This is a genomic window from Pseudomonas sp. 14A, assembly GCF_018132745.1.
Classification (GTDB): domain Bacteria; phylum Pseudomonadota; class Gammaproteobacteria; order Pseudomonadales; family Pseudomonadaceae; genus Aquipseudomonas; species Aquipseudomonas mercuritolerans.
Genome location: NZ_JAGRQJ010000012.1, coordinates 230,687 through 287,768 on the forward strand (window position 1 = coordinate 230,687; position 57,082 = coordinate 287,768).

The 57,082-nt window shown below is 57.8% G+C and carries 54 protein-coding genes and 1 pseudogene (2 of these 55 cut by a window edge); 35 read left to right on the top strand and 20 right to left on the bottom strand.

What is annotated here, in order from left to right; translation table 11 throughout:
- Positions 1-632, bottom strand: the 5' portion of a protein-coding gene (locus PS14A_RS13365) for a response regulator transcription factor (RefSeq protein ID WP_016774890.1). The gene continues 70 nt to the left of window position 1, outside the view; the window shows 632 of its 702 coding nt (coding positions 1-632); its start codon is at positions 630-632; its stop codon lies off the left edge, out of view.
- 253 nt (positions 633-885) lie between these two features.
- Between PS14A_RS13365 and PS14A_RS13370 the strand changes: the two genes are divergently transcribed.
- The 4 genes from PS14A_RS13370 to PS14A_RS13385 all read left to right on the top strand — a co-directional run bounded on the left by PS14A_RS13370 (position 886) and on the right by PS14A_RS13385 (position 6,748).
- Positions 886-2,043, top strand: a complete 1,158-nt coding sequence (locus PS14A_RS13370; protein ID WP_212616432.1) for an efflux RND transporter periplasmic adaptor subunit — start codon at positions 886-888, stop codon at positions 2,041-2,043.
- A 15-nt stretch (positions 2,044-2,058) separates the two neighbouring features.
- Positions 2,059-5,157 (top strand): efflux RND transporter permease subunit, encoded by a 3,099-nt coding sequence (locus tag PS14A_RS13375; RefSeq protein ID WP_130912205.1) that lies wholly within the window; start codon positions 2,059-2,061, stop codon positions 5,155-5,157.
- Positions 5,158-5,319: 162 nt separating this feature from the next.
- Positions 5,320-5,961, top strand: a complete 642-nt coding sequence (locus tag PS14A_RS13380) for a DUF1345 domain-containing protein (RefSeq protein ID WP_130912206.1) — start codon at positions 5,320-5,322, stop codon at positions 5,959-5,961.
- Positions 5,962-6,274: 313 nt separating this feature from the next.
- Positions 6,275-6,748, top strand: coding sequence for a hypothetical protein (locus PS14A_RS13385; protein ID WP_130912207.1), 474 nt, complete (start codon positions 6,275-6,277; stop codon positions 6,746-6,748).
- A gap of 55 nt (positions 6,749-6,803) precedes the next feature.
- On the opposite strand, the gene PS14A_RS13390 is transcribed toward PS14A_RS13385, so the two are convergent.
- The 3 genes from PS14A_RS13390 to PS14A_RS13400 form a co-directional block, all read right to left on the bottom strand.
- Positions 6,804-9,158, bottom strand: a complete 2,355-nt coding sequence (locus PS14A_RS13390) for an autotransporter outer membrane beta-barrel domain-containing protein (RefSeq protein WP_212616433.1) — start codon at positions 9,156-9,158, stop codon at positions 6,804-6,806.
- Positions 9,159-9,380: 222 nt separating this feature from the next.
- Positions 9,381-11,369, bottom strand: coding sequence for a hypothetical protein (locus PS14A_RS13395; protein ID WP_212616434.1), 1,989 nt, complete (start codon positions 11,367-11,369; stop codon positions 9,381-9,383).
- Positions 11,370-11,495: 126 nt separating this feature from the next.
- Positions 11,496-12,326 (bottom strand): hypothetical protein, encoded by an 831-nt coding sequence (locus PS14A_RS13400; RefSeq protein WP_130912210.1) that lies wholly within the window; start codon positions 12,324-12,326, stop codon positions 11,496-11,498.
- A 223-nt stretch (positions 12,327-12,549) separates the two neighbouring features.
- Here PS14A_RS13400 and PS14A_RS13405 point away from each other — a divergent pair, with 223 nt between their 5' ends.
- The 5 genes from PS14A_RS13405 to PS14A_RS13425 all read left to right on the top strand — a co-directional run bounded on the left by PS14A_RS13405 (position 12,550) and on the right by PS14A_RS13425 (position 17,870).
- Positions 12,550-13,578 carry a LacI family DNA-binding transcriptional regulator gene (locus PS14A_RS13405; protein WP_212616435.1) on the top strand — a complete coding sequence of 343 codons (1,029 nt, stop codon included), beginning with the start codon at positions 12,550-12,552 and terminating at the stop codon, positions 13,576-13,578.
- Positions 13,579-13,728: 150 nt separating this feature from the next.
- Complete coding sequence (locus tag PS14A_RS13410) at positions 13,729-14,511, top strand: TIM barrel protein (RefSeq protein WP_212616436.1); 783 nt, start codon at positions 13,729-13,731, stop codon at positions 14,509-14,511.
- On the top strand, positions 14,504-15,523 hold the full coding sequence (locus tag PS14A_RS13415; protein ID WP_212616437.1) for a sugar kinase: 1,020 nt from the start codon (positions 14,504-14,506) through the stop codon (positions 15,521-15,523). The genes PS14A_RS13410 and PS14A_RS13415 overlap by 8 nt, the downstream gene beginning before the upstream one ends.
- 57 nt (positions 15,524-15,580) lie before the next feature.
- The gene (locus PS14A_RS13420) at positions 15,581-16,879 is read left to right on the top strand and encodes an MFS transporter (RefSeq protein WP_137213718.1); all 1,299 of its coding nucleotides are present in this window, start codon (positions 15,581-15,583) and stop codon (positions 16,877-16,879) included.
- 13 nt (positions 16,880-16,892) lie between these two features.
- The gene (locus PS14A_RS13425; RefSeq protein ID WP_212616438.1) at positions 16,893-17,870 is read left to right on the top strand and encodes a D-glycerate dehydrogenase; all 978 of its coding nucleotides are present in this window, start codon (positions 16,893-16,895) and stop codon (positions 17,868-17,870) included.
- A gap of 155 nt (positions 17,871-18,025) precedes the next feature.
- On the opposite strand, the gene PS14A_RS13430 is transcribed toward PS14A_RS13425, so the two are convergent.
- From PS14A_RS13430 to PS14A_RS13445, 4 genes are all read right to left on the bottom strand, one after another.
- Positions 18,026-19,213, bottom strand: coding sequence for an aminotransferase class I/II-fold pyridoxal phosphate-dependent enzyme (locus PS14A_RS13430; protein ID WP_212616439.1), 1,188 nt, complete (start codon positions 19,211-19,213; stop codon positions 18,026-18,028).
- A 42-nt stretch (positions 19,214-19,255) separates the two neighbouring features.
- On the bottom strand, positions 19,256-20,881 hold the full coding sequence (locus PS14A_RS13435; RefSeq protein WP_130912217.1) for a methyl-accepting chemotaxis protein: 1,626 nt from the start codon (positions 20,879-20,881) through the stop codon (positions 19,256-19,258).
- A 304-nt stretch (positions 20,882-21,185) separates the two neighbouring features.
- Positions 21,186-22,325, bottom strand: a complete 1,140-nt coding sequence (locus tag PS14A_RS13440) for a glycerate kinase (protein WP_212616440.1) — start codon at positions 22,323-22,325, stop codon at positions 21,186-21,188.
- Between the two features lie 217 nt (positions 22,326-22,542).
- Positions 22,543-23,661, bottom strand: coding sequence for a sugar diacid recognition domain-containing protein (locus PS14A_RS13445; RefSeq protein WP_212616441.1), 1,119 nt, complete (start codon positions 23,659-23,661; stop codon positions 22,543-22,545).
- 171 nt (positions 23,662-23,832) lie between these two features.
- Here PS14A_RS13445 and PS14A_RS13450 point away from each other — a divergent pair, with 171 nt between their 5' ends.
- Positions 23,833-25,143, top strand: coding sequence for an MFS transporter (locus tag PS14A_RS13450; protein ID WP_130911922.1), 1,311 nt, complete (start codon positions 23,833-23,835; stop codon positions 25,141-25,143).
- A 135-nt stretch (positions 25,144-25,278) separates the two neighbouring features.
- Here the strand turns inward: PS14A_RS13450 and PS14A_RS13455 are convergent, their stop codons facing one another.
- Positions 25,279-27,216 (bottom strand): Ig-like domain-containing protein, encoded by a 1,938-nt coding sequence (locus tag PS14A_RS13455; protein WP_212616442.1) that lies wholly within the window; start codon positions 27,214-27,216, stop codon positions 25,279-25,281.
- A 153-nt stretch (positions 27,217-27,369) separates the two neighbouring features.
- Here PS14A_RS13455 and PS14A_RS13460 point away from each other — a divergent pair.
- Together PS14A_RS13460 and rarD are read left to right on the top strand one after the other, a co-directional pair.
- Positions 27,370-27,573 (top strand): annotated as a pseudogene (locus tag PS14A_RS13460) (MFS transporter); the annotation flags it as partial.
- A 286-nt stretch (positions 27,574-27,859) separates the two neighbouring features.
- Positions 27,860-28,741, top strand: coding sequence for an EamA family transporter RarD (rarD, locus tag PS14A_RS13465; protein ID WP_130911924.1), 882 nt, complete (start codon positions 27,860-27,862; stop codon positions 28,739-28,741).
- A gap of 173 nt (positions 28,742-28,914) precedes the next feature.
- Here rarD and hppD read toward each other — a convergent pair whose 3' ends face one another.
- Positions 28,915-29,991 (bottom strand): 4-hydroxyphenylpyruvate dioxygenase, encoded by a 1,077-nt coding sequence (gene hppD / locus PS14A_RS13470; RefSeq protein ID WP_016774910.1) that lies wholly within the window; start codon positions 29,989-29,991, stop codon positions 28,915-28,917.
- Positions 29,992-30,341: 350 nt separating this feature from the next.
- Here hppD and PS14A_RS13475 point away from each other — a divergent pair, with 350 nt between their 5' ends.
- Together PS14A_RS13475 and PS14A_RS13480 are read left to right on the top strand one after the other, a co-directional pair.
- Positions 30,342-31,877: an EAL domain-containing protein gene (locus tag PS14A_RS13475; RefSeq protein WP_212616481.1), complete on the top strand. Its 1,536-nt coding sequence runs from the start codon at positions 30,342-30,344 to the stop codon at positions 31,875-31,877.
- Between the two features lie 226 nt (positions 31,878-32,103).
- A complete protein-coding gene (locus PS14A_RS13480) occupies positions 32,104-32,469 on the top strand; it encodes a histone-like nucleoid-structuring protein, MvaT/MvaU family (RefSeq protein WP_016774912.1) in 366 nt (121 codons plus the stop codon).
- Between the two features lie 216 nt (positions 32,470-32,685).
- Here PS14A_RS13480 and PS14A_RS13485 read toward each other — a convergent pair whose 3' ends face one another.
- Complete coding sequence (locus PS14A_RS13485; RefSeq protein WP_212616443.1) at positions 32,686-33,204, bottom strand: DUF4946 domain-containing protein; 519 nt, start codon at positions 33,202-33,204, stop codon at positions 32,686-32,688.
- Positions 33,205-33,341: 137 nt separating this feature from the next.
- Here PS14A_RS13485 and gloA point away from each other — a divergent pair, with 137 nt between their 5' ends.
- Positions 33,342-33,863, top strand: coding sequence for a lactoylglutathione lyase (gene gloA / locus PS14A_RS13490; RefSeq protein WP_212616444.1), 522 nt, complete (start codon positions 33,342-33,344; stop codon positions 33,861-33,863).
- 252 nt (positions 33,864-34,115) lie between these two features.
- On the opposite strand, the gene ahpF is transcribed toward gloA, so the two are convergent.
- The 3 genes from ahpF to PS14A_RS13505 form a co-directional block, all read right to left on the bottom strand.
- On the bottom strand, positions 34,116-35,678 hold the full coding sequence (gene ahpF / locus PS14A_RS13495) for an alkyl hydroperoxide reductase subunit F (RefSeq protein WP_212616445.1): 1,563 nt from the start codon (positions 35,676-35,678) through the stop codon (positions 34,116-34,118).
- A 124-nt stretch (positions 35,679-35,802) separates the two neighbouring features.
- Positions 35,803-36,366, bottom strand: coding sequence for an alkyl hydroperoxide reductase subunit C (gene ahpC / locus PS14A_RS13500; protein WP_016774916.1), 564 nt, complete (start codon positions 36,364-36,366; stop codon positions 35,803-35,805).
- A 137-nt stretch (positions 36,367-36,503) separates the two neighbouring features.
- Positions 36,504-37,442 (bottom strand): site-specific integrase, encoded by a 939-nt coding sequence (locus tag PS14A_RS13505; RefSeq protein ID WP_212616446.1) that lies wholly within the window; start codon positions 37,440-37,442, stop codon positions 36,504-36,506.
- A gap of 177 nt (positions 37,443-37,619) precedes the next feature.
- Between PS14A_RS13505 and PS14A_RS13510 the strand changes: the two genes are divergently transcribed.
- Positions 37,620-38,636: a DNA-binding protein gene (locus tag PS14A_RS13510; RefSeq protein WP_212616447.1), complete on the top strand. Its 1,017-nt coding sequence runs from the start codon at positions 37,620-37,622 to the stop codon at positions 38,634-38,636.
- On the opposite strand, the gene gorA is transcribed toward PS14A_RS13510, so the two are convergent.
- Positions 38,633-39,991 (bottom strand): glutathione-disulfide reductase, encoded by a 1,359-nt coding sequence (gene gorA / locus PS14A_RS13515; protein ID WP_212616448.1) that lies wholly within the window; start codon positions 39,989-39,991, stop codon positions 38,633-38,635. The genes PS14A_RS13510 and gorA overlap by 4 nt on opposite strands.
- A gap of 129 nt (positions 39,992-40,120) precedes the next feature.
- Positions 40,121-40,960, bottom strand: a complete 840-nt coding sequence (gene galU / locus PS14A_RS13520) for a UTP--glucose-1-phosphate uridylyltransferase GalU (protein ID WP_024013124.1) — start codon at positions 40,958-40,960, stop codon at positions 40,121-40,123.
- A gap of 258 nt (positions 40,961-41,218) precedes the next feature.
- Between galU and PS14A_RS13525 the strand changes: the two genes are divergently transcribed.
- Together PS14A_RS13525 and PS14A_RS13530 are read left to right on the top strand one after the other, a co-directional pair.
- Positions 41,219-41,404, top strand: a complete 186-nt coding sequence (locus tag PS14A_RS13525) for a hypothetical protein (protein ID WP_016774922.1) — start codon at positions 41,219-41,221, stop codon at positions 41,402-41,404.
- Positions 41,405-41,544: 140 nt separating this feature from the next.
- Positions 41,545-41,832, top strand: a complete 288-nt coding sequence (locus PS14A_RS13530) for a hypothetical protein (RefSeq protein ID WP_130909748.1) — start codon at positions 41,545-41,547, stop codon at positions 41,830-41,832.
- A gap of 2 nt (positions 41,833-41,834) precedes the next feature.
- Here PS14A_RS13530 and PS14A_RS13535 read toward each other — a convergent pair whose 3' ends face one another.
- Positions 41,835-42,065 (bottom strand): hypothetical protein, encoded by a 231-nt coding sequence (locus tag PS14A_RS13535; RefSeq protein ID WP_039762740.1) that lies wholly within the window; start codon positions 42,063-42,065, stop codon positions 41,835-41,837.
- Positions 42,066-42,137: 72 nt separating this feature from the next.
- Positions 42,138-42,494 carry a hypothetical protein gene (locus tag PS14A_RS13540; protein WP_130909750.1) on the bottom strand — a complete coding sequence of 119 codons (357 nt, stop codon included), beginning with the start codon at positions 42,492-42,494 and terminating at the stop codon, positions 42,138-42,140.
- 211 nt (positions 42,495-42,705) lie between these two features.
- Between PS14A_RS13540 and PS14A_RS13545 the strand changes: the two genes are divergently transcribed.
- The 4 genes from PS14A_RS13545 to ada all read left to right on the top strand — a co-directional run bounded on the left by PS14A_RS13545 (position 42,706) and on the right by ada (position 45,028).
- Positions 42,706-43,008, top strand: coding sequence for a DUF1883 domain-containing protein (locus tag PS14A_RS13545; protein WP_007912251.1), 303 nt, complete (start codon positions 42,706-42,708; stop codon positions 43,006-43,008).
- Positions 43,009-43,036: 28 nt separating this feature from the next.
- Positions 43,037-43,207: a hypothetical protein gene (locus PS14A_RS13550; protein ID WP_212616449.1), complete on the top strand. Its 171-nt coding sequence runs from the start codon at positions 43,037-43,039 to the stop codon at positions 43,205-43,207.
- 7 nt (positions 43,208-43,214) lie between these two features.
- Positions 43,215-43,886, top strand: a complete 672-nt coding sequence (gene alkB / locus PS14A_RS13555) for a DNA oxidative demethylase AlkB (RefSeq protein WP_212616450.1) — start codon at positions 43,215-43,217, stop codon at positions 43,884-43,886.
- Between the two features lie 80 nt (positions 43,887-43,966).
- The gene (gene ada, locus PS14A_RS13560; protein ID WP_212616451.1) at positions 43,967-45,028 is read left to right on the top strand and encodes a bifunctional DNA-binding transcriptional regulator/O6-methylguanine-DNA methyltransferase Ada; all 1,062 of its coding nucleotides are present in this window, start codon (positions 43,967-43,969) and stop codon (positions 45,026-45,028) included.
- Here the strand turns inward: ada and PS14A_RS13565 are convergent.
- Complete coding sequence (locus tag PS14A_RS13565) at positions 45,018-46,001, bottom strand: MDR family oxidoreductase (RefSeq protein WP_212616452.1); 984 nt, start codon at positions 45,999-46,001, stop codon at positions 45,018-45,020. The two genes, ada and PS14A_RS13565, sit on opposite strands and share 11 nt — an antisense overlap.
- Before the next feature lie 186 nt (positions 46,002-46,187).
- On the opposite strand from PS14A_RS13565, the gene PS14A_RS13570 reads away from it, so the two are divergent.
- From PS14A_RS13570 to PS14A_RS13605, 8 genes are all read left to right on the top strand, one after another.
- Positions 46,188-48,629: an autotransporter gene (locus PS14A_RS13570; protein WP_212616453.1), complete on the top strand. Its 2,442-nt coding sequence runs from the start codon at positions 46,188-46,190 to the stop codon at positions 48,627-48,629.
- Between the two features lie 105 nt (positions 48,630-48,734).
- Positions 48,735-49,799 (top strand): nitronate monooxygenase family protein, encoded by a 1,065-nt coding sequence (locus PS14A_RS13575; protein ID WP_212616454.1) that lies wholly within the window; start codon positions 48,735-48,737, stop codon positions 49,797-49,799.
- 136 nt (positions 49,800-49,935) lie between these two features.
- The gene (modA, locus tag PS14A_RS13580) at positions 49,936-50,703 is read left to right on the top strand and encodes a molybdate ABC transporter substrate-binding protein (RefSeq protein ID WP_137213734.1); all 768 of its coding nucleotides are present in this window, start codon (positions 49,936-49,938) and stop codon (positions 50,701-50,703) included.
- Entirely contained in the window at positions 50,704-51,384 is a 681-nt protein-coding gene (gene modB / locus PS14A_RS13585; RefSeq protein WP_212616455.1) for a molybdate ABC transporter permease subunit, read from the top strand.
- A 3-nt stretch (positions 51,385-51,387) separates the two neighbouring features.
- On the top strand, positions 51,388-52,467 hold the full coding sequence (gene modC, locus PS14A_RS13590) for a molybdenum ABC transporter ATP-binding protein (protein WP_212616456.1): 1,080 nt from the start codon (positions 51,388-51,390) through the stop codon (positions 52,465-52,467).
- A gap of 71 nt (positions 52,468-52,538) precedes the next feature.
- Positions 52,539-53,576 carry a DNA topoisomerase IB gene (locus PS14A_RS13595; RefSeq protein WP_212616457.1) on the top strand — a complete coding sequence of 346 codons (1,038 nt, stop codon included), beginning with the start codon at positions 52,539-52,541 and terminating at the stop codon, positions 53,574-53,576.
- Positions 53,577-53,782: 206 nt separating this feature from the next.
- A complete protein-coding gene (locus tag PS14A_RS13600) occupies positions 53,783-54,013 on the top strand; it encodes a hypothetical protein (protein ID WP_130911928.1) in 231 nt (76 codons plus the stop codon).
- A gap of 121 nt (positions 54,014-54,134) precedes the next feature.
- Positions 54,135-54,365 (top strand): hypothetical protein, encoded by a 231-nt coding sequence (locus PS14A_RS13605; RefSeq protein ID WP_016774936.1) that lies wholly within the window; start codon positions 54,135-54,137, stop codon positions 54,363-54,365.
- A gap of 65 nt (positions 54,366-54,430) precedes the next feature.
- Here the strand turns inward: PS14A_RS13605 and PS14A_RS13610 are convergent, their stop codons facing one another.
- On the bottom strand, positions 54,431-54,598 hold the full coding sequence (locus tag PS14A_RS13610; protein WP_212616482.1) for a general stress protein: 168 nt from the start codon (positions 54,596-54,598) through the stop codon (positions 54,431-54,433).
- A 328-nt stretch (positions 54,599-54,926) separates the two neighbouring features.
- On the opposite strand from PS14A_RS13610, the gene PS14A_RS13615 reads away from it, so the two are divergent.
- The 5 genes from PS14A_RS13615 to PS14A_RS13630 form a co-directional block, all read left to right on the top strand.
- Positions 54,927-55,103: a general stress protein gene (locus PS14A_RS13615; protein WP_016774938.1), complete on the top strand. Its 177-nt coding sequence runs from the start codon at positions 54,927-54,929 to the stop codon at positions 55,101-55,103.
- A gap of 469 nt (positions 55,104-55,572) precedes the next feature.
- Complete coding sequence (locus PS14A_RS13620) at positions 55,573-55,923, top strand: general stress protein (protein ID WP_212616483.1); 351 nt, start codon at positions 55,573-55,575, stop codon at positions 55,921-55,923.
- A gap of 97 nt (positions 55,924-56,020) precedes the next feature.
- On the top strand, positions 56,021-56,572 hold the full coding sequence (locus tag PS14A_RS13625; RefSeq protein WP_137213739.1) for an ATP-dependent Clp protease proteolytic subunit: 552 nt from the start codon (positions 56,021-56,023) through the stop codon (positions 56,570-56,572).
- A gap of 206 nt (positions 56,573-56,778) precedes the next feature.
- Complete coding sequence (locus tag PS14A_RS26620) at positions 56,779-57,036, top strand: DUF6555 family protein (RefSeq protein ID WP_130910973.1); 258 nt, start codon at positions 56,779-56,781, stop codon at positions 57,034-57,036.
- Positions 57,033-57,082: the 5' end (the start) of a hypothetical protein gene (locus PS14A_RS13630; protein WP_130910972.1), read on the top strand. It continues 202 nt past the right edge of the window; the window shows 50 of its 252 coding nt (coding positions 1-50); it begins with the start codon at positions 57,033-57,035; its stop codon lies beyond the right edge, outside the window. The genes PS14A_RS26620 and PS14A_RS13630 overlap by 4 nt, the downstream gene beginning before the upstream one ends.

Consider the following 57,082-nt stretch of genomic DNA (forward strand, 5'->3'; position numbering starts at 1 on the left):
CCGGCGTGATCATCGAATTTGCGCCGCAGCTTGGAAATCGCCACATCCACCGAGCGATCGGTGCCATTGAATTCAATACCGCGCAGCCGCTGAAGGATCTGATCGCGACTCAGCACTTCGCCGGCGTGCCGGGCCAGCACCACCAGCAAATTGTATTCGCCGCTGGACAGCTCAACCGCTTGATCACGCCAGGTCACGGTGCGCTCGGACAGGTCAATGCACAGATTGCCCATGACGATCCGATCATTTACCGCCAAAGGCTCGCCGAGGCTGCTGCGCCGCAACAAGGTACGCACCCGCGCCAGCAGCACTCGTGGCTCGCAGGGTTTGGTGACGTAGTCGTCAGCGCCCATTTCCAGGCCCAGCACCTGATCATGACTGTCATCGCGGGCCGTGAGCATGAGGATCGGCAGTGTCGCCGAATCGGCCCGCAGCAAGCGGCACACCTGCAAGCCGTCGAGGCCCGGCAGCATGAGGTCGAGGATCACCAGATCCGGCGGACTGATCCGCGCCCGTTCGCGCACATGGTCGCCACGGCCGATGACGCTGACGGAATAACCGTTGCGCTCCAGGTAGCTGGAAATCAGTTCGGCGAGGGCGGTGTCGTCTTCGACCAGCAGGATATTGGGCATGGGGTGTTCCAGAAAATGCTGGGGCGACAGTCAGGACTCATTCGCTCGCACATTGAAATGCGATCTCCTGTGGGAGCGAGCCTGCTCGCGAAAGCGATCGAACTGTCGCAATAAATTTCAAGGTTTGCAGGATATACGCCCTCGCGCACCACCGAGCAAAACCCTTACACAATTTCACACAGCAACTACAAAGCTTCACCGCTAACCTCCCCGTCTGGCCGTAGGATGCGGCCTTCAATATTGGGGGTTGTACATGTCTGGAAAACTGCTGGCCGGGCTCGGCCTGATCGCATTGGCACTGACACTGAGCGCCTGTGATTCGTCATCGAATGCCGAAGAGCAGGCGCCGCCGGCCACGGTGCGCATCGAGACCATCAAAACCCAGCCATTGTCGATCAGCAGCGAACTGAGTGGCCGCATCGCCGCACCACGGATTGCCGAAGTGCGTGCACGGGTGGCTGGCGTAGTGTTGCAGCGCACCTATCGCGAAGGCAGCGACGTGAAAAAAGGCGATGTGCTGTTCCGCATCGATCCGGCGCCGTTCAAGGCCGATCTGGACAGTGCCGAAGCAGCGTTGCGCAAAGCCGAGGCCAACGCCTTTCAGGCGAAACTGCAAGAACAACGCTATGCGCAGTTGATCGATGACAAGGCCATCAGCGGCCAGGATTACGACAACGCCCGCGCCGCCGCCCGGCAAACGGCAGCTGATGTTGCCGCCAGCAAGGCAGCACTTGAACGAGCGAAACTCAACCTCGGTTATGCCACCGTCACCGCGCCGATTTCCGGGCGTATCGGTCGCGCGCTGGTCACCGAGGGTGCGCTGGTCGGACAGAACGAAACCACGCCACTGGCACTGATCCAGCAGGTCAACCCGATCCATGCCGACCTGACCCAGTCGACCCGCGAGCTCAATGAATTGCGTCGCGCATTTCGCTCCGGGCAGTTGCAGGAAGTCGGTCAGGATCAGGTCAAGGCCACGCTGATTCAGGATGACGGCAGCCTGTATCCATTTCCCGGCAAGCTGCTGTTCAGCGACATCACCGTTGATCCAGGCACTGGCCAGATCATCCTGCGCAGTGAATTCCCCAATCCGGATCTCGACCTGCTGCCGGGCAGTTTCATCCGCGTACGCCTTGAGCAGGCAACCATCCAGAACGGTATCACCGTGCCGCAACGCGCGGTGCAGCGTGACAGTGCCGGCATTGCCCAAGTGCTGACCGTCGATGAGCAGATGCGCGTGGCGCAGCAACCGGTGCAACTGGGTGCGGTGCAGAACAATCGGTGGATCGTCACCGGTGGCCTGAAGCCCGGCGACCGCATTGTCATCGAAGGCCTGCAACACACCCGTCCCGGGGAAAAAGTACAGATCGACGAAACCCCTCTTCCACTTGCCCAGACCGCTGGTCAGTAAGCAGGACGCTTCTATATGCCGCAGTTCTTTATTGACCGCCCCGTGTTTGCCTGGGTGGTCGCCCTGTTCATCCTGTTGGCCGGAGCGCTGGCCATTCCGCAGTTGCCGGTCGCGCAGTACCCGGACGTCGCACCGCCGCAGATCGAAATCTATGCCGTCTACCCAGGCGCCTCGGCGCAGACCGTCGATGAAAGCGTGGTCAGCCTGATCGAGGAGGAACTCAACGGCGCCGATCACCTGCTCTACTTCGAATCGCAGAGCAGCCTGGGCAGCGCGACGATCAAGGCAACTTTCCAGCCGGGCACCAACCCCGAGCTGGCGCAGGTCGATGTACAAAACCGCCTGAAGGTGGTCGAGTCGCGTCTGCCGCAAGCGGTCAATCAGCAGGGTTTGCAGGTGGAAAAGGTCTCTTCCGGTTTCCTCTTGCTGATTACCCTGACCTCCAGCGACGGCAAGCTCGATGACGTGGCGCTCAGCGATTATCTGGCGCGCAACGTGATGAACGAGATCAAGCGCCTGGACGGTGTCGGCAAGGCTCAGTTGTATGGTGCCGAGCGGGCCATGCGCATCTGGATCGATCCGCAGAAGCTGATCGCCTTCAACCTGACGCCGGCCGATGTCAACGAGGCCATCGTTGCGCAGAACGCCCAGGTTTCCGCCGGTAGCATCGGCGATCTGCCGTCGCCTTCGACGCAGGAAATCACTGCGACGATTCTGGTCAAGGGCCAATTGTCGACGCCGCAGGAATTCGCCGACATCGTGCTCAAGGCCAATCGCGATGGCTCCACGGTGCGCATCGGTGATGTAGCGCGAGTGGAGATCGGCAGTCAGGAATATCAATTCGGCACGCGCCTCAACGGCAAGCCGTCCACCGCCGTCGGCGTGCAGCTCTCTCCGGGTGCCAACGCGCTGAACACCGCGACGCTGGTGCGGGCGAAGATGGATGAACTGGCACGCTACTTCCCGGCCGGCGTGGAGTACAAGATTCCTTACGACACTTCGCCCTTCGTCAAAGTCTCGATCACCAAAGTGATTTACACCCTAGGCGAAGCGATGCTGCTGGTGTTTGCGGTGATGTTCCTGTTCCTGCAGAACGTGCGCTACACGCTGATCCCGACGCTGGTGGTGCCAGTGGCGCTGATGGGCACGTTCGCGACCATGCTCGCGCTGGGCTTCTCGATCAACGTGCTGACCATGTTCGGCATGGTGCTCGCCATCGGCATTCTGGTGGATGACGCCATCGTCGTGGTAGAGAACGTCGAGAGGATCATGGCCACCGAGGGCCTGTCGCCCAAGGAAGCCACGCGCAAGGCGATGACGCAGATCACTGGGGCGATCATCGGCATAACGCTGGTGTTGGTCGCGGTGTTTATTCCGATGGCGTTCATGCAGGGCTCGGTCGGCGTGATCTACCAACAGTTCTCGCTGTCCATGGCCACCTCGATTCTGTTCTCGGCGTTTCTCGCCCTGACGTTGACGCCGGCGTTGTGCGCAACATTGCTCAAGCCTGTCGCCAAGGGTGAGCATCACGAGAAGTCCGGATTTTTCGGCTGGTTCAATCGTCGCTTTGAACAACTGACCGACCGCTATCAGGGTTGGGTCGGCTACGCGCTCAAGCGCACTGGTCGTTATCTGTTGATCTACGTCGTGCTGCTGATTGGGCTCGGGTTTTGTTTTGCGCGCCTGCCCTCTTCGTTTCTGCCCACAGAAGATCAGGGTTACACCATTACCGATATCCAGCTGCCACCAGGCGCAACGAAGAACCGTACCGTACAAGTAGCCGAACAGCTCGAAGCGCACAACGCCGGTGAGCCGGGAATCAGTGACAGCGTAGTGATCCTGGGTTTCAGTTTCTCCGGTAGCGGGCAGAATGCGGCGCTGGCGTTTTCGACGCTCAAGGATTGGTCGGAACGTGGCAGTGACGATGCTGCCAGCTCGATTGCCGATCGCGCCAATGCTGCGTTGAGTCAGATCAAGGACGCCATGGCGTTCTCGGTGCTGCCGCCGCCGGTGGATGGTCTCGGCACTTCCAGCGGTTTCGAGTTCCGATTGCAGGATCGCGCAGGCCTCGGTCACGCGACGCTGATGCAGGCGCGCACCGAACTTCTGGCCGCCGCCGAGAAAAGTCCGGTGCTTATGAACGTGCGCGAAAGTGCTCTGGCCGAAGCGCCGCAAGTGCAGCTGGTTGTAGACCGCAAGAAGGCCAATGCCCTGGGTGTATCGTTTGCCGAAATCGGCAGCGTGCTGTCCACTTCGGTGGGTTCCAGCTACATCAACGATTTCCCGAATCAGGGCCGCATGCAGCGCGTCGTCGTGCAAGCCGAAGGCGACCAGCGCAGCCAGGTGGACGACTTGCTGAAAATGCACGTGCGCAACAACACCGGGAACATGGTGCCGCTGTCCGCATTCGTCCAGGCCAACTGGATTCAAGGCCCGGCGCAGTTGACTCGTTACAACGGCTATCCGGCGATTGCCATCTCTGGCGAACCGTCGGCGGGGCACAGCACCGGCGAAGCGATGGCGGAAATCGAGCGACTGGTAGCGCTGGGGCCGAAAGGTCTGGGCCAGGAATGGACCGGTCTGTCGTTGCAGGAACGCCTGTCAGGCAATCAGGCGCCGATGTTGCTCGGTTTGTCGCTACTGGTGGTGTTTCTGTGTCTGGCGGCGCTGTATGAGAGCTGGTCGATTCCGACGTCGGTGCTGCTCGTTGTCCCGCTGGGTGTGCTCGGCGCGGTGCTGGCGGTGACAATGCGCGGGATGCCTAACGACGTGTTCTTCAAGGTTGGTCTCATCACCATCATCGGACTGTCGGCGAAGAACGCGATCCTCATTATCGAATTTGCCAAGAGCCTGTATGACGAAGGTCACGACCTGATCGATGCAACGTTGCAGGCTGCTCGCTTGCGCTTGCGGCCAATCGTGATGACTTCGCTGGCGTTCATTCTTGGCGTGGTGCCGCTCGCGATTGCCACTGGCGCAAGCTCGGCGAGTCAGCAAGCGATCGGCACCGGCGTAATTGGCGGGATGATCACTGCCACGCTGGCGGTGATCTTCGTCCCAGTCTTTTTCGTCGTCGTCATCAAACTCGTACAACGCTTCACCAAACCCCACTGATCCAAATGTAGGAGCTGTCGAGTGCAACGAGGCTGCGATCTTTTGATCTTGAAAAGCTAAAGTCGAAAGATCGTCCGATCGCGGCCCGAGCCTTCGGCAGCTATTACAAAAGCCGGATCGTCTGCGCTATGGTGCGCTGACAGTTCACCAACGTGAGTCCCCATGCGCTTGCTCTCCCGCACCCACCCTCGCCTTTCCGTTGCCGCCGTGCTCGGCCTCGCCACCGGCCTGCTGGTCCCGGCCGACTCCATCGTCAGCAAAATCCTCATCGGCTGGAACGCCGGTGTCTGGACTTACCTGATCCTGATGTTCTGGCTGACCGTGCGCGCCAAGGCACCGGACGTCAAACGCATCGCTGAAGTCGAAGACGAAAATGCCGGGTTGGTACTGTTCGTGGTGTGCATCGCCGCACTGGCCAGTCTGGCGACCATTACCTTCGAGCTTGCCGGCAGCAAGGATCTGGAAACCACGCGCAAACTCATGCATTACGGTTTTACCGCGCTGACGATAATCGGTTCGTGGCTGCTGATCGGGGTGATTTTCTGCGTGCACTACGCGAGGTTGTATTACACCTGGGATGGCAAAGAACCGGCGTTGCGCTTTGCCGAAGGGCTGACCACGCCCAACTATTGGGACTTCCTGTACTTCTCCTTCACCATCGGCGTGGCGGTACAGACAGCGGATGTCGGCGTGGCGACTCGGGATATCCGGAAAATCGTGCTGGCGCAGTCGTTGATCGGGTTTGTGTTCAACACCGCGATTTTGGGGTTTTCGATTAATATTGCGGCAGGGTTGTTTGGCTGAAACTCAGCGAATCTCCGAAACTGCAGAAATATAGTCGATTGGTTGTCTTTACTCAGGCGGCATTCGCTATCGCTGTTGCGTAATTGGATATTCAGGGAAATAACAGACATCAAGGATGTCTGTGTATGCGTTGATGCATCGCCATTCTGCAATCCATCAACGTTCCTGACAAATCATAAAAAACGCATTCTGTAAACTGTGAAGTCTGACAGTTTACAGACTCATCTAATCGCGCTCTGATGCAGTTCCCGTGGCTCGATTTGAATGCTGATCCGCTGGACCCACTTGCGACTTCAATGATGGAGACAAACTCATGAGTACAGCACGGAAACTGCGTACACCTATTACGAAGTACTCCCCTCTCGATAATAGCTTCAGCGCATCTATCGACAAATCGGAGCCTATTGATTTTCAGGCGACGTTTAAAAAGGTTATCTATCCACAGGAGGGGGAACCTCCTCGCTGGACGATTGAGGCACGTTATCGTGACTCGACAACCAACCAGATCCAGAGCATCAGGATTATTTTTCTGAAGACTCCGGAAAATAACAAACCGGTCCTTGCAAATGAAAATCTGCGAATTCTCTACAGCAATACCGCAGAAGATCCACCTTCTGAGTACTCTACAAGCGCTGCGACAACGGCAATAGATTTTGATTCGGCGGCTGGTTCAGTGAGTGGCAATATCAGCGCAACTGTCAGTGACGGCTTGGAAACACCAAAGACTCATGAACTAACTATCGCTTTCAACTTGATCGCAGAGAATTGGGTAAAACGTATTAAATGACATTTGCAAGACAATAAGAAGGAGGCTTTCGCCTCCTTTTTTATAAGATATGCATTTAGAACGCAATGCTGAAGCCAGCGCTCACATTATAATCCTGACTGACCGTCTTGCTTTGACTCGACCCCGCTTCGGCAAAAATCTGTACTCCGTTCGGCAAAGCCCAATTGACACCACCAGCGAGCTCCATACTGGTTGTCGACGTGTCGTTATTGAAGCGGCTCTCGTTGACATTGACCTCATTGGACTTAATGAACTCATGGCCCATCGCTACACGAACTCTCGGCTGAATTTTCTGGCCATTGCCCAAATCGATCTGGCTACCCACATACATCCCCCCCTTGGTAACAAGGGTTCGTGTAAGTTGACTGTCGACCTCAAGCCCATTGTCCAGAGAGTAATGCTTACCAGAGATCACCGCGGCATTGACTTGAACAAACGGGGCCAGAAACAGATCAGCGGTCAAATCATATTGCTTACCCACTTCCAGCGATCCACTTAAACCATACGTGTTGTAGTCACCTTTGCTGCGTTCGCCATCGCTCATGCTGACATTCAACTTGTTGTCGAAGCTGTTGATCTTCACGATTGCATCGATGTAGAAACCGGACTGGGCATCAAACTTTGTCAGGTAGCCACCTACCGAATAGCTATCGACCGTGCCAGTACTACCATGTTTCAAATCGAGATCGGTTTTGCCATAGCCAACCATCGCCCCCACTAACCATTCGCTCTCCGCCAGACGGGTATCGGCTCCAATAACCAGCCCCTGTTGAGTCTGGCTATAACCATCACCGTATCCGTTCTGCACGCTGTAACGATTGCCATAGGTGCGCATCCAGAAGCCGCCGGCCCTGCCCGTCAACCGACGATCGCCCATTCGCGTATTGAGCAGCGTACGCTCCGCATCAATCACTGTAGGTGCAGTATTGGCGATGGCCAATACAGAGCGGGTACTGGTGCTGATTTGCGTATCAGGTCGAAGAAACCAGCCGTCGCCTTCCTCGAACAACTTGTAGATGAAAGCGCCTGCGTCTACCGAGCCGTTGTTCAACGCAAACTTCGCATCACCACTGGCCACCTTGACCAACTGAATCGGCTCGTCACTCGTGGGTTTGCTGCCAGTCGCTGTCACTGACAGCTGATAGTTGCCGTCTGCGCGGTTGGTGACATTGAGGAAATCCGTCTGTTGACTGCCAAAATCCGTGGCCATTTTTATTACGCCATTGCCAGACAAATTTTCGACATCCAGCTTGTAGAAGGTCTGCCCCGGAGCGAAATCGAGCGTGCCACCTGCCATTTCCAGATTGCCGACTTGATTGTTACCGGCCAGAACCCAGGCAGAATCATTAAGGGTAAAGCTCGTTACATTCTCGACATTCCCGGTAAACGTCGAACCGCTTTCGACTCTCACGCTTGAGCCATCCACTGCATTTCCTTTGAATAGCCCGTGAAACGCACTGTTGTTGCTGAGCTTTAATGCAGAGACATTCAATAGATCACCGGTTAAGGAAGCACTTTGATCCAACGAAACACTCACTGCACTGCCTGGCTGGACAGTGACATTGCCGTTCAGCTGGCTATTCGCGACACTGAAATCAACAGACGTACCTCCCGCGACTTCCAGAATCGAACCGTTACCCCCTGAAAGAGTAGAACCATTCAGCACTTGTATGACCAACGGCCCCAACGGATTGAGACCCAGGTCAGCGACAATCGCCGCGCCGGTTTTTCCTTCAATGCTCGACTTGTCCAATACCAGCTGGCTGAGTAGTTCATCCGAACCATCCAGCCCATAAATCACGCCGTTAAGATCACCGATTACCTTCGAGTTGGCACTCAAATTAGCAGAACCACCAGACAGTGACAAACCAAAGCTATCGCTACCAGTTCCCTCGACAGTGCTGTTACTCATGTCAAGGACACTATAAGAGGTCAAAAACGCCCCGCCCGCGGCTCCCTGAACAGTGCTGTCCTGCAAGTGAACAACCGAGCCAGTTTGGGTGCCCTGCTCCCGGACAGCCTGCAAACCAATAGCCAAACCTGATATCGTGGAACTCTCGATGTTTGCTGAGCTGTTAACCAGCGACAGCGTGATGGAGCCGCTTGTACCAGATATCGTCGCGCCATTCAGATTGACTAGAGTTCCCTCTGTAGCCTCTATTTCTCGGGTTTTGCCCGCGTTGACATTCAACGTCCCGCCGAAAGTAGAAATATCGTGAGTCTCTGCTCCGTTGACAGTCAAGGTAGAACCTGTACCGAAACTCCAGCTCTCGATCGGGGATGCGGGCGTAAGGGTTTCACTTTCACCAGGATTGAGTACTCGTGCTTGCGCGGCAGAGGAACAGAAAAATATCAAGATCAAACCGGGCGACCACTTTCTGATAATTCTATGCTTGCTAAACGTCGACATAAGAGTTCACCGAACTTACCGAATATAAAGAATCGGCTCGACAACTCCCTATCAGAATGCCCAACCGAAGGGCGGCAAGATTATCGTCACACACGCACATTCGATGTAGGAAAAGTCTGATATGGTGAGGGTTTTATCCTCCTGAGGTGTCGGAAATTTTAACGCAACGATTCCCGCCACGACGTACAACCTGCTGTCGTGGCGGGAAACAACTAAAACGCTTTACTGATCCTCGCAGTACTCACCTTTCGGATTGACCAGGTATATCGGGCTATCGAACTCCACCGACGGATATTCCGTCGCGTTGATCTCCACCGTGTACCAGATCTTCCAATACCCACGGTAATCGCCGGGTGGAACGGGAATCGGATCAGGAGGTGGCACCGGAATATTTCTGATGTTTGGGTCATATGGCGTAATTGTCATATCGAATCCGGCAGCGCCTTCCCCTCCGGTTATTGGGTGTGGCGCAGACTCGAATGCTGTATTCGGAGACTCCTCAGTCATCGCCGCATCGCGATACCCTTGGGCGTAGAGAATCACAGTTCTACCGTCCAGCAGATGAGTTGCATTGCCTGGAATACCAACTTTCAGTCCGAAACCAGCTTCTGTGAGATCCTCACAATAAATAGTCGTGCCAGACTCTCGCGCAACGACTGGTGGATCCAGCTCAACCACAATCGCGTTATTGGTGACATCGGTAATCGGAGACGGATTTTCATTGACCCCACCGATATCGGATACGAAATATCGAAGTTTCTTGTTGATCCCCAGTCCACCAGCACTAATAACAGACCACGGCAGGGTCATTGTTACACTGATATCCCCATCAGTCAGGAATTCAGGTCCGAAACGCACCCCCTCATACTCGCCGTGAATTTGTTGTCCAGTCTTCACCGGTTTGTCGACGTCCGTCCAGAGCTGGATAGTCACCGTGTGATCTTTGTCATAGTCCGCAGGTTCCAGGATGTCTGGTACTGCGGTACTCGTGATGTGTGGCTCTTCCAATAAATCATTGGGAGGAACAGGGTCAGTGGGGTTGACGGGACCTGGATAGTAGATATTTACACCAATTTCAAGCTCGGACTCACTGATGACTTCGGTGCCGCGCAAGAGAGTTGCAACAATAGTTACCGGCTTGTCCGTCGTGATATCCGCATCACCATCGTAGTACTCAGTGAAAATATCAGTAAAGGGCACTGGCACCGATAATGGGTCGTTAGTCCCGAATGCAAACTCGCCAAGGTTTTGGCCGCCCCACTCTACTCTGACTTCATCATCATCCAGTATATTATCTACTCTCCTCAACTTTACGGTGGTATTGGCTGAATCTTTAAGATCAATCAACTTATCAGTTTCCGCCAGATCAACAATAGGCGTTTCAAGCACTGGCAGTGGCGCAAACAGTACTTTCACTCCGGCGGCGAACGACAAATTACTGACATTCCCCACTTCATCAGTAATCGTGTAGTACGCATAGACAGCCAGAGGGTCAAGCAACCTGAACTTGTTGATACTGACATTAATAAGTGCTGCCGCAGGCCCCTCATAAATCGGTTCCTCCGTATTACTTGCAGAATAGACCCTGCTTATCCAAAAACGCAGAATGTCACCCGGCAAAGGATTTTGATAGTTATGGGTAAAATTAATAACAGCGTTTGGTGAGTTGCGCTCGATAAAATCTTCGTCGATCAGATTGCCAGGCGATAGGATAGGCAGCCTGCCAATTGTCGGACGAGCTTTCGCGCCACCCGGCACGGCTTGATAAGGCGCACGCCTGTCAATGATGATTGTTGTAATATCTGAGGAATATGGATTACCGGCCGGTTGCGGTTCTACACGGTATTGAAGTTCCCACGTGGTCGGTGTTTCGGGCGGATTGACCTCCAACAACAGATCCGAGTCAATGGAGATTTCATACTCTGAAGGTCTTCCATCAACAGCTTCAGCGTCGAAAGAGTTAACGATTGTCCATGCCGTAGTGCCTGCTTGGCGAATGCGCGTCACCACTTTGTCGTTAGGCATATCGATAGGCCATCTTGGCAACTTTACTGGGAGTTTTGCACCCGGCAAGAGTTTGTTTGCATATACACGTCGGTCCGCGGGGCTAATGATGTCGTCCACCACAGGCGGCGGGCCGGCCAAAGGCACATTCATTCTGCTCTCGACTGCCAACCGATCAACTTCGGAAAGCTCTTGCTTAGCATTCATTTGATTTTCTCCTCGCCCATTACCCAAATTCTCACAGATGAGAATTCAACGTTTACGCAACACCACAACCTCGCACGAACATTGATACAACCAATATTCAATTTCAGAGCGAATTAATATTTTTCTTCAAACCGGCCCACAGGGAATATCTTCACCCGGTATTATACGGTCGATTTTTGCCAACTCATCCCTGGATTGACCAATATAACGCCCATCCCTTTTGACTCTATATCGCGCGGTGATAGAGCATTTATCAATCAGCTGCTCCAAATACGGGGAAAACGGAATAGATGGCAATTCAAACCCGTCCCTGTTTCCTGCCTCAGCAAGACTCATAGTATGACTCAACTCTCCCGCCGAACCCTCTACATAGAATTCTTCACTATTAGTAAGCTCGGAAAAACCTCGCCATGAAAGTTCACAAACGTCGTTTTCTCTAAAGTTCTGGAAAGGCACTTTCACATACACACCTTCCCATATCGGTTTTTTGGTAGCGCAGTTCAAATAACCGTAAAAATCCACACCCGTAAAGCTCGGACTCAACAGAATCGGCAGTGGAATAACGCTGTGATCAATCGTTAACCTCTTTTCTTCGGAGGTTAATGGGTTACCAAATGGCTGAGGCGACACCCGATAATAAAGGAAGGCAACTCCATCATTCTGAAACAGCCCCTTATCGAGCGGGATCATAAACTCGGTTTCAGTAATTGGTCCTACTTTGGGGTCGTGGTAAATCCGGACTGCGACGCCACCATCTGGCCTCCAGAACACTTCCAGCAAATCGGTCTTTTCGGGAGCATCGGCATAGATTGGCCATCGAGGCACTCTTGCCACACCACCGTTGAGCAATACTTCTGCGGGTAACCGTCCATCAGGATCACTGTCCGGGACACCATCTACGGTCGGAGGATCAGCCAGTAATATGCCAGCGTTATCACTCTTGCGATGCATCGACATAGCGAAGTCCTTACAAGCCAGATAATTGCTCTAAATAGTGAATATCGGTGTGTAAGGATTAGAAGGCTCCGCGCGATGTTTGCCTACTGTCATATCTGACAGGTATTTGCACCGTTCGTCGGGTCAACTCAGGATTGCTGTTGATCCTGCGCTTGACGAAATCACATCACTGTCGTTCACTGAAACCGGTTTCAGCGCTACCCCAATAACAAAAAGGTCCGCAATGAACGACTTCTCCGCCGCCCAGCGCAGCCGCGTGACCATGCTCGACGTCGCCGAACGCGCTGGGGTGTCCAAGGCCAGTGTCTCGCGCTTCATCGGCGATGATCGCGCCCTGCTCTCCGACGCCATTGCCCTGCGCATCGAGTTGGCCATCAGCGAACTCGGCTACCGCCCCAACCAGATGGCTCGCGGCCTGAAGCGCGGGCGCACACGCCTGATCGGCATGCTTGTCGCCGATATCCGTAACCCCTATTCGATTGCCGTGATGCACGGGGTGGAAACCGCATGCCGGGCGCACGGCTACAGCCTGGTGGTTTGCAACACCGACCGCGATGACGAGCAGGAGCGCCAGCATCTGGCGCTGTTGCGCTCGTACAACATCGAAGGGCTGATCGTGAACACGCTGGGCCATCACCGTGACGAATTGCATGAGCTGCGCCGCGAGATGCCACTGGTGCTGGTCGATCGTAAGGTCGATGGGCTCGACAGTGATATGGTCGGGTTGAACAACTCGCAAGCAGTAGAGATGGCGCTCGCGCATCTCGAGCAACGCGGATATCGGGATCTTTTGCTGGTGACTGAACCGTATGACGGCACCAGCTCGCGGATCGAGCGGGTCAGCAGTTTTCAGGCGCAGATTGCTCAGCGCACGACTCTGACTGGCGCGGTGCTGGAAACCGGTGATGATCTGAACGCGCGACTTCAAACCTTTTTAAACACACCAGGTGATGGCCCGAAAGCGCTGTTTTGCGCCAATGGTGTCGCAGCGCTTGCGGCAACGCATGCGCTGCGCGCGCTGGGCGTGCGTCTATTTGAAGATGTCGGGTTGATTGCCCTGGATGATCTGGATTGGTATCCGCTGGTAGGCAGCGGGATCACCGCGCTGGCACAGCCGACGCAAGAGATAGGCGCGCGGGCGTTTGAGTGTCTGCTCAAGCGCTTGCGTGGGGATGATGAGATGGCGCGGGTGGTGGATTTTGCGCCGGTGCTGGTTGAGCGTGGGTCGACCCGTGAGGTTGGCGGAGTCTGATCTGACGCCTTCGCGAGCAGGCTCGCTCCCACAGGTTGATCCCATTCCATTGTGGGAGCGAGCCTGCTCGCGAAACGGCCTGCAAAAACACTACAGAATCACCTGATTTTTTTTGAACAAAAATGAAACCGGTTTCAGAGGTCAATAACAATGAATAAACCAGCCGTTTCCATCAGTCTGTCCAGCTACGGTGCCGAGCTTGTGCGCCAGCGTGGGCAGGATTCTTTTATCGAGATCCTCGCGGCCTCCGGCGCCAATCGCATCGAGTGGCGCGAAGAACTGCTTACCCGCGAAGACCCGGCGCAACTGGCGCACGCCACCCAGGCGCAGGGCCTGCAAAGCATCTATTCCTCCCCCACCGAACTGTGGCTGGCCGGGCAAGCACAGCCGAATCCCGAATTAATCACAGCTCTGCAACAGGCCCAGGCGTTCGGTTCGAAATGGTTGAAAGTGTCGCTGGGCTATTTCACTGACAACTCTGATTTGCAGGCACTGGCCGAGCGACTCAAGCAGAGCCCGGTGCAACTGCTGGTGGAAAACGACCAGACCTTGCACGGCGGGCGCATCGAGCCATTCCAGCGTTTCTTCGCCGCCGTCGAGCAGCACAACCTGCCGATCAAGATGACTTTCGACATCGGTAACTGGCACTGGCAGGACCAATCTGCCGCCAGCGCCGCCCGCGCGCTTGGGCGTCATGTCGGTTACGTGCATTGCAAAGCCGTGGCGCGCCGCGCCGACGGCAAACTGGTCGCCGTACCGCCGGCCATCAGCGATCTGCATCTGTGGGAACAACTGCTGCGGCACATGGACCAAGGCGTTATGCGCGCCGCCGAATACCCGCTGCAAGGCGATGACCTGGTGCAACTGACCCGCGAACACGTCGCCGCCCTCGCCCGCCTCGGTCAATCGCGCCTGGAGCCAGCCCATGTCTGAGATCGATATTCTTTCTTTCGGTGAAACCATGGCAATGCTGGTCGCCGAGCAGACCGGTGATCTGGCCAAGGTCGAGCAGTTTCATAAACGTATTGCCGGGGCCGACAGCAACGTCGCGATCGGCTTGTCGCGCTTGGGTTTCAACGTCGCGTGGCTGAGCCGGGTCGGTAACGATTCACTCGGGCGCTTTGTAGTCGAGACACTGATCAAGGAAGGTCTGGATTGCAGCCACGTTGAAGTCGATAAAACCCATCCGACCGGCTTCCAGTTCAAATCACGCAACGACGATGGCAGCGACCCGCAAGTCGAATACTTCCGCCGTGGTTCGGCGGCCAGTCATTTGTCGCCGCACTCCATCAACGACAACCTGCTCAGCGCCCGCCATTTGCACGCCACCGGTATCCCACCGGCGCTATCCGCCTCGGCGCGGGAAATGTCCGTCGAACTGATGACCCGCATGCGCGCCGCCGGACGCAGCGTGTCGTTCGACCCGAATCTGCGCCCAAGCCTGTGGGCCAGCGAAAGCGAGATGATTCGCGAGATCAACCGCCTCGCCGCCCTCGCCCACTGGGTGCTGCCGGGGTTGAGCGAGGGCCGCTTGCTCACCGGTTTCGATGACCCGGCGGACATCGCTGCGTTTTACCTGGATCAAGGTGCCGAGGCGGTGGCGATCAAGCTCGGGCCTGAAGGCGCTTATTACCGCACGCAGCTGGATCAGGGTTTTGTCGCTGGCGTGCCGGTAAGCAACGTGGTCGATACCGTGGGCGCCGGTGATGGCTTTGCGGTGGGGATGATCAGCGCCCTGCTCGAGCATCAGAGTTTTGCCGATGCGGTGCAACGGGCGAACTGGATTGGCAGTCGCGCGGTGCAGAGTCGTGGGGATATGGAAGGCCTCCCAACCCGTCAGGAGTTATCGGTTGAATTAAAGGCCGCCTTCGCGAGCAGGCTCGCTCCCACAGGTGAGTGCATTTCAAATGTGGGAGCGAGCCTGCTCGCTAAGAAGCCCGCCTGATCACCGCAAATCAATGAACCTGCTGCGACAAAAACAACAAGCTCAGGAGTTACACCGATGAAAACTGCAACCCTCGCCACCCGCCGCTGGTGGTACATCATGCCGATTGTGTTCATCACTTACAGCCTGGCCTATCTAGATCGCGCCAACTACGGTTTTGCCGCCGCATCGGGCATGGCCGAAGACCTGATGATCACACCGGGTCTGTCCTCGCTGCTTGGTGCGCTGTTCTTTCTCGGTTACTTTTTCTTTCAGGTCCCCGGCGCGATCTACGCGCAAAAGCACAGCGTGAAAAAGCTGATCTTCGTCAGCCTGATTCTCTGGGGCGGGCTCGCCACGCTGACTGGCGTGGTATCCAACGCCTATTGGCTGATCGTCATTCGCTTCATGCTCGGCGTGGTCGAAGCGGCGGTGATGCCGGCGATGCTGGTGTATCTGTGCCATTGGTTCACCCGTGCCGAACGCTCACGGGCCAACACCTTTCTGATCCTCGGCAACCCGGTGACCATGCTGTGGATGTCGGTGGTGTCGGGCTATCTGGTGCAGCATTTCAGCTGGCGCTGGATGTTCATCATCGAAGGTCTGCCGGCGGTGCTTTGGGCGTTTATCTGGTGGCGCCTGGCCGACGATCGCCCGGCCCAGGCGAAGTGGCTCAATGACCAGGAAAAGCACGATCTGGAAAGCGCCCTCGCCGCAGAGCAGGTCGGCATCAAGGCTGTGAAGAACTACGCCGAGGCTTTCCGTTCACCGAAGGTGATCATCCTGGCGCTGCAGTTTTTCTGCTGGAGCATCGGCGTCTACGGTTTCGTGCTGTGGCTGCCATCAATCCTCAAGGCCGGCGCGCAAATGGACATGATCGAGGCCGGCTGGCTCTCGGCGCTGCCATATCTGGCGGCAGTGCTGGGCATGCTCGCGGTGTCGTGGGGCTCGGACAAATTGCAGAAGCGCAAACGCTTCGTCTGGCCGCCGCTGCTGATCGCCTCGATTGCGTTCTATGGCTCGTATGCCTTGGGCGCCGAGCATTTCTGGTGGTCGTACACGCTGCTGGTGATTGCCGGCGCCTGCATGTACGCGCCCTACGGTCCGTTTTTCGCCATCGTCCCGGAGATCCTGCCGGCCAACGTTGCCGGTGGCGCCATGGCGCTGATCAACAGCATGGGCGCGCTCGGCTCGTTCGGCGGTTCGTATCTGGTCGGTTATCTGAACAGCTCCACCGGTTCGCCCGGCGCCTCCTACCTGTTGATGAGCGGTGCATTGCTGTTGTCGGTGGTGCTGACGATTTTCCTCAAGCCCGGCGCCAGTGATCGCGTCGTCGCCAAAGCCGCCGCCACGCCGCGTGTGCCGGCGCATTCCTGAAAGGACTTTTGCCATGAAAAAACAGGTCGTGCTGTACAAGAAACTTTCGCCCGCGCTGATGGCGCGCCTGCAAGAGCAATTTGACGTAACGCTGATCGAAAGCCTCGACGCCGATGGCCTCATGCAGCTGCGCGATGCCCTGCCCCGCGCCCACGGTTTGCTCGGCGCCAGCCTGAAACTGGATGCGGCGTTGCTGGATCTGGCGCCGCAACTGGAGGCGATTGCCAGCGTCTCGGTGGGCGTCGACAACTACGACATCGACTATCTGAGCCGGCGCAAGATCCTGCTGACCAACACGCCGGATGTGCTCACCGAAACCACCGCCGACACCGGTTTCGCCCTGATCCTCGCCGCCGCCCGCCGTGTAGTCGAACTGGCGAACATGGTCCGTGGCGGGCAATGGAGCCGCAACATCGGCCCGGCGCATTTCGGCACCGATGTGCATGGCAAGACGCTGGGCATCATCGGCATGGGCCGCATCGGCGAGGCCTTGGCCCAGCGCGGACATTTCGGTTTCGGCATGCCGGTGATCTACCACAGTCAGTCGCGCAAACCGGCGGTCGAGGAGCGGTTCGCTGCGCAATATCGCAGTCTCGAAGAATTGCTGCAGCAGGCCGACTTCATTTGCCTGACCTTGCCCCTGACGGCGCAGACCGAACGCTTGATCGGCGCCGAGCAATTTGCGCTGATGCGGCCGGAGAGCATCTTCATCAATATCTCGCGCGGCAAGGTGGTCGATGAGGCGGCGATGATCGAGGCGTTGCGCAGCAAGCGTATCCGCGCGGCGGGGCTGGATGTGTTCGAGCGCGAGCCGTTGAATCATGATTCGCCGTTGTTGCAGTTGAGCAATGTGGTGGCGACGCCGCATATGGGCTCGGCGACCCATGAAACCCGGGAAGCAATGGCGCGGTGTGCGGTGGAGAATCTGTTGGCGGCGTTGAATGGACAGCGGCCGGGGAATCTGGTGAATGCCTCTGCGTGGCAAAGCTGAGATCTCTGGCGCCAGTAAAGCCGCCTTCGCGAGCAGGCTCGCTCCCACAGAGAATGCATTTCAAAATGGGAGCAAGCCTGCTTCCACAGCAGAATGCATTCCACTGTGGGAGCGAGCCTGCTCGCGAAGAGGCCTTTACAAACTACGCAAATCCATCAGGCACTCCGCGCCTGCAACAGCTGCATCGCACACAAGGCAATCCGCGCGCAGGCATCCGCCAGTTTGACCCGATCCACCACCAGCCCGATGCGAATATGCCCCGCCGCGCTCGGCCCGAACGCTTCGCCGGCCAGCACCGACACGCCGTAACCTTCCAGCAAGCGCTCGGCAAACGCCTGAGCGCCGAGGCCGGTCTGGCGCACATCGACCATCACGAACATGCCGCCATCCGGGCAAATCGGCTGCAATCCAGGACAACCGTACAAACGTTCGCAGACCACATCGCGGCGCAATCGATATTCTTCGCGCATCTGCGTGACTTCCGGCAGATCGCTTTGCAGCGCAACTTGTGCGGCCTTCTGTACGAAATCCGGCAGACCGAAGAGCATGCTCAGCGACAGATTCACCAGATGCTCGGCCAAGGGTTTCGGGCCGATCATCCAGCCGATGCGCCAACCGGTCATCGCATGGGATTTCGACAGACTGTTGATCGTCGCGGTGCGCTCGGCCATGCCCGGCAGGCTCGCCGGGCTGATGTGCTCGCCTTCATATAACAGCTCGCTGTACACCTCATCGCTGATCAGCCACAGGTCATGGCGAATGCACAGCGCCGCCAGTTCCTGCCAGATCAGCAAGGACAAACTGGCGCCGCTGGGATTGTTCGGGCTGTTGAGCAGCATGGCGCGAGTTCGCGGGGTGATGCGCGCGGCGACATCGGCCGGGTCGACACGAAAACCGTTTTCCGGGCGCACCGGCACCGCAATCACCTTGGCACCGCAGGCGCCAAACACACCTTCGTAGGTGACGTACATCGGCTCGGCGACGATCACCTCATCACCCGGATCAAGCAGACATTGCGCCACCGAGTACACCGCGCATTGCGCGCCGGGCAGGACAATCACCTGATCAGGATCAACACGCTGACCACTGCGCTGGCGATGACGCTCGGCAATCAGCCTGCGCAGCTCGAACCGACCACGCACGTCGGCGTAATGGGTATCGCCGGCCAACAGGCTATCGATCGCGCCATGGACGATCGGCAACGGCGTATCGAAATCCGGATCGCCGACGCTCAACAACAAAACATCAACGCCCTCGGCGCGCAGTTCCAGCGCTCGGTCGTGAATCTGCCAGGCAGCGGCACCCTCCCCGGCAATTCGTTGGGTCAAGGCTGAATAGCGCATGTACGTCTCCTGTTAGCGCGGGTTTCCAGCCTTCACCGTATCTCAAATCACGAAACGCGCCACCATGGCGTTCAAATCCACCGCCAGCCGCGACAGTTCGTGGGTCGCGGCGCTGGTCTGGTTGGCGCCGGCGGCCGATTGCGTGGCGAGGTCGCGGATGTTGACCAGGTTGCGATCGACTTCGCGGGAGACTTGCGCCTGTTCTTCCGAAGCGCTGGCTATAACCAGGTTGCGTTCGTTGATCTGGTGAATCGATTGCGTGATCTGTTCCAGCGCCACACCGGCCGCGCGGGCCATTTCCAATGTGGACTGGGTGCGCTGGTTGCTTTGCTGCATCGACGAAACCGCTTCTCCGGTACCGTTCTGGATGCCGGCGACCATTTTTTCGATTTCCTGAGTCGATTGTGCGGTGCGATGGGCCAAGGCGCGCACTTCGTCAGCCACCACGGCAAAACCGCGGCCAGCCTCGCCGGCACGCGCCGCTTCAATCGCAGCGTTGAGCGCCAAGAGGTTGGTCTGCTCGGCGATGGCCCGAATCACGTCCAGCACCTTGCCGATGTCACGACCTTGCGCGGCGAGGCCTTCGATCATCTGCGCGGTGTTCTGCACGTCGTGAGTCATGGTCTGGATCGCGTCGACGGTTTTCACCACCTGATCGCGACCTTCGCGGGCGGCGTGGGTCGACTGATTGGAAGCTTCGGAAGTCGAAACGGCGTTGCGCGCCACTTCTTCCACCGCAGCGGTCATCTCGTTGACGGCAGTGGCGGCCTGCTCGATTTCGTTGTTCTGCTGCTGCAGGCCGCGCGACGCTTCTTCGGTGACAGCGCTGAGCTCTTCGGCAGCGGCGCCCAGTTGCGTGGCGGAACCAGCGATCTGCTCGATGGTTTTGCGCAGGTTGGTCTGCATCGCGGCCAAAGCTTCGAGTAGACGCGCCGGTTCGTCCTTGCCGTCGTCTTCAATGGCTTTGCTGAGGTCGCCGTTGGCAATGGTTTGCGCGGCGAGCACGGCGCGGTTGAGCGGCGTGACGATGCTGCGGGTCAGCAACCAGGCGAGCAACACGGTGGCCAGCGCCGCAATCACGGCGACGATGATGATCCCGGTGATCGCGCTGTCATAGTTTTCACCGGCCTTGGTGGCCGCCGCTCTGGCCCCGGCGGTATTCATGCCGATCAGCTTGTTGAGCTGCTCGCCCATCTGATCGGTGCCTTCCTTGATGCGCGTGTTGATCAACGCACGCATCGCTTCCAGATCGCCCTGGCGCGACAGCTCAAGCATCCGGTTCTGAGCTTGCAGATAGTTATCGAGGGTGGTCGAAAACGTCTGGAAAACTGCGTGCTCTTCAGGACCTGCCGGCAACGCAGCGTAGCTGGCCTGAGCTTTGCGCACCTTGTCGACCAGCACCGCGATGCGGGTTTCTGCCTCTTGCAGGCTGACCGGTTCGCGATTGACCAGCACACGGAACGAGAGAATGCGCATGCGCAGGACGTTTTCCGTGACCACGCTGAGGTGAGTCACGCTTGGCAACTGGTTGGTGTCCATGTCGATCGACGCTTGACGAATGACCGTCATGCGGCTGACGGCGAACACGCCGAGGACAATCACCAGCAAGGCGATAAAGGCAAAACCGAGGAAAGCACGGGGCGCGATATTCAGGTTACGCAGGGACATGGTCGGACTCTCGAAAGAAAGAAACTACGAGCATCCATGCCGTGAGCACTGGCCCATAGCGGGCGACAGTCCGGCGTCACTGGGTTTTGGTTTTGTGTGCGCCTGACCGTTGTATCGGCCAGGCTTGAGGAAGGTTTCGGGTCCGCAGTAAATATTTTTCGGGACGTTACAACAATCAACCAAGGTTCGCTGCCTTGGGTAGGAGCTGTCGAGTGCAACGAGGCTGCGATCTTTTGACTTTTGAAAGCAGGATTAAAAGATCGCAGCCTCGTTGCACTCGACAGCTCCTACAGAGGCCAGCGGTTCAGCGTTTGGCGGCGAGCTGCCAGACCCGGGCGATGTCGGTGGCGCGTTCACGCAGCAGGCGCGGGGCTTCGGCGCAGGCCTGCTCCAGAGTCATCGGCCCGCTGGTAACAGCAAACGCGGCGTCGATGCCGTGTTGATAGAGTTCCTGATAACCCTCGCCCAAGGTCCCGGCAATCACGATCACCGGCACAGCGTATTGTTTGGCAACTCGCGCCACGCCGAACGGTGTTTTGCCGCGCAGGGTCTGCGCATCGAAGCGGCCCTCTCCAGTAATGACCAGATCCGCACCTTTGACCGCGTCAGCGAGCCCGACCAGTTCCGCCACCACCTCGACGCCCGCCTGAAACTGCGCGCCGAGAAAAGCTTTGGCGGCAAAGCCCAGACCACCCGCCGCGCCGCTGCCCGGTTCATCGCGCACGTCTTTGCCCAATGCTTGCGCGCAGAGTTTGGCAAAGTGCCCTAGCGCCTGATCGAGCTGCTCAACCTGCGCAGGCGATGCGCCCTTCTGCGGGCCGAAAATGGCCGAGGCACCGTGGGGGCCGCAGAGCGGATTATTGACGTCGGCGGCAATGTCGAAACGCACCTCGGCCAGACGCGGATCAAGCCCAGCCACATCGAGTCGCGCCAGTTGCGCCAAGGCCAGGCCGCCGGGCACCAACGATTGATTCTGCGCATCCAGCAACTTCACGCCCAACGCCTGCATCGCACCCGCACCGCCGTCATTGGTCGCGCTGCCGCCGATCGCCAGGATCACTCGTTGCGCGCCGGCATCCAGCGCTGCACGAATCAATTCACCGGTGCCAAACGTGCTGCTGATGCAGGCATCGCGCTGCCCCGGCGGCACCAGTTGCAGACCGCTGGCCTCCGCCATTTCGATGATCGCGGTGTGGTTGTGCGGTAGCCAACCCCAAGCAGCATCGACCGGCGCGCCCAGTGGACCACGCACGCGGGTGCGGCGTAACTCACCTTCGCAGGCTGCAAGAATCGACTCGACCGTGCCTTCGCCGCCATCGGCCATCGGGCATTTGATCAGCGTCGCCTGCGGCCAGACCTGCGCCAGTCCGAGGGCAATGGCTTCGGCAACGCCTTGGGCACTCAGGCTGTCCTTGAACGAGTCGGGGGCGATGACGATCTTCATGGGAATTCTCCGGTTGCAGTGGCATTCATGCTGCCAGTCGGCCTGCGCCTTGACGCCGGTCGGCTGCACAAGTGGCGTCGGCGTTTATTGTTCATTTCCACAAAAGGCTGGCATTGGATGTTCCGGCCCCTTCACGAGCAGGCTCGCTCCCACATTTTGAAATGCATTCCAAATGTGGGAGCGAGCCTGCTCGCGAAGGGGCCATTGAATACACCGATCAGTTCGGATCCGTCTGCGGCAACAGCTGCACCCCCAGGTACAACGCCAGCATCCCGTCCAGCTTCAACGGATCAACCCCGCTCAACTCGGCAATCCGCTCCATGCGATAGCGCAGGCTGTTGCGATGGATGCCCAGCGCTTCGGCACAGGCCTGGCTCTGCCCATCGTGCTCGCACCAACTGCGCAGGGTCGCCAGCAACTGGCCGTTGCTGTCCTTGGCGATGACCTTGCGCAGCGGCTTGAGCAGTTCATCCAGCGCATCATCGTTGCGATGGCGCCACAGCATGACTGGCAAGCGATAACGATTGAGCGTCAGCAGCCGCGAGCTCGGCAGCACGTCGCGACCATAAGCGAGCAAATCGCCGACCCGCCGGTAACAGCGGCGCAACCCGGCCAGACCATCTGCCTGCCCGCCGACGGCGATGCGCAAAATGTTCCAGCCGAGACCGTCGAGTTTTTCCAGCAGTCGATCGTGCTCGACGTTCTGGCTGGCCGGGCGACACCACAACAGCGAAGACTTCGCCGAACTCACACACCAACTGTCGGGATAACGCGAGGTCAGCCATGCACTCAGAGCCTCGACGGTTTGCCCCGGCCCGTGTTCCAGACCCAATTCGAACAGGTACGGCACCCGCGTCAGTTGCGGTTTGAGCCCAAGCTGCTGCGCCTCATCGATCAGACGTGGCGAATCCCCCGCGTCGCTCAACAGCAGCGCCAGCAGATCATCGCAACGCTGCCGTCGCCATTGCTGCTCGGCCTGCTGGTTGCGCTGGCCGACGAGCATTTCGGCGGTCATGCGCACCAGTTCGGCGTAGGTGCGCAACTGCTCCGGCTCACCGGTGATGCCGAGCACGCCGATCAAGCGCTGGTCGAGCAGCAGCGGCAGATTGATGCCCGGTTGCACGCCTTTGAGGTGTACCGCCGTCTGCGCATCGATTTCCACCACGCGCCCGTTGGCCAGCACCAGTTGCGCGCCTTCATGGCGGGTGTTGATGCGTTCCGGTTCACCGCTGCCGAGGATCAGGCCCTGACTGTCCATGACGTTGACGTTGTACGGCAAAATGGCCATGGCCCGGTCGACGATATCCTGGGCAAGGTCGTGATCGAGTTCGAACATAGCGGCGGCAATCCTTCATTTCAGGCACGGACGGTTGTTCAGCCGCACAGGGTCTGGCGGCAAACCCTGTGCTCAGGCACAAAGACAATCCGGCCAAAGGTGGCCGAGACTCTCAGGGCGATCAACGTTACCCTTTGCATCGCAAAAAATCATAATAAAGAGAGAGCCGCTATGTCGCAGAGCGCCGCAGCTACCCAGACCATCGACGACGGTAAAAACGCCGTCTACAAACGCATCACCCTGCGTTTGATTCCCTTCATTTTCATCTGCTATCTGTTCAACTACCTCGACCGGGTCAATGTTGGCTTCGCCAAACTGCAGATGCTCGACGCACTGAAATTCAGCGAAACCGTATATGGCCTCGGCGCCGGCATCTTCTTCATCGGTTACGTGCTGTGCGGCGTGCCGAGCAACCTGGCACTGACCCGCTTCGGTCCTCGGCGCTGGATTGCCTTGATGATGATCACCTGGGGCACGCTGTCGACCTGCCTGTTGTTCGTCACCACCCCGACCGAGTTCTACACCCTGCGCTTTTTCACCGGTGCCGCTGAGGCCGGTTTCTTCCCGGGCGTCGTGCTGTATCTCTCGCAGTGGTTCCCGACGTTCCGCCGTGGTCGGATCATGGCGTTGTTCATGTCGGCAATCCCGGTCTCCGGTTTGCTCGGCAGCCCGTTTTCCGGCTGGATCCTCAACCACTTCGCCGCCGGCCAGGGTGGCTTGGCCGGCTGGCAGTGGATGTTTCTGCTGCAAGGCATCCCGACGGTAATCCTCGGCGCACTGGCGTATTTCCTGTTGAGCGACAGCTTCGCCAATGCCAAATGGCTGACCGCCCATGAACGTTCGGTGCTCGAAGCCGACCACGCCGAAGACCTCGCCAACAAACCGAAAACCGCCACCGACTCGCTGCTCGCGGTGTTCAAGAACCCTGCGATCTGGGCCTTCGGCCTGATCTATTTCTGCATCCAGAGCGGCGTTTACGCGATCAATTTCTGGCTGCCGTCGATCATCAAGAACCTTGGCTTCAGCGATAACCTGGTGATCGGCTGGCTGAGTGCGATTCCATATCTGCTTGCAGCGGTGTTCATGCTGGTCGTCGGCCGCTCGGCGGACTTGCGCAAGGAGCGCCGCTGGCACCTGGTGGTGCCGATGCTGATGGGCGCTGTCGGTCTGGTGATCGCAGTGAATTTCGCAGCGAATCCGGCGATTGCGATTCTCGGCCTGACCATCGCGACCATGGGCGCACTGACCGGTCTGCCGATGTTCTGGCCGGTACCGACCGCCATGCTGAGCGCTGGCGCGGCGGCTGGTGGTCTGGCGCTGATCAACTCGATGGGGCAGATGGCCGGGTTCCTCAGCCCGTACCTGGTGGGTTGGGTCAAGGACAGCACAGGCTCGACGGATGCGGCGTTGTATGTGCTGGCGGCGGTGATTGTCGCCGGGAGTTTGCTGGCGTTGCGGATGACGCGGGCGTTGCGGGCTTAGGCTTATACATAAGAAACGGCCTTCTCAAGGGCCGTTTCTTGAAGACCAGTCCGGCCAATCTTAGAGATACAAAAGCACGCGCTCCCACTGAACGCGCGTCAGAAGAGTCAGCATAAAATATATCGTTGATATGCACTAATATGGGACAAGGCACCACGATAATAAAGTTAGTTGCTTAATCCAACCAAAGTGACTCCAGTCTGCTCGCATATACCAGTACGACCGACCATCATAGGCGCACGTATTGATGTGCGCAGGTACGGATGGCACATATACGCGGAGAGCGTCTCTTATGAACTGGTAGTTAAAAACGTTCTGCCCACCTAATTCATTCATCCATAAGACAGCATCATCCGCCCGAAGCGGTTCCTTGCTGATCATCAATCTAAATATATTAGTAGCCGCCACCAAGTAAGAAAGAGTCGTACCCTCCTGATCAGTGACATAGATAGTCGCGACACCTTGTTTCAGCCCAGTGACTTTCCCTCCTGTAGTGACCAAAACCGTCAGCGGGTCCGACGACGCATAGTCGTAAGGCGGAACCCCGCCGGTGGGTAAGCGAACAGCCGTATTACCGATAGAATCCAAACCGGTTTTCGGCCACTGCGGGACCTTTATAGACAATCCGTTAAGCTTCATTTGAGTCCGATCAATATCGAATGCCAGTCGCTCAACAAACCAAGGTTCGGACTCAAGCTGACTACTACTTTTCTCTTTAACCTTGAATATCCGCTGCCCTACGCCAATCGGTATCGCATTGCTTTGCCATTTATAATCGGCGCCAGCCTGAACGTCCGCGATATATGTGTCACCGTCGAAAATTTGCAATAAGACTTCCGCCAGCGCCGAGCCCGCCAATGTAACTTTATTGTCTGAAACCGTTCCTCCATTTTGCAGTTCCGCGCCAACCGAATTTTTGACTGACGTAATGACTGGCCTAACGACAACCCTTGCCCGTGTAATTTTTGATCTGGCGATACTTATATCATTGCGGACTTGCTCATACGTAACCTTCACTAGACTGTCGGCAACGACTTTGGCATTGGGTATCAATAATTTATGAATGAACGGTACTCTTTCAACGGTCGCTGCTTCCTTATGCTCGACTGTCTCGCCATTACCCTGCGTGGCTACATAAGTTACGCGGATACTGTCCATCATCTGCCATAACGGAGCGATAACATGGACTTGTACAGTCAAATCTTTGTTACCGAGCTTGTTCAGGTCGATTGTATCAGGAGCATCATTGGGATCATCCGGATTCTCGGTAACATCAGGTGCCGCCATTCGAGACCGCAGATCGACATCTGCCGTGATGACGGGAGACCAAGAGTTTCGATCGGTTGCGTTACCTATTTCATCACTAACCGTAAATTTGAAAGGGAACCGCGGATCATCACCTGCTAATTCGAAAACCTCTTTTTCGAGTAACAAACCGATCCGGGTCGGCACATCTGTAGGCTGGGCTGGCGCTTCGTGCGGCAGAACGTCATGGAAAATGTCACGACCTTTACAACTGAGAAGGATACGATCGCCCGACCGGCAATAGGGATAAGACAAGAAAATCTGAACCCCCTGCTCGGCGCGGTCAGCGTCGATGCCGTCTTCCAGCACGTCCGCAGGTAAATCCATTTTCAATTCGGAATGCCCGCCAACACCCTCGTTCTGGTCTTTCATACCAGGTGGGACGTCGTTGTATAAGATACTAAGGGGCGGTTGGGAAGTGCCTTCAATGTTGCTCCCACGAATAACAGTATAAGAAAGCTCATTGAGGTAGCCCGGATCGGATCTCAATTTGTTGGGTGGGATAAAAAGCACAACCGCATCGTCTGATGCAGTGGTCTGGGTACTGGCAATATTCATCTCGCCGTTCAGGTTGAGCTGAACGGTATCCAACGGGGCTTGCTGAAGATAGGGATCGACAATAACTTTAGCGCCGCTTGAACCATAGAACCTCATCGCGATACCACAGTCAGCGCCGGTCACTTGCGTATTGCTATCGGGAAGCTTTGGCGGGTACAGGTGCAACACGTGTTCGTAGGTCGGCATTTCATCGGAGGTTTCGGTTGTCATGATAAGCACCTTGGTCCATGGGATTTTGGCCTTTCCAGATCCGGCGGCCGTCTATGATTTGGCGCTTAGACATTTAGTTCTGCCTACTGTCAGATCTGACAGTCGCGACGAATGGTATGGACGATCAAAACTGACGGGGGTTCTGGAGCATTTCCTACGGCCATACTGGGCGCGGCGGCTGGCGGTCTGGCGTTGATCAACTCGATGGGGCAGATGGCCGGGTTCCTCAGCCCGTACCTGGTAGGTTGGGTCAAGGACAGCACTGGCTCGACGGATGCGGCGCTCTATGTGCTGGCGGCGGTGATCGTCGGCGGCAGTCTGCTGGCGCTGCGGATGACGCGCACGTTGCGGGCTTGATCAGAGGCGCAGATCAAAAGATCGCAGCCTACGGCAGCTACTGTGGAATGCGTTCCCTGTAGGAAGTGCCGAAGGTTGCGATCTTTTTGCGTTTAATCGGTGCAATCATGCATAGCGCCAGTCGACGCAACATCTATGCTGAATCTGCCGGCCGCTTCGCGAGCAGGCTCGCTCCCACAGGATTTGTGGCTCCTGGATGTGGGAAATAATGAGCGCCCGCTCAATATTCAGCACAAAAACCACGTATCCTGCGCGCCCCGTTCAACCATCACGTCGCGAGGACAGTTTGTCTAAAGGTATCGCTCTATCGGTTTCAGCCTCGGTGCTGTTTGCCGTCATGTATTACTACACGTCGCTGCTGACGCCTCTGAGCGGCGTGGAAATCTTCGGCTGGCGCATGCTCCTGACCGTGCCGTGCATGACCGTGTTCATGCTGGTTTCCGGGGAATGGCGGCGGGTGCTGGAGCTGGTTCGATTGATGGCGGCCAGGCCGAAGCTGATTGCCGGGCTGCTGGTTTCTTCCGCCCTCCTCGGCGTTCAGCTGTGGCTGTTCATGTGGGCACCGCTCAATGACTACAGCCTGGATGTATCGCTGGGCTATTTCCTGTTGCCACTGGCGATGGTGCTGACCGGGCGGATTGCCTATGGCGAGAGCCTGTCTTACCTGCAGAAAATCGCCGTATTTTTCGCCAGCCTTGGCGTGTTGAACGAGCTGTACCAGGTGGGTGGTTTTTCCTGGGCGACGCTGGTGGTCGTGGTTGGCTATCCGCTGTACTTCGTGCTGCGCAAATACCTGAAAACCGACAACCTCGGTGGCCTGTGGGTCGACATGACCCTGATGCTGCCGGTCGCCTACTGGTTTGTGCAGGGTGGCGAACAGGGCCTGGCCGTGTTCGATCAATATCCGGGACTGATGTGGCTGATTCCGCTGCTCGGCCTGATCAGTGCGTCCGCGCTGGTGGTGTACATCATCGCCAGCCGCTTGCTGCCGTTCAGTCTGTTTGGTTTGTTAAGTTATGTGGAACCGGTGTTGCTGCTTGCGGTGGCATTGTTGCTTGGGGAAAGCATCAAGTCGGGCGAGTGGCTGACCTACATTCCGATCTGGCTGGCGGTGGTGGTGCTGGTTTTCGAAGGCTTCAAACACTTGACGCGCCAACGCCGCTCTTGAATCCAACACAAGACAAATGTGGGAGCGAGCCTGCTCGCGAAGTCGTCAGACCAGTCAACATGACTGTTGAATGAAAGTCCGCATTCGCGAGCAGGCTCGCTCCCACAGGTTTTGTATGAAGCAAAAAAATCCCGGCCCTGCATCTCTGCAGGCCGGGATTTTCTCATTCCAGATTACTCGGTGGTCAGCACGCCACGACGCACCTGGTCGCGCTCGATCGATTCGAACAGGGCTTTGAAGTTACCTTCGCCGAAACCGTCGTCGCCCTTGCGCTGGATGAACTCAAAGAACACCGGGCCCATCAGGGTTTCCGAGAAGATCTGCAACAGCAGACGCTTGTCGCCCTGCTCCGACGCGCCATCGAGCAGGATGCCGCGCGATTGCAGTTGATCGACCGGCTCGCCGTGGTTCGGCAGGCGACCTTCAAGCATTTCGTAGTAGGTGTCCGGCGGCGCGGTCATGAAGCGCATGCCGATTTTCTTCAACTGATCCCAGGTCTTGATCAGGTCGTCGGTGAGGAATGCAACGTGCTGGATGCCTTCGCCGTTGAACTGCATCAGGAACTCTTCGATCTGCCCGGCGCCCTTGGACGACTCTTCGTTGAGCGGGATGCGGATCATGCCATCCGGTGCGGTCATGGCTTTTGAAGTCAGACCGGTGTACTCGCCTTTGATGTCGAAGTAACGGATTTCACGGAAGTTGAACAGCTTCTCGTAGAAGTTCGCCCAGTAGGCCATGCGACCGCGATACACGTTGTGGGTCAGGTGATCGATGATCTTCAGGCCGGCGCCAACCGGGTTGCGATCAACGCCTTCGATGAACACGAAGTCGATGTCGTAGATCGAGCTGCCTTCGCCGAAACGGTCGATCAGATACAGCGGCGCGCCACCGATGCCTTTGATCGCCGGCAGGTTAAGCTCCATCGGACCGGTTTCGATGTGGATCGGCTGAGCGCCGAGTTCGAGTGCGCGGGAATAGGCTTTTTGCGAATCCTTGACGCGAAACGCCATGCCGCAAACGGACGGGCCGTGCTCAGCCGCGAAGTACGAGGCGACGCTGTTGGGTTCGTTATTGAGGATCAGGTTGATCGCGCCCTGACGGTACAGGTGCACGTTCTTGGAACGGTGGGTCGCGACCTTGGTGAAGCCCATGATCTCGAAGATCGGCTCCAGCGTGCCAGGGGTCGGCGCTGCGAACTCGATGAACTCAAAGCCCATCAGGCCCATTGGGTTTTCGTATAAATCTGCCATGGTGACGCCTCATCATTTCTTATCAATTAACCAGGGTTATTTGTCAGGAAAGTGATGTAGTGGGAGGCGCACAGGAGATGCCACGCACGCTGCGAGCGAGGAAGTCTCCGTAGATCAGTTGAAACCCGAATATCTTCATTGTCGACCCAAGGCTCTTGCGGGCGAGGCTTCTGCTGCCAGAAGACGATTATTATTGTATGCGTAAACCGATTCTACACAGCGTAACCGAGCCTGTCTGCCCTCTCTATAAAATCCTGTTTTTTGGATACGGCACAAGAGCCATCTGCCATCTATTCTCCCTCTGGCTCGATTGTTTACCGGGCCCGACTTCGAAGCCACAGGATGTGTCCATGCCGCTGACCCGCCGCCCCCGCCGCAAGCGCAGCACCCGCAACGTTGTGACTTTGCTCAGCAGCCTGCTGCCAATCGTGCTGGGCAGTGTGATTCTCTATATGCAGGCAGAACGCACGTTGCAACAAAGCGCCGGAGAAACTGCCGAGCAAGCGTTGCGACAGTTCGACTTGATGCTCGATAACACCGCAGAAGCTGCCCGGATTCTGTTGCCGCTTGCCGGGAAAAATTGCGAAGAAGTGAAACTCGCCCTGCGCGAACAGGTGACCCGTCGCCCCTTCGTGCGCTCAACTAATCTGGTCTGGGACAACAATCTCTACTGTAGTTCGCTGTTCGGCCAGTTCAACGAAGCCGTCGATGCCGGAAACTACCACGACGGCACACTGTGGCTGATGAATGGCAATCCGGTGACGCCCGATACGGCATTATTGATCTACCGTCTCAGCGACGGTCGTGGTGGCGCACTGACCACACTGGATGGCTATCACTTGAGTAACATCCTGCGCCTGATCGGCCGCCAGACATTACTGATGTTGCAAGTAGGCGATAACTGGCTGTCCGCCGACGGCAAAGTTCATCAGGGATCACTGCCTGCCCCGCCGGTCGCGCACAGCCTGCTGGAATCCGAACGCTACGGTTTCAAGGTCTCCGCGGGGTTCCCCGAGGGCGAAATCCGGCGTTACATGGCGGCTGAATATCCTCCGCTGTTCAGCCTGTTGATTTTCTTCGGTGCAGTCTCCGGTGCAATCGGCCACTTCGTCCAGAAGCGATCGACCTCGCCCAGCCATGAGATGCTGCGTGCGCTGGAAGCCGGGGAGTTCATCCCTTATTTCCAGCCCGTGGTTCACGGTGACAGCAAGCAATGGTCGGGTGCCGAAGTGCTGATGCGCTGGAATCATCCGAAAGAGGGCCTGGTACGGCCGGATCTGTTTATTCCATTTGCCGAGCACTCGGGCTTGATCGTGCCGATGACCCGCGCCCTGATGCAACAGACTGCGGTGCTGCTGGGGCCGCAATCCACAAGCTTCGCCAAACCTTTCCATATCGGCATCAATATCACCGCCAGCCATTGCCAGGATCTGGAGCTGGTCGAGGATTGTCGTGACCTCTTGGCTGCATTTGCGCCTGGCAGCATCGAACTGGTGTTGGAATTGACGGAGCGCCAGCTGGTCGAGCCGAATGACATCACCCTGCAGCTCTTCGAGCAGCTGCATGCACTGGGTGTGAAAATCGCAATCGACGACTTCGGTACCGGACATTCAAGCCTTGGTTATCTGCGCACCTTCAATGTCGACTTTCTAAAGATCGATCAGAGCTTCGTGGCCATGATCGGCATAGACGCGTTATCGAGGCATATCCTCGACTCCATTATCGAGCTGTCGGCCAAACTGGACTTGCGCATTGTTGCCGAAGGTGTCGAAACTCAGGTCCAGGCTGATTACCTGACCGAGCATAACGTTAATTTTTTGCAGGGCTATTTGTACGGTAGACCAATGCCTGGCGCTGAGTTCCTCGACGCATTAACTCATCATTAAGTCGCCGACATGGCCCGCCGAACAGCCGCACCAAATTGATACAAAAAGTCATTGTTGTTACATGACGACAACATCAGGATTTACTCTTGTCGCATTAACTACTACAATTTTTCAACCTGAGCCAGACTGGCAGGTGAGCCAATTATCACCGAGTCGCTTCCAGGCTCTTGGCTTATAGCTTTGTTTGCGGTTGGTATCAGCCAAACACACTATTGGAGTAAAGATATTGTCCAGACTCGCCGAATTTCGCGCAGCTGAAAAGGCCCTTCAGGAACAGCTCAAACAGCTGGAATCGCTGAAGAACGATGCCGGGCTCAAGAAAGAAATCGAATTCGAAGAAAAGCTCCAGGGACTGATGAAAACCTATGGCAAAGGCCTGAAAGACATCATCGCCATCCTTGATCCAAACCCGGCAAAGTCCGGTCTCCAGCAGTCCGCAGCGCCCAAGACTCGCCGCGCTCGGGTGGTCAAGGTTTATCAGAACCCGCACACTGGCGAGCTGATCGAAACCAAGGGTGGCAACCATCGCGGTCTGAAAGCCTGGAAAGAGCAGTACGGTGCAGCCACCGTGGATTCATGGTTGCGCGGTTGATCTGACGCCAACAAAAAGCCCTGCTCGATGCAGGGCTTTTTTATTGACAATATCTAACAAATGAAATGATTTTCATCGAACAAGTTGGAAATTTGTGTAACGTTACTGAATCATCAGGCTAAACATTTTGCTGCGCAATGTTGCTAGGACACGCTGGATCAAACTTTGTGCTTAATCCTTTCCGGCATTCAAATCATTGCAAGTTAGTACGGACGTTTATAATTTCAGGCTGTTGCGCGCCGCCTCTATGTCGTCGGCGCTCGCCTTATAAACCTCGGCCTGACCGGCATATGAAAGTACGTAAGCCTTGTCTGTTTCCACAGCTGCCACCAACGTTTGTGATAATACGTGTCGACCGTTCTCGGTGACCGTGCACGTCGTCTCCAGCCCGGACAATGAGCCGAGCGCAGCCGGATGAATTCTGTTGCAAACGCTCTGATAACCACTGCGGAAGAAATCCTTCTGGATCGATTTGCGCATTTCCAGCAGCACGCCTTGCAAATTGACCTGATGCCCCGCTTCCACTTGAGTCATGGTCAACTCCATCACCATCACCTGGTTACCATCGGCGTCGAGCTTCACCGCCCGTTGCCGCGAGACTGGCGGCGCGGTGTCCGGCAACGCTTCAACCTTCCAGCCCGCCGGCCAGGTAATGCCTGGTTCGGCCATGGCCGGGAAAACCACAGCCGATGACAAAGCAAAAAAAACAAACACGGATTTGAACAGTCGGATCATTGCCGGACGCACTCATCGATAGAAGGCAAAGTCTGAGCCCCGCCTTCGCGCAGGGCAAGCCCGCCTTGCATTTGGCGATGCCGGCCGGCATGCGTATCATTGCGCCCATTCACTCGCCCATTGTTATTGGAGGGCCCATGAGCCTCAACGAATTGAACACTTTCCCTGGCGTGACTGCCACGCCAGACAGCGCAACCCGCAACTTCGTATTCAACCACACCATGCTGCGCGTGAAGGACATCACCAAATCGCTGGATTTCTACACCCGCGTGCTGGGTTTTTCGCTGGTCGAGAAGCGTGATTTCCCGGAAGCCGAGTTCAGCCTGTACTTCCTCGCACTGGTCGACAAAGCACAGATCCCGGCCGACGCCGCAGCGCGTACCGAGTGGATGAAATCAATCCCGGGCATTCTTGAGCTGACCCACAACCACGGCACCGAAAACGATGCCGACTTCTCCTACCACAACGGCAACACCGACCCGCGCGGATTCGGCCACATCTGCATTTCGGTGCCGGATATCGTCGCGGCCTGCGCGCGCTTTGAAGAGCTGGGTTGCGATTTCCAGAAGCGCCTGACCGATGGCCGCATGAAGAGCCTGGCGTTCATCAAGGATCCGGATGGCTACTGGGTCGAGATCATTCAGCCTGCGCCGCTGTAAAAGCTGAAAGCCCCTCACCCTAGCTCTCTCCCAGAGGGAGAGGGGACTGATTGGGGGATGTTGGAGAATTACGCCGACTTGAAACATTGGCGGTGAATCCATAATCGACCGGCCCTTTCAGTTCGATGGATGACTTCAGACACCTCGGTCGGCTCCCTCTCCCTCGGGAGAGGGCTGGGGTGAGGGGTGGCTTTCCACGCGCAATAAAAAACCCATGATCGCTCATGGGTTTTTTCGTTTTCGACCTGGCAGTTACGCCGGGGCGGAAGTCCGGATCAAGTGATCGAACGCGCTCAGAGAAGCCTTGGCGCCCTCGCCCACTGCGATCACGATCTGCTTGTAAGGCACAGTCGTCACGTCGCCCGCTGCAAAGATCCCCGGAATCGAAGTCTCGCCACGGTTATCGACGATGATCTCGCCACGCGGCGACAGCTCGATGGTGCCCTTCAGCCAATCGGTGTTGGGCAGCAGACCGATCTGTACGAAGATGCCTTCCAGCTCAACCGTGCGCAGCTCATCTGTGGTGCGATCCTTGTAACGCAGACCGTTGACCTTCTCGCCATTGCCGGTGACTTCAGTGGTTTGCGCACTGGTGATCACGGTGACGTTCGGCAGGCTGTGCAGCTTGCGCTGCAACACAGCATCGGCGCGCAGTTGTACGTCGAATTCCAGCAACGTTACGTGCGAGACGATACCGGCCAGATCGATGGCCGCTTCAACGCCCGAGTTACCACCACCGATCACCGCTACGCGCTTGCCTTTGAACAGCGGGCCGTCGCAGTGCGGGCAGTAAGCCACGCCCTTGTTGCGGTATTCCTGCTCACCGGGGACGTTCATTTCGCGCCAGCGTGCACCGGTCGCGAGGATCACGCTCTTGGCTTTCAGGGTTGCGCCACTGGCGAAGCGAACTTCGTGCAGCTCACCGTTCTTGCCCGGGATCAACTTGTCGGCACGTTGCAGGTTCATGATGTCGACGTCGTACTGCTTGACGTGTTCTTCCAGCGCCGTAGCCAGCTTCGGCCCTTCGGTTTCCTGGACGGAAATGAAGTTCTCGATGGCCATGGTGTCCAGCACCTGACCGCCGAAGCGCTCAGCAGCGACACCGGTGCGGATGCCTTTACGTGCGGCATAGATGGCCGCCGAAGCACCGGCCGGGCCACCGCCGACGACCAGCACGTCAAAGGCTTCCTTGGCGCTGATTTTCTCGGCCTGACGCTCAATCGCGCCGGTGTCGAGTTTGGCGAGGATTTCCTCCAGGCCCATACGGCCCTGGCCGAAGTTTTCGCCGTTGAGGTAGATGCTCGGCACAGCCATGATCTTGCGATCGTCGACTTCGTCCTGGAACAGCGCGCCATCGATGGCGACGTGGCGGATGTTCGGGTTGAGCACGGCCATCAGGTTCAGCGCCTGAACGACGTCCGGGCAGTTCTGGCAAGACAGCGAGAAGTAGGTCTCGAAGCTGAACTCGCCTTTTAGCGAACGAATCTGCTCGATGACTTCAACGCTGGCCTTCGACGGGTGGCCACCGACTTGCAGCAGCGCCAGCACCAGGGAGGTGAATTCGTGGCCCATCGGAATACCGGCAAAGCGCAGGCTGATGTCGGCTCCGGGGCGATTGATCGAGAACGATGGTTTGCGGGCATCGTCACCGCTGTCGATCAGGGTAATTTGGCTCGAAAGACTGGCAACGTCTTTCAGCAGTTCCAGCATTTCACGGGATTTCGCACCGTCGTCGAGGGATGCAACGATCTCGATCGGTTGGGTGACCCGTTCCAGGTACGATTTCAACTGGGCTTTAAGATTGGCGTCCAACATACGGGCGATTTCCTTTATTTGAGGCGAAAAAAAGCCCGAGCGAATCTCGCCCGGGCATTTTTATTGGGCGGTGCAGCTAACTTAAGAAGGTGCGGCGTGCCGCCCTGCGTTGCATGTCACAGACTTAGATCTTGCCGACCAGGTCCAGCGACGGAGCCAGAGTGGCCTCGCCTTCTTTCCACTTGGCCGGGCAAACTTCGCCTGGGTGTGCAGCGACGTACTGAGCAGCCTTGATCTTGCGCAGCAGCTCGGAGGCGTCACGGCCAACGCCGCCATCGTTCAGTTCAACGATTTTGATCTGGCCTTCAGGGTTGATCACGAAGGTGCCACGGTCAGCCAGACCAGCTTCTTCGATCAGCACGTCGAAATTGCGCGAGATGACGTGGGTAGGGTCGCCGATCATGGTGTATTCGATTTTGCCGATGGCTGGCGAAGTGTTGTGCCAGGCAGCGTGAGCAAAGTGGGTGTCGGTCGAAACGCTGTAGATTTCCACGCCCAGCTTCTTGAACTCGGCGTAGTTGTCGGCCAGGTCTTCCAGCTCGGTTGGGCATACGAAGGTGAAGTCGGCTGGGTAGAAGAACACAACGGACCACTTGCCTTTCAAGTCAGCATCCGAGACTTGAACGAAGTCGCCGTTTTTGAACGCGGTAGCTTTGAACGGTTTTACTTGGCTGTTGATGATAGGCATCGATGACTCTCCGTCAGGGGTTATGAAGTTGATGGGTGAATCCTACCCACTCACTCGACGGAAGGCTCATTGGCAAACCTGATACTGCTGATTTGTTTTCGCTATTAGCTGACTGTATTAATAGAAGAAAACGATCTCTACGCTTGATCCGGCTTATCCATAATCCGAGCCATTCCCTGGAATGGGCTGACCTCAACATAGCGCATGGCGGATTTCATGTCCTTCCAGCCGACGTAACTCATCAGTGATTTCAGATCCCAGCCGCTTTGATGCGCCCAGGTTGCAAAGCCGCGTCGCAACGAGTGGCTGGTATAACCGGCGGCGGCAATCCCGGCACGTTGCAGAGCCTGTCTCAACAGCGGAATGATGCTGTTGGCGTGCAAACCCTCCTCGCTCAGATTGCCCCACCGATCAATGCTTCGGAAAACTGCGCCGCGTACCAGCGCGGCCTCGGTGATCCAGTCGATATAAGCCTGCACCGGACACAGCTTGAGCAGCGCTGGGGCCTGATAGGTCTGTCCGAGGTTTTCCCGGTCGCCCTTGCTGCGCGGCAGATACAAGGTGATTCCCTTGCCAGCACTGGCCTGCACATGCTCGATTCGCAAGCGGCACAACTCGTCGCTGCGAAAGCCCCGCCAGAAGCCCAACAGAATCAGCGCGCGATCCCGATAGGCCTTGAGCAAGGTCGGGCGGTCCTCTTCCTGGCGGGCGGTTTGCGCCTCCTGTTCCAGCCAATCGATCACACGTTGCAAATCCTGCAGTTGCAATGGTTCGGCCTGTTTTTCCTGCGCCGGGTGCAAGGCGCGAATGCCCTTGAACACCTTGCGCACCACTGGCGCCTTGGTCGGGTCGGCAAAACCCTGACTGTTGTGCCACTGCGCCAGCGCCGACAGGCGCAATTTCAGCGTGTTGATCGACAGAACCCCGGCGTGCTCCACCAGATAGCGCGCAACGCTATCTGCGGTGGCCGGGAGAAATCCGCCCCACGTCACCTCGAAATGCTCGATGGCCATGCGATAGCTGCGGCGGGTGTTGTCGCGGGTGGCGGCTTGCAGATATCGATCAATGTCACTCATGGGCGGTTTTCTCGCTGGTGTACGGGTTCAGGCATGCAAAAGCGCATTTTGCCGCCTGACATTAGGTAATACCAGTATATCCCGCGTGTTTTAATTCAAATATTTACCTATATTTTCGGCATGGTACACTGCGTACCTTAGTGGCATGTACCACAGTACGTAACCGTAGGAGTTCACATGGCCCGTGGCGGCATTACCAAAGCACTGGTGCAAATCGCGCGCACAGCGATCCTGGCTCGTGGCGAACACCCAAGCATCGATGCAGTACGCATCGAAATGGGCAACACCGGCTCGAAAACCACGATCCATCGCTACCTGAAAGAACTGGATGACGGCGCACAACCGGCAGAAGCGTCAGCAGAACCGATCGATGATGAGCTGACCGCCCTCGTCTCTCGCCTCGCCCAGCGCCTGAAAGAACAGGCGCAGGAGCCCATCGAGCAAGCCCGAGAACAGTTCGAGGAACAACGGGAAGCACTGGAAACCGAGCTGAAGCAGACGCGCCAGGCGCTGGAAAAACTCGAACACGACCACGACATTCAGGGCGCCGCCCTGCAACGCGAATCCGAGGCGCTGAGCAACACCCGCTCGATGCTGCAGACCGAACAGACGCGCAACGCCGGCCTGAACCAGGCCTTGGCCGACTTCGAATTGCGTCTGCAGGACAAGGACGAGCAGATCCGCTCGCTGGAAGAAAAACACCTGCACGCCCGCGATGCGCTGGAGCATTACCGCAACGCCAGCAAGGAACAGCGCGAGCAGGACCAGGCCCGCCACGAAGGGCAGATCCAGCAGATTCAGGCGGAACTGCGTCAAGCGCAGCAGAGTGCGCTGGTGCGTCAGGATGAGATCACGCAGTTGCACCGCGACAACGAACGCCTGCTTACCGAAAACCGTGGCACCCAGCGCGAGCTGAACCTGGTGCAGGATCAACTCAAGCAGAGCAATCAGCGTCAGGATCAATTGCTCGAGCAGGCCACGCGCATGGACAGCGAGCGCACCCTCCTCCAGGAACGTCTGCGCGTGGCGACACTGGAAAGCCAGGCGCTCAAACAGAGCGTCGACGAGCAGACGCAGCTCAATCAGTCACTGGAAAAGGAATTGCTCAAGGCTCAGGCAAGCCTGGAAGAGAGCCAGCGTCTGGCGGCTGCCGTTGCGGCAGCGCCAGACTCGACCAAAGCGAAAGACGCTTAAGCGCTGACCGGCGTACGCATGGTGACGAACTCTTCGGCGGCCGTCGGGTGCACCCCGATGGTGTCGTCGAAGTCGAGCTTGGTCGCGCCCGCCTTCAAGGCAATCGCCAGTCCTTGCACGATCTCGCCAGCGTCCGGGCCGACCATGTGGCAGCCAAGCACCTTGTCGGTCTTGGCGTCGACTACCAGCTTCATCAGGGTTTTCTCCTGACAGTCCGTCAGGGTCAGCTTCATCGGCCGGAAGCGACTCTCGAAGATCACCACTTCGTGGCCACATTCGCGCGCTTCTTCTTCGCTCAAACCGACTGTGCCGATGTTCGGCAGGCTGAACACGGCGGTCGGGATCATTTTGTAATCCACCGGACGATACTGCTCCGGCTTGAACAGACGCCGCGCCACGGCCATACCTTCGGCCAGAGCGACCGGGGTCAGTTGCACGCGACCAATGACATCACCCAGCGCCAGAATCGACGGCTCGGAGGTTTGATACTCGTCGTCGACTTTGATGAAGCCCTTGTCGTCGAGCTGAACATCGGTGTTTTCCAGGCCCAGATTGTCCAGCATCGGACGTCGACCGGTGGCGTAGAACACGCAGTCGGCTTCGAGTACCCGACCATCCTTGAGCGTGGCCTTCAAGCTGTCATCAGCCTGCTTGTCGATGCGCGCAATGTCGGCGTTGAATTGCAGATCGAGGCCACGCTTGGTCAATTCTTCCTGCAGATGCTTGCGCACCGAACCGTCGAAACCGCGCAGGAACAGATCGCCGCGATACAGCAGCGTGGTGTTGGCACCGAGGCCATGGAAAATTCCGGCGAACTCGACCGCTATATAACCGCCGCCAACCACCAGCACACGCTTGGGCAGTTCTTTGAGAAAGAACGCTTCGTTCGAACCGATCGCATGCTCATGCCCCGGGATTTCGGGGATCTGCGGCCAGCCGCCAGTGGCGATCAGGATGTTCTTCGCGGTGTAGCGCTCGCCGTTGACCTCGACCTCGTGCGGCCCGACGATTTTCGCGTGCGCCTCGTGCAGGGTCACGCCGCTGTTGACCAGCAGATTGCGATAAATGCCGTTGAGGCGATTGATCTCGCGATCCTTGTTGGCGATCAGGGTGGCCCAATCGAAGTTGGCTTCGCCCAGGTTCCAGCCGAAACCGGACGCTTGCTCGAAGTCCTCGGCAAAGTGCGCGCCGTACACAAGGAGTTTTTTCGGCACGCAGCCGACATTGACGCAGGTGCCGCCCAGATAACGGCTTTCGGCCACCGCCACTTTCGCCCCGAAGCCGGCGGCAAACCGCGCAGCCCGCACACCGCCGGAACCGGCACCAATCACATAAAGGTCAAAATCGTAGGCCATTTCTATCTCCTCGGCAGGCCATCAGCATACCCGCAGTCATCCATTGGGCAAGCACTGCCATCCATATAAGGGCGGAAAATGAAAAAGCCACCCGAAGGTGGCTTTCTCTTGCAGACGGGGCAAACGCTATCAGTAAGCTTTGCCAGTCTTGTAGAAGTTTTCGAAGCAGAAGTTGGTCGCGTCGATGTAGCCTTCAGCGCCACCGCAGTCGAAACGCTTGCCCTTGAACTTGTAGGCCATCACGCAGCCATTCTGGGCTTGCTTCATCAGGGCGTCGGTGATCTGGATTTCGCCGCCCTTGCCTGGCTCGGTCTGCTCGATCAGGTCGAAGATGTCCGGGGTCAGGATGTAACGACCGATGATGGCCAGGTTCGACGGCGCGTCTTCCGGCTTTGGCTTCTCGACCATGCTGTGTACGCGATAGATGTCGTCGCGGATCATTTCGCCGGCGATTACGCCGTACTTGTTGGTTTCCTGCGGATCGACTTCCTGAATGGCGACGATCGAGCAGCGGAACTGCTTGTACAGCTTGACCATCTGGGTCAGCACGCCGTCGCCGTCGATGTTGACGCACAGGTCGTCCGCCAGGACCACGGCGAACGGTTCGTCACCGATCAGCGGGCGGCCAGTCAGGATGGCGTGGCCCAGACCTTTCATTTCGGTCTGACGGGTGTAGGAGAACGAGCACTCGTCCAACAGCTTGCGGATACCGACCAGGTACTTTTCCTTGTCGGTGCCCTTGATCTGGTTTTCCAGCTCGTAGCTGATGTCGAAGTGGTCTTCCAGGGCACGCTTGCCACGACCGGTAACGATGGAGATTTCCGTCAGGCCTGCGTCCAGTGCTTCTTCAACGCCGTACTGGATCAGTGGCTTGTTTACCACCGGCAGCATTTCTTTAGGCATGGCTTTGGTCGCTGGGAGGAAGCGAGTGCCGTAACCGGCTGCTGGAAACAAGCATTTCTTGATCATATAAGTCCTTGAAAAGGCTGTGTGTACGAGTTTCGGGGCAGTCTAATCAGGCGGCGTGCGCCTTACAATGCCCCGCGCTGGCTAACCGATGCCAACATAGAGAAATATTCGCGCGGATAGTTCCATCCGGGTATTTCAGCGGCGGAATCAGCGTAGCTCAAGATTCGGGCAAACAGGATCACCATACGCTTATCAGCCCCCAATGCGAGCATTTGCCGCTATCATGGCGCCTTTGAACCTGCGAACGAGTAAGACCAGATGGCTGCGGTAAAAATCATCAACGGGTATGTGATCGACAAGAAAGACGGCAAGTGGACGCTGACCACCACCAACGGCGAACATATCGCCGGACCTTTCGACAGCGAGCAGATGGCGACGGATGTGGCCTCGGTGTTCACCGATACGCCCGCTTCTTCCAAGCGCCGTGGCAAGGATCAGGACTGACCTTGTCGCCACACGCTCCAAGCCCTGCCAGGACGCAGGGCTTTTTTGTGCCTTGTTGGCAAACAAGTGGCCAATCGCTATAACCTTTTCATCGCGCTGCTGTCAGAGCATCCAGTCCCCCACTTGAAGACCACGCAACCATGAACCTGAACAAACTGCATCCGATTTTCGCGGTGTTGGTACTAAGCGGCTGTGCCACCTCGCAGCCGACCTTTCTGAACAATGGCGAACAAGGCCTGAGCATAGACTGCTCAGGCGAGGCCAACTCCTGGGCGATGTGCTACGAGAAGGCAGATGCCTCCTGCGCCGGCACCGGTTATCGGATTGTCGGCACTGACGGCACACCGGCACCTGCGGAAGACGACAAAACCCTGGGCGTCGACGTCGGCAATTACAAAACCCGCAACGTCGTGGTTGTCTGCAAGTAAGCCTACATGTGGATTTCGGCGAACTTGATTCCGAGGCCACGGACGACCTCGATCAGATCGTCGAGCCGACTGAAGGACTCGACTTCATCATTGTCATCCACCAAAAAGTAGCTGCGCCCTGCACTCTTCTTGAAAAACACGATCCATTCACCGGGATTTGCCGGGTTCTGGATGACATGGGTGGCAGAGATAAGGCCCTCTGCATGGCGCTCCCGCACGTGCTCTCGCTTCATCGCGACTCCATAAATGACAATGCCGCCACAGCAGGACTGTGACGGCATCGGGTGCTGATGTCCGGTAGTCTATCAGCCGGAAATACAGGCGTTCGCGGCTTTCTGTACATCGTGAGGGCGAACCGGCACGTTTGACATGCGCTCATGCAGCTTGATGCTGCTGCCACCGGCGCGATCCTCGATATCAAACACTGCTGCTGGACCTGACGAAAGTTTGCCGGGGACGATCACTCGTACACCGTCCTTCTGCGGCTGAACCTGCAACGCGCCGCGACTGTCGGCGAGTTTTTCAGTCAGGCACTGCGCGTATTCCTGAGGCTTTTTGCCAGAGATAACGCTCATGGTCGGCAGGGTTTCATTGATTTCGGAAACATTTGCGCAACCGGCCATTGCCAGAATCAACGGCACACACACCACACCCCACTTCATATAAATCCTCCGTTAAAGACCGTCCGACAGCACAAATGCCGCTTTTCTCCGGGGCCTTGTGCATTTAACCCGCCGGCCATGGCGAAGTTCTGTTCAAAATTTGTCAAAGCAACGCCCGACGGCCAGATAATAACCCGTGCGGGCTGATAAACTGCGCCCATCGACAAGCTATCGTTTTGATTTAGTAGAAAAAGCCCTTCTGGAGGCGCCCATGAAATTCATTCACCAGCGCGAGCACCTCAACGAAGACGACATCGTCGTCATTCAATGCTCGCAGATGTGCAACATCCGTTTGATGAACGACGCCAACTTCCGCAGCTTCAAAAACGGCGGTCGTCACACCTACCACGGCGGCGCGTTCGACACCTTCCCAGCGCGTATCACAGCACCGAGCACCGGTTTCTGGAACATCACCATCGACACCGTCAACCGCCGCGCGATCAGCGTGACGCGCAAGCCGACGCTGACCCATTCGATCAAGATCATCCGTCGCTCCAGCACCAAACTGAGCTGAGACGCACAGCCTATTCTGAAAGGGAAACATGACCGTGGCGCAAAAAACCAAATACGTGATCAAGTACAAACTGGACGGTGAACAGCGTTTCGAGTTCGCCGAACTGGAAACCGGCACTGACGAGGAAGCGAAAGCGGCGCTGAAGAAAATGCACGCTTACGAAGAACTCAGTGACATCAAGGTCAGCAAAGCGCTGTAACCGAATCATGCAACCGACCACGTTTGACCTGTTCGCCGACCACGAGCCCGTTCAGCAACCCCGCGCCGAGCAGATCGGCGAGCAATCGTGGGTGCTGCGCGGATTCGCCTTGTCTCGGGTCGAGCAACTGCTGACGGCGCTCGAAACCGTTCTCGTCGCCGCCCCGCTACGCCACATGGTCACGCCCGGCGGTTTCAGCATGTCGGTCGGCACCAGCAGTTGCGGACAGCTGGGCTGGATCACCGATCGCAGCGGTTACCGCTATTCCAGCGTCGACCCACTCAGCGGCTTGCCGTGGCCGTCGATGCCGACGGTATTTGCCGAACTGGCACACCAAGCGGCTGAGCGTGCCGGCTTTCCGGATTTTCAGGCCGACTCCTGCCTGATCAACCAATACGTCCCCGGCGCCAAGATGTCGTTGCATCAGGACAAGGACGAAAAGGGTTATGCCGCGCCCATCGTTTCGTTGTCGCTGGGTTTGCCGGCAATGTTTCTGTTTGGCGGTTTCGAACGCAGCGACAAGAGCCAGCGCATCCCGCTGTTGCACGGCGACATGATGGTCTGGGGCGGTGTGGATCGCCTGCGCTATCACGGCGTGCTGCCAATCAAACCCGGCCATCACCCGCTCTTGGGCGAACGGCGCATCAACATCACCTTCCGCGTTGCTGGCGATCAGTAAAAGTTTGACCGCAAGGCGCGGAGTGTCGTGAGCTACGATGCTGGCTAACCTGACTCAAACAGGTCAACGGATTCCCTCTCATGGACACGCTTTCGAACACCATCAGTATTGAAGACGATCCCCGCTGGGCCGCCGTGGTTGCTCGCGACCCAAGTGCCGACGGGCAATTTGTCTACGCGGTGAAAACCACCGGCGTCTATTGCCGACCGAGCAGCCTTGCGCGTCTGCCAAAACCGCAGAACGTCATATTTTTCGAAACCGCCGAACTGGCCGACGCTGCCGGATATCGGCCGAGCAAACGTGCCAGCAAGGACCAGAATGACGCGCAACATGCGGCGATCATCGCAGCAGCCTGCCGGCAGATCGAAGCGTCCGAGACATTGCCCGCGCTCGACAGCCTCGCCGCCAGCGCCGGCCTTAGCCCTTTCCATTTTCATCGAGTATTCAAGGCTGCGACAGGCCTGACGCCCAAGGCTTACGCCATGGCGCATCGTTCACGCAAGCTGCGTGCGCGCCTGGCCGAAGGCGGCTCGGTGACCGACGCGCTGTATGACGCTGGCTTCAATTCCAACAGCCGTTTTTACGAATCAGCCGATCAACTGCTGGGCATGAAGCCCACCGACTACCGCGCCGCCGGGCAAAACAACGACATCCGCTTTGCCGTTGGCCAATGCTCGCTGGGGGCGATTCTGGTGGCGCAAAGCGAACGGGGGATCTGCGCAATTCTGCTCGGCGACGATCCGCATCAACTGGTCTGCGATCTGCAGGATCAGTTTCGCAAGGCCAATCTGATCGGCGCCGACCGCGAATTTGAACAGTTGGTCGCCAGCGTCGTCGGTTTTGTCGAAGCGCCCGCGACAGGCCTGAACTTGCCGCTGGATATACGCGGCACAGCGTTTCAGGAGCGCGTCTGGCAGGCGCTGCGCGAGATACCCGCAGGCAGCACCGCCAGTTACGCCGAGATCGCGCAACGCATCGGCGCGCCGACTTCGATGCGCGCGGTGGCCCAGGCTTGCGGGGCCAACCGCCTGGCGGTGGCGATTCCCTGCCACCGCGTGGTGCGCAGCGATGGCAACCTTTCCGGCTACCGCTGGGGCGTCGAGCGCAAACGCCAGTTGCTTGAGCGCGAACTCAACGATTGACGTCGACCACCACCCTGCCCCGCAGTTTCCCGGCGAGCAGTTTGGGCGCAGCTTCAAGCGCTTCGCTCAAACTGATTTCCTGACTGATCAATTGCAATAACGAGAAATCCAGATCCTTGGCCAGCCGGTTCCACGCCTCGATACGGCGCGCCTTGGGCTGGGTCACACTGTTGATCCCCGCCAACGTCACGCCGCGCAGAATAAATGGTGCTACCGAGGCCGGAAAGTCCATGCCCTGGGCCAACCCGCATGCCGCGACCACGCCTTCCGAGCGAGTGCTGGCGCAAGCGTTGGCCAATGTATGGCTGCCGACCGAATCGACCACCGCCGCCCAACGCTCCTTCGCCAACGGCTTGCCCGGTTCGGACAAGGTGGCTCGATCGATAATTTCGGCAGCGCCCAATTGCTCCAGGTATTCATGCTCGGACACCCGGCCGGTGGATGCCACCACGCGGTATCCCAACTTGCTGAGCAAAGCGATGGCAAAGCTACCGACCCCGCCATTGGCGCCAGTGACCAGCACTTCGCCCTGACCAGGGGTCACGCCATGGCGCTCCAGCGCCAGAATGCACAGCATCGCCGTGTAGCCCGCAGTGCCAATGGCCATGGCTTGCGCAGGGGTGAAAGCTTCGGGCAGTGGAATCAGCCAGTCACCGTTGAGCCGGGCCTTTTGCGCCAGTCCGCCCCAGTGGCTTTCCCCGACGCCCCAGCCGTTGAGCAGCACTCGGTCGCCCGCCTTGAAATCGGCATGCGAACTGGACTCGACAGTCCCCGTCAGGTCGATGCCCGGCACCATGGGAAACTTGCGTACTACCGGGCTGCTGCCGGTGATCGCCAGGCCATCCTTGAAATTCAGCGTGCTGTACGCGACGTTCACGCTGACGTTGCCCTCGGGCAGTTGCTGCTCATCGATTTGCTGCAGATTGGCGCGATAACCGCTGTCGTCTTTGTCGATCAGAATGGCGTTGAACATGACGGCCTCTCGAAAATGATTTGAAACAAGCATGCCTTGAAATAGCACATCGCAACACATTGCCACACTCGACTTTGCGCTAACGGCTCGATCAGCCGGGTAAATCCCCGGCAGGCGGCTATGCTTTTTCGACGGTTGTGTTTTCCCGGTTTTGCCTTGCGAACCGGTCTGTCGATGGAGCTGACGATGCCTTTCCTGCGCGCTTTACCCTGGTTGCTGATGTTATGTCTGCTGACACTTGGCAACGCCTGGGCAGCCGCACCGGCGGCAAAGCCGAACGCGGCGCCAAGCGAGCCGACATGGCCGCAAGTGATCAGCAGCGGCAAGAGCAAGCTGACGGTGTATCAGCCGCAGCTCGACAGCTGGGATGGCTATACGCTCAATGCCCGCGCTGCTGTCGAAGCCACGGCTGCCGATGGCAAGTCCACCTACGGCATCGTCCAGTTCAGCGCTCACACCCTCGTCGACAAGACCACCCGCTGGGTCGCGCTTGATCAGTACAAAATCATCAAAGCCGATTTCCCCGCCGATGCGAAACAGGCCGACACGTGGCTCGCAATTCTGAAAAAAGATGCCGAGAGCCGCAAGAAAACCATTTCACTGGATCAGCTGGAAGCAGCGGTTGGCGTGCTCAACGCCGAACAGAAAGCCGACGGTGCACCGCTGGAAAACACGCCGCCGACCATTATCAGCTCGGACAGCCCGGCAATTCTCGTATACATCGACGGCGAGGCGGCTTATCGGCCGGTGGAAGGAACGGAGATGCAACGGGTAATCAACACGCGCCCACTGCTGCTCAAGGACGTCCAGGGCAAACACTACCTGCACGTATTCGACGGCTGGATGGTCGCGGATCAAGTGGACGGCAACTACACGCGCCTCGCTGCACCGCCGCCCGAACTGGAAAAAGCCAAGCAGGCGGCGATAAAGAGTCGCCAGGTGGATTTGCTCACCGGACAAAGCGATCCGAAGGACAAGATTCCCAGCCTGGCCAAGCCGCCGCAGCCAAAGATCTTCATCGCCACCACGCCGACGGAGCTGTTGGTCACCGACGGCGCCGCGCAATGGCAACCGATTCAGGGCACCAGCCTGTTGTACGTGAGCAACACCACCGGGCACATCTTCAAGGAAATCGGCGATCAGAACAGTTATGTACTGATCTCCGGGCGCTGGTTCCGCGCCAGCGACATGAGCGGGCCATGGACCTTTGTCCCGGCAGACAAACTGCCGGCCGACTTTGCCAATATTCCTGACGACAGCGCCAAAGAGAACGTCAAGGCCTCGGTGGCCGGCACGCCACAGGCGCAGGAGGCGGCCATTGCCGCGACCATCCCGCAGACGTCGGCGATCAAGAAAAGCGCGGTGAAGATGACCACACCGCAATTTGACGGCGAGCCGCAGCTCAAAGCGATCAGCAATACGCCGCTGCAATACGTGGTCAACAGCGCCACTCCGATTATTCGAGTCGACAACGACAGTTGGTGGGCGGTGGAGAACGGCATCTGGTTCAGCGCCACCTCACTGAACGGGCCGTGGAGTGTGGCCTCTTCAGTACCAGCGGTGATTTATTCGATTCCGCCCAGCTCGCCGATGCACTACCTCACGTACGTGAAGGTCTACGAATCCAGTGGCGATACCGTGGTGGTCGGCTACACACCGGGCTATCAAGGCTCGACGCTGGACCCGGCGACTGGCGTTGTGGTGTACGGCACCGGTTATCCGTATACGCCGTGGGTCGGTAGCGTCTGGTACGGGCCGCCGGTGACCTATGGTTTCGGCGTCGCGATTCGTTACACGCCGTGGACTGGCTGGACCTTCGGCTTCGGATTCGGCTGGAGCTGGGGAGGCAACACCGTCGCCATGGGCTGGGGTTGGGGCGCCTATCCGTGGTGGGGAAATTATGGCTGGGGCTATGCGTGGGGCCCGCGTCTGTACCCGGCGCCGCTGGCCTGGGGTGGCGCGGCCTACGGTTATCGCGGCGGCGCCGTGGCATGGGGCCCGGGTGGCTGGGCCGGAACCACCGGCAATCTTTATCATCAGTGGGGTGATCGTGCGACGGTCAGCCGTTATGGAGCCGGCTACAACGCCTGGACCGGCAATCGCTGGGCAGGTCAGGTCGGCGCCTCGTACAACTCGCGTACCGGCATTGCCGCCGCCGGGCAACGTGGCGCGGTGCACAACGCCTACACCGGCAACTACGCTGCCGGACGCAGCGGCGTGGCAGTCGGCCCGAACGGCGGCGCCATCGCCGGAGAACGGGTTAGCGCCGGCAACGTCCGCAGCGGGACTCATGTCACTGCCAATCGCGGTGCGGTTTACAACCCCAATACCGGCAATACCACGCAATACGGCGGCATCCATGGCCGCAACGGCGGCGCCGCGCGGGTCGGCGACAACGTTTATGCCGGGCGCGACGGCAACGTCTACAAGAAAACCGACAACGGCTGGCAGTCCGTGGCCGGCAGCGGTGCCAACCGGACCAGGCCCGCGAACAACAATGCGCAATTGCAGAATCTCAACCGCGAATCCGCCGCACGTAATCTCGGTAACCAGCGCACGCACAACTTCAACCATTCTTCACAAATGATGAACCGTTCGTTTGGCGGTGGCGGATTGCACCGACGCTGAAAAACTGCACGTGATGTTCAGAATTTCAGACTGGCCCCGCATCCGGTTTTGCTGTTAAAAACCGCGTGCCGTCCCTGCCCGTTTCATCGTTCGGAGAATTGCTATATGAGCCAGTGGCCAGACACCCGCATCCTTGATCTTCTCGGTATCGAACTGCCGATCATCCAGGGCCCGATGGCCGGTGCGACCAACTCTTCGATGGTGGTTGCCGTGTGCAATGCCGGCGGCCTCGGTTCGATGCCGGCAGCGATGCTGAGCATCGATCAACTGCGCGAAGAACTGAAGATGATTCGCCAGCACACCAGCAAGCCGTTCAACGTCAATTTCTTCTGCCATCAGCCACCGGCGCCTGATGAACAGCGCGCCCGTGACTGGAAAAATCTGCTCGAACCTTATTACCGCGAACTGGGTGCCGATTTCGACGCGCCGACGCCGGTGTCCAACCGTGCTCCTTTCGACGAGGCCGCGTGTGCCGTGCTTGAGGAATTCCGACCCGAGGTGGTGAGCTTTCATTTCGGGCTGCCGGAAAAAAACCTGCTTGATAGGGTCAAGGCCACCGGGGCGAAAATCCTTTCGTCTGCCACCACGGTCGAGGAAGCGATCTGGCTGGAGCAACACGGCTGCGATGCGATCATCGCCATGGGCTATGAGGCCGGTGGCCATCGCGGGATGTTTCTCAGTGATGATCTGAGCACTCAGGTCGGCACCTTCGCCCTGGTGCCGCAGGTGGTCGACGCGGTGAAAGTGCCGGTGATCGCGGCGGGCGCGATCAGCGATGCCCGGGGTGTTGCCGCAGCTTTCATGCTCGGCGCCTCGGCGGTGCAAGTCGGCACGGCGTACCTGTTCACCCCGGAAGCCAAAGTCAGCGCATCGCACCACAAAGCCTTGCGCACTGCGAAAGAAAGCCAGACCGCCATCACCAATATTTTCACCGGCCGTCCGGCGCGGGGCATTGTCAATCGGGCGATGCGCGAGCTCGGGCCGATGTCGGCGCAGGCGCCGGCCTTCCCATTGGCCGGCGGTGCGCTGATGCCGCTGCGGGCCAAGGATGACGCCGACTTTGCCAACCTCTGGGCCGGACAGGCGCTGACGTTGGGCAAGGATATCGGCAGCGCTGAGCTGACCCGGCAACTGGCCGAGGGCGCATTGGCGAAACTCAACCGTCACTGAATTAATGCGGCGAGCGGATTTATTCCCTCGCCACCTGGCGGCGTATCGCTATATATTTCCGTATACAGCGATTACGCCCATGTATCGGCGTTATCCCAACCAGAGCAATTACCGCCGCCGATGACGGAGCCTTTACATGACACTTGCTGCCACACGCTTCACCCCCGTCTGCTTCGCTTCATTCCTCGCACTGTTCAGCATGGGCGCCGCGCAGGCTGACGAAGTACAAGTGGCCGTCGCCGCGAATTTCACCGCGCCAATCCAGGCCATCGCTGCCGACTTCGAAAAAGACACCGGCCACAAACTGGTCGCTGCTTACGGCGCAACCGGCCAGTTCTACACCCAGATCAAGAACGGCGCGCCGTTCCAGGTATTCCTCGCCGCTGACGACACAACCCCGGAAAAGCTCGAAAAAGAAGGCGAAACCGTCAAAGGCTCACGCTTCACCTATGCCGTCGGCACCCTCGCGCTGTGGTCGGCAAAAGAAGGTTATGTCGATGCACAGGGTGATGTGCTGAAAACCAACCAATACCAGCACCTGTCCATCGCCAACCCGAAAGCAGCGCCGTACGGTCTCGCCGCCACTCAGGTGCTGGAAAAACTCCAGTTGAGCGAAGCCACGAAAAGCAAAATCGTCGAAGGTCAGAACATCACCCAGGCCTACCAGTTCGTCTCCACGGGCAACGCCGAATTGGGCTTTGTAGCGCTGTCGCAAATCTACAAGGACGGCAAGGTGAGCAGCGGCTCGGCATGGATTGTTCCGGCCACCCTGCATGATCCGATCAAACAGGACGCGGTGATCTTGAACAAAGGCAAGGACAGCGCCGCTGCCAAGGCCCTGGTCGATTACCTCAAGGGGCCGAAAGCCGCTGCGGTGATCAAATCCTTTGGATATGAACTGTAAATGTCACTGACCAGTGCCGATTTCGCCGCGATCTGGCTGACCCTGAAACTGGCGTCGCTGACCACGGCGATCCTGCTGGTGATCGGCACGCCGATCGCGTTGTGGCTATCGCGCACATCGTCGTGGTTGCGCGGGCCCATCGGCGCCATCGTCGCCCTGCCGCTGGTGCTGCCGCCGACGGTGATCGGTTTTTACCTGCTGCTGGCGCTGGGGCCGCACGGTTTTCTCGGTCAGTTCACTCAATGGCTGGGGCTGGGCACGTTGACGTTCAGTTTCACCGGGCTGGTCATCGGTTCGGTGATCTACTCCATGCCGTTCGTGGTGCAACCGCTGCAAAACGCTTTCTCGGCAATTGGCACCCGCCCGCTCGAAGTCGCGGCGACCTTGCGCGCCAATCCCTGGGACACGTTCTTCAGCGTGATCCTGCCGCTGGCGCGCCCCGGCTTCATCACCGCAGCGATCCTCGGCTTTGCCCACACCGTGGGTGAGTTCGGTGTGGTACTGATGATCGGCGGCAACATTCCCGACAAGACCCGCGTGGTCTCGGTGCAGATCTACGACCACGTCGAAGCGCTGGAATATGCCCAGGCGCACTGGCTGTCCGCGGCGATGCTGGTGTTTTCGTTTCTGGTGTTGCTGGCGCTGTATTCCAGCCGCAAGACCCGCGCCAGCTGGAGCTGATTGATGATTGATGTACGCCTGAAACGCACTTATCCGGGGTTCGAACTGGATGTCGATCTGCAAGTACCCGGCCGCGGCGTCACTGCGCTGTTTGGCGATTCCGGCTCGGGCAAAACCACTTGCCTGCGCTGCATCGCCGGGCTGGAGCGCGCCGGGCATGGTTTTGTGCAGATCAATGACGAGGTATGGCAGGACAGTGCCAAGGGCATCTTCGTACCACCGCACAAACGTGCGCTCGGCTACGTGTTTCAGGAAGCCAGCCTGTTCGCGCATCTGTCGGTGCTGGCCAATCTGGAGTTTGGTCTCAAACGCATCGCCAAGTCGCAACGCCGGGTCGATATGAACCAGGCCACAGAACTGCTCGGCATCAGCCATCTGCTCGAGCGTCAGCCAGAGCATCTGTCCGGCGGCGAACGGCAGCGCGTCGGCATCGCCCGCGCCCTGCTGACCAGCCCGAAACTGTTGCTGATGGACGAACCGCTGGCGGCTCTCGACAGCCGGCGCAAAAGCGAAATCTTGCCATACCTGCAGCGCCTGCACGACGAACTGGATATTCCGCTGCTGTACGTCAGCCATGCCCAGGACGAAGTCGCGCGTCTGGCCGATCATTTGGTATTGCTCCGCGATGGCAAAGCCCTCGCCAGCGGCCCGATCGGTGAAACCCTTGCGCGCCTGGATCTGCCTTTGGCGCTGGGCGATGACGCCGGGGTGATCATCGAAGGCCAGGTCAGCGCCTACGACGCCACCTATCAATTGCTCAGCCTGCAACTGCCGGCCACTGCAATGAACATTCGCGTCACCCATGCGCCGATGGCCGTAGGCCAGGCTCTGCGCTGCAAAGTGCATGCGCGCGACATCAGCCTGGCGCTGAACAATGATGCAGCCAGCAGCATTCTCAATCGTCTGCCCGTTACGGTGATCAGCGAACAGGCTGCGGACAACAGTGCCCACGTGCTGATCCGACTGGATGCTGGAGGCACGCCGTTGCTGGCGCGGATCACGCGATTTTCGAAGGATCAACTGAACGTGCATCCGGGCCAGCGCCTGTGGGCGCAGATCAAGGCGGTGGCGGTGCTCGCATAAATCATTCGGCACGACGGCCAGCGCCTGCGGTCAATCAGTTACAGACTGCCGTATGACCGAAGGAAACCGCCATGCCCGATACCGTGCTGACAGATGCTCTGCCCGCCGACCTGCATTACGTCGATGACACTCAGCCTGGTATCACCCGGAAAAAACTGCGCGGCAAGTTCGTTTATTTCGAGCCATCGGGCCAGCGCATCACCGACCCGGACGAAATCAAACGCATCAATGCCCTCGCGGTGCCGCCGGCTTACACCGATGTGTGGATCTGCGCCGACCCGTGCGGCCACCTGCAAGCCACCGGACGCGATGCGCGCGGGCGCAAGCAGTACCGTTATCACGCGCGCTGGCGCGAAGTGCGCGACGCCGACAAATACTCGCGCCTGCGCGACTTCGGCCTGGCCCTGCCGAAACTGCGGCGCAAGCTCGAGGCACTGCTTGATGAGCCGGGCTTCAGCCGTGACAAGGTCATGGCCACGGTGATTACCTTGCTCGACGCCACGCTGATCCGCGTCGGCAATACTCAATACGCGCGGGACAATCGCTCCTATGGCCTGACCACGTTGCGCAGTCGGCATGTCGAGGTCAACGGCAGCGCGATCCTGTTCCAGTTCCGTGGCAAGAGCGGCATCGAGCACCAGATCACCGTCAAGGATCGCCGCCTGGCGCGAATCATCAAGCGCTGCCTGGAGATACCGGGGCAGAATCTGTTCCAGTACCTCGATGAAAACGGCGAACGGCACACCGTCACTTCTTCCGACGTAAACGCTTATCTGCAAAAGCTCACCGGCGCGGCCTTCACCGCCAAGGATTACCGCACCTGGGCGGGCAGCGCCCTGGCGTTGTCGGTGCTGCGCGAGTTGCAGCATGAGTCGGAAACCGAAGCCAAGCGCCATGTGGTAGAAGCGGTGAAGAATGTCGCGAAACAACTGGGCAACACGCCGGCGGTGTGCCGCAAGTGCTACATCCACCCCGCCGTTCTCGAACATTTCATGCTCGGCGCCCTCGCCGAACTGCCGCGCCCGCGAGTGCGCAAAGGCCTGCGCGCCGAGGAAGTAGCCTTGGCCATGTTTCTCGAACGCATGTGTGAGATGACCGAGGCATGCTGATTTCCGGCACAACATCACCCCCCCGTCGGAGTGAGCCTGCTCGCGATAGCGCTCTGTCAGTCGACATCTTCATCAACTGACGCATCGCTATCGCGAGCAGGCTCACACTCCTACAGACGTTTGCCGACGAGTTGAGGCGGGTATTTTTTGCACGATCACGCAGGGCTTCTATAGTTGATCTGACACGAATCAACTGCGGTGGCGCCATGGAAGACATTTTCGTCGTGAAGCGTTGCACCAAGATCGTCATTCACGGCCGCCGCGCCGAAGACAGCCAGCAGGAACCCGCCGAAGCATCGGCATGGTTTCGCATCTGCGACACACGCACCGGCGGCTTTTTCGGCGATGGCTTTGACCAGCACGCAGATGCTCAAGCTGAATGTCAGCGCCTCAACGCAGCGAGTTCTCAACTACCGGCCCGCCTGCACTCCGGCTGATGCCCGGCGATAGCGGGTCTATACTGAAACCAGCTGATGGAGCAGCACCCCAACGGCAGAACGCTCGCAACATGCGGGCTTTTTGTTGCGGTTCAGCGGTTTCATAGAACGGAGGTGTTCCATGTCCGAAAAAGAGTCCATCACCACCCTCCTCACCTTGCTTGACGCCCGCCAGGCGCGCCTTGCAGCCGCCTGCAAAGAGATCGCCGACTGGGTCGATCATCAGGGCGGACACCCGACGGCACTGCGCATTCGCGATCGTCTGCATGACATCGAAAAAGATGCGCCGCTGATTCGCGACACGTTGTCGACACTCAAGCCGATTGACCGTCCGTTGCCACGGTTCAGATAGGCGTCAGCGTAGAAGTCCTCTCTGCACTGGCGCAGAGAGGACGGCGATTGGTGGACTCCGGCGCCTCAGTCACCCTTGCCCGTACGCGCACCGCCATGGCTGTGCTGCCCGCCGACGCGTGCCTTTTCCGCCCGGTCGACTTTCACGTTGACCGAACTGCCGCCTTTCTTGCCGGCTTCCTTGATTTTTTGCGGATCCTCGGCAAACGGTTGTCCCTTCTGGTGATTGGTCATGTTCATGCCCTCGACATAGTTGTAGACATACACTCTCCAGACTCTAGTTGGGGCAAATTACAGTTCAACTTCCTGCCGACCAATGGTTATGAAATGCAAAGCGAAACGGCGACTTGACCCGACTCTTTTCATAACCGACCTCAATCATGAAAAGTTATACGAAGCGGCGCATAAACTAATAGTCTGTATAAGTTTCATCACAAACTTACCGTTCATCGGGCTGGATAAAAATTTTCAAAACATTCTTCGCCGGCTCGTAATCGGAGTAGATGTCCGGTGCGACAACGGACATAACTAGCGAAACGTTAATTGATATCGGAGAGCTATCATGACCACAGGAAATAAAAATCCAGGTAACTTCGCAAACGATCGTGAAAAGGCATCTGAAGCCGGCAAGAAGGGCGGTCAGTCGTCGGGCGGCAACTTCGCCAACGACCGTGAAAAAGCATCCGAGGCTGGCCGCAAAGGCGGTCAAAACAGCCACGGCGGCGGTCGCAAGTCCTGAGCAAGCGGTACAAGGGCAGCCTCGCTGCCCTTTGAAATCAGCTGATGGAGCGCAATCATGAGCATGGCAACAGATTTCGCACGAGGCGAAGTGCAACGAAACAAGGGAGCAGAAGTTTATCCCGAAGCAGCGCGCAGTTCGCACGTGACGAAGTCGGATATACCACCGGTGTCACCTTGTGTTGAACGACAGCAGATCAGTCCCAGGCACAGGGAGAGCGTTCAGCAGGAATGTTATGAGCGCCGGGAATTGGCAGTGAATTCTGAAAACTCCCGAACACCGGATACAACGCCAACTTATGAGCGCTCTTCTTAGCACGAGGGTCAAACTTGTAGTTACAAGACAAGCCAGACCAACCAACGCAAACGACATCAGTAAACTTTATGAGCACTTGGCGAATAACGACGGCACGCAGTTTGTGCATCCTTGATTCGCCATGTGCCTATACAGAGAAATGAGGAAGTTTGAAATGGCACAAGATAAACAACAAGGCAGCATGTCAGTTAACGAAGCAGGAAAAAAAGGTGGTGAAGCCACTTCGGCTTCGCACGACAAAGAGTTCTATCAGGAAATCGGCAGTAAGGGCGGCCAGAACAGTGGCGGCAACTTCAAGAATGATCCTGAGCGCGCCTCCGAAGCCGGCAGCAAGGGTGGCCAGAACAGCGGTGGCAATTTTGCCAACGACCGGGACAGAGCGTCCGAAGCCGGCAGCAAGGGTGGCCAGAACAGCGGCGGGAACTTCGCCAACGATCGGGAAAAAGCCTCTGAAGCCGGACAGAAAGGTGGTCAAAACAGCCATGGTGGCGGGCGCAACAGTTGATGCGCCGGGTGCAGGGGAGCGTGGCTCCCCTGCCCACTTTCATTCAAGCGAAATTACAGCTATTGCTTAGGAGTCCTGACCAGCCGAGGGAATCGCCATGCCTGTTCATGTCATCAACTTCACCGGCCCGATCAATGCCTCGACTTGCGGCCAACTGATCGATAAAGCCTCGCTCGCCGTAAAGGAAGATGCGCCGCGACTAATCGTCAACATCGCCACCATGGGCGGTGAGTGCAGTTACGGCTTCACCATGTACAACTTCCTGCTGGCCCTGCCAATTCCGGTGCACACGCACAATCTGGGAACGGTCGAGTCAATGGGCAATATTGTCTTTCTCGCCGGCCAGCGCCGCACCGCCTGTACCCACAGCAAGTTTCTGTTTCACCCATTTCATTGGCACCTGCAAGGTTCAGTCGATCACTCGCGCATGTCGGAATACGCCATGAGCCTGGATTATGACTTGCACCTCTACGCGCAGATCGTCGCCGAACGTACGACTAACGGGAAAAACGCGTTGGAGACAGAGAAGTACCTGACCGCAGCTCCACGCATCATCAATCCTGAAGAAGCCTTGCATTCAGGTCTGATCACTGCAGTTGAAAACACAGAGGTTCATGCCGACTTTGTCTGCTCGTGCATTTACTCCTGAACTCCGATTGAATAACGCGTCGTAGCGGGCGCGTTCCTGTCTCCACACTCTTCTAAGCGATCGATATTTCGACAGAACTTGTACAGCTTTAGCCCGCCGTACAGGCCCTCCAAGCGCCCAACCAGCCGGTCATCACGCCCGCATCAATTTCTCTGAATTATTCATTTCGCCAGATATCCCTCTTCTTAAGCAGCCGGAGGAAATGTATGAGCGGAGCGGATTTGTACGTGATCGAGTACCTGTTACATGGAAAGCCCAGGTCGTTCGTCATTCGCACAAGAAACATGAACAATGCCGAAGCGTGGCAGTGGGCTAGTTGCGACGCGGGTATCGCACCCATTCCCCGCCCCGGTCGACCTCCGTTGAAACGTTTTTCCAAACCGATGGCGGAACGCTTTGGCGTGACCGAGGTGCAATGGCGAGAATCGGTACCTCTGGTCTGGGAGGAGGATCACGTGAAATGACAGAACACACATTGAAGTTCGGTTTCGGCCGATCCTGGGATGACGA

Coding starts and splice junctions, on each gene's coding strand:
- PS14A_RS13370 (WP_212616432.1), top strand. CDS start 886: ATGTCTGGAAAACTGCTGGCCGGGCTCGGCCTGATCGCATTGGCACTG.
- PS14A_RS13375 (WP_130912205.1), top strand. CDS start 2,059: ATGCCGCAGTTCTTTATTGACCGCCCCGTGTTTGCCTGGGTGGTCGCC.
- PS14A_RS13380 (WP_130912206.1), top strand. CDS start 5,320: ATGCGCTTGCTCTCCCGCACCCACCCTCGCCTTTCCGTTGCCGCCGTG.
- PS14A_RS13385 (WP_130912207.1), top strand. CDS start 6,275: ATGAGTACAGCACGGAAACTGCGTACACCTATTACGAAGTACTCCCCT.
- PS14A_RS13390 (WP_212616433.1), bottom strand. CDS start 9,158: ATGTCGACGTTTAGCAAGCATAGAATTATCAGAAAGTGGTCGCCCGGT.
- PS14A_RS13395 (WP_212616434.1), bottom strand. CDS start 11,369: ATGAATGCTAAGCAAGAGCTTTCCGAAGTTGATCGGTTGGCAGTCGAG.
- PS14A_RS13400 (WP_130912210.1), bottom strand. CDS start 12,326: ATGTCGATGCATCGCAAGAGTGATAACGCTGGCATATTACTGGCTGAT.
- PS14A_RS13405 (WP_212616435.1), top strand. CDS start 12,550: ATGAACGACTTCTCCGCCGCCCAGCGCAGCCGCGTGACCATGCTCGAC.
- PS14A_RS13410 (WP_212616436.1), top strand. CDS start 13,729: ATGAATAAACCAGCCGTTTCCATCAGTCTGTCCAGCTACGGTGCCGAG.
- PS14A_RS13415 (WP_212616437.1), top strand. CDS start 14,504: ATGTCTGAGATCGATATTCTTTCTTTCGGTGAAACCATGGCAATGCTG.
- PS14A_RS13420 (WP_137213718.1), top strand. CDS start 15,581: ATGAAAACTGCAACCCTCGCCACCCGCCGCTGGTGGTACATCATGCCG.
- PS14A_RS13425 (WP_212616438.1), top strand. CDS start 16,893: ATGAAAAAACAGGTCGTGCTGTACAAGAAACTTTCGCCCGCGCTGATG.
- PS14A_RS13430 (WP_212616439.1), bottom strand. CDS start 19,213: ATGCGCTATTCAGCCTTGACCCAACGAATTGCCGGGGAGGGTGCCGCT.
- PS14A_RS13435 (WP_130912217.1), bottom strand. CDS start 20,881: ATGTCCCTGCGTAACCTGAATATCGCGCCCCGTGCTTTCCTCGGTTTT.
- PS14A_RS13440 (WP_212616440.1), bottom strand. CDS start 22,325: ATGAAGATCGTCATCGCCCCCGACTCGTTCAAGGACAGCCTGAGTGCC.
- PS14A_RS13445 (WP_212616441.1), bottom strand. CDS start 23,661: ATGTTCGAACTCGATCACGACCTTGCCCAGGATATCGTCGACCGGGCC.
- PS14A_RS13450 (WP_130911922.1), top strand. CDS start 23,833: ATGTCGCAGAGCGCCGCAGCTACCCAGACCATCGACGACGGTAAAAAC.
- PS14A_RS13455 (WP_212616442.1), bottom strand. CDS start 27,216: ATGACAACCGAAACCTCCGATGAAATGCCGACCTACGAACACGTGTTG.
- hppD (WP_016774910.1), bottom strand. CDS start 29,991: ATGGCAGATTTATACGAAAACCCAATGGGCCTGATGGGCTTTGAGTTC.
- PS14A_RS13475 (WP_212616481.1), top strand. CDS start 30,342: ATGCCGCTGACCCGCCGCCCCCGCCGCAAGCGCAGCACCCGCAACGTT.
- PS14A_RS13485 (WP_212616443.1), bottom strand. CDS start 33,204: ATGATCCGACTGTTCAAATCCGTGTTTGTTTTTTTTGCTTTGTCATCG.
- gloA (WP_212616444.1), top strand. CDS start 33,342: ATGAGCCTCAACGAATTGAACACTTTCCCTGGCGTGACTGCCACGCCA.
- ahpF (WP_212616445.1), bottom strand. CDS start 35,678: ATGTTGGACGCCAATCTTAAAGCCCAGTTGAAATCGTACCTGGAACGG.
- ahpC (WP_016774916.1), bottom strand. CDS start 36,366: ATGCCTATCATCAACAGCCAAGTAAAACCGTTCAAAGCTACCGCGTTC.
- PS14A_RS13505 (WP_212616446.1), bottom strand. CDS start 37,442: ATGAGTGACATTGATCGATATCTGCAAGCCGCCACCCGCGACAACACC.
- PS14A_RS13510 (WP_212616447.1), top strand. CDS start 37,620: ATGGCCCGTGGCGGCATTACCAAAGCACTGGTGCAAATCGCGCGCACA.
- gorA (WP_212616448.1), bottom strand. CDS start 39,991: ATGGCCTACGATTTTGACCTTTATGTGATTGGTGCCGGTTCCGGCGGT.
- galU (WP_024013124.1), bottom strand. CDS start 40,960: ATGATCAAGAAATGCTTGTTTCCAGCAGCCGGTTACGGCACTCGCTTC.
- PS14A_RS13525 (WP_016774922.1), top strand. CDS start 41,219: ATGGCTGCGGTAAAAATCATCAACGGGTATGTGATCGACAAGAAAGAC.
- PS14A_RS13530 (WP_130909748.1), top strand. CDS start 41,545: ATGAACCTGAACAAACTGCATCCGATTTTCGCGGTGTTGGTACTAAGC.
- PS14A_RS13535 (WP_039762740.1), bottom strand. CDS start 42,065: ATGAAGCGAGAGCACGTGCGGGAGCGCCATGCAGAGGGCCTTATCTCT.
- PS14A_RS13540 (WP_130909750.1), bottom strand. CDS start 42,494: ATGAAGTGGGGTGTGGTGTGTGTGCCGTTGATTCTGGCAATGGCCGGT.
- PS14A_RS13545 (WP_007912251.1), top strand. CDS start 42,706: ATGAAATTCATTCACCAGCGCGAGCACCTCAACGAAGACGACATCGTC.
- PS14A_RS13550 (WP_212616449.1), top strand. CDS start 43,037: ATGACCGTGGCGCAAAAAACCAAATACGTGATCAAGTACAAACTGGAC.
- alkB (WP_212616450.1), top strand. CDS start 43,215: ATGCAACCGACCACGTTTGACCTGTTCGCCGACCACGAGCCCGTTCAG.
- ada (WP_212616451.1), top strand. CDS start 43,967: ATGGACACGCTTTCGAACACCATCAGTATTGAAGACGATCCCCGCTGG.
- PS14A_RS13565 (WP_212616452.1), bottom strand. CDS start 46,001: ATGTTCAACGCCATTCTGATCGACAAAGACGACAGCGGTTATCGCGCC.
- PS14A_RS13570 (WP_212616453.1), top strand. CDS start 46,188: ATGCCTTTCCTGCGCGCTTTACCCTGGTTGCTGATGTTATGTCTGCTG.
- PS14A_RS13575 (WP_212616454.1), top strand. CDS start 48,735: ATGAGCCAGTGGCCAGACACCCGCATCCTTGATCTTCTCGGTATCGAA.
- modA (WP_137213734.1), top strand. CDS start 49,936: ATGACACTTGCTGCCACACGCTTCACCCCCGTCTGCTTCGCTTCATTC.
- modB (WP_212616455.1), top strand. CDS start 50,704: ATGTCACTGACCAGTGCCGATTTCGCCGCGATCTGGCTGACCCTGAAA.
- modC (WP_212616456.1), top strand. CDS start 51,388: ATGATTGATGTACGCCTGAAACGCACTTATCCGGGGTTCGAACTGGAT.
- PS14A_RS13595 (WP_212616457.1), top strand. CDS start 52,539: ATGCCCGATACCGTGCTGACAGATGCTCTGCCCGCCGACCTGCATTAC.
- PS14A_RS13600 (WP_130911928.1), top strand. CDS start 53,783: ATGGAAGACATTTTCGTCGTGAAGCGTTGCACCAAGATCGTCATTCAC.
- PS14A_RS13605 (WP_016774936.1), top strand. CDS start 54,135: ATGTCCGAAAAAGAGTCCATCACCACCCTCCTCACCTTGCTTGACGCC.
- PS14A_RS13610 (WP_212616482.1), bottom strand. CDS start 54,598: ATGACCAATCACCAGAAGGGACAACCGTTTGCCGAGGATCCGCAAAAA.
- PS14A_RS13615 (WP_016774938.1), top strand. CDS start 54,927: ATGACCACAGGAAATAAAAATCCAGGTAACTTCGCAAACGATCGTGAA.
- PS14A_RS13620 (WP_212616483.1), top strand. CDS start 55,573: ATGGCACAAGATAAACAACAAGGCAGCATGTCAGTTAACGAAGCAGGA.
- PS14A_RS13625 (WP_137213739.1), top strand. CDS start 56,021: ATGCCTGTTCATGTCATCAACTTCACCGGCCCGATCAATGCCTCGACT.
- PS14A_RS26620 (WP_130910973.1), top strand. CDS start 56,779: ATGAGCGGAGCGGATTTGTACGTGATCGAGTACCTGTTACATGGAAAG.